The following is a 56,383-nucleotide window of genomic DNA, read 5'->3' as shown; positions in this document are numbered from 1 at the left end:
CGCAGGGCGTGACCTGAAGCGCACATCTGCTGCGCCTTGCCTCTAGCAAAGGGAACCACCCTGTGCGTCGAGACAAGACACAACATCTGCACGCGTCAGGCCACGCTGAGCATGCATGGGGTTTTTCAGCAGCCTGCTAGGCCGGGTCTATAGTCTTGGGAAGTGCTAATGATAACAGCGCTGCGCTGACAAGCAGCCCCGCCGATACCCACAGGCAAGGTATCAGGCCGTAAGCTTGAAATAGCCAGCCGGAAAGCACTGTGCCCAGCAATCGCCCGGCGGCATTAGCGCTGTAGTAAAAACCGACATCGAGTGAGACGCCATCGTCCCGCGCGTAGCTAACAATAAGGTAGCTGTGCAGCGATGAATTAACGGCGAAGGCTACGCCAAATATCATCAGTCCGATAACGAGTGTGGCCGCAGGTGGCAAGCCAATGCTCATGGCAGCCGCAAGAGTTGCGGTCACCAGGGTCAGTACGGTAGCGCAGGTGGTCGCGGCTGTACCGCCCGGGCCGGAATGACTTGACCGGTAGAACAGCTTTGGCGCCACCGTTTGCACTACGCCATAGCCAATAATCCAGGCAGCTAAAAAGCTGCCCACTTGCCAGTGTGGCCAGGCAAGCTTGCTCGCTAAATACACGGGCAGGGCCACGACAAACCACACGTCTCTGGCGGCAAATAAACATAAGCGGGCCGCGGCGAGTACGTTAATGGCTCGGCTTTTGGAAAACACAGCGGTAATTTTGCTTTTTTTTGTGCCACGCCCGAGATCATTTTTTAAGGTCAATATACTCAGTAGCCAGACGGCGCCGAGCATCAGCAGCATTGCACTGACGGCGCCTTGAAATTGCAGGGCACTTAACAGGGCGCCACCAAGAAAAAAGCCTGCGCCTTTCAAAGCATTTTTGGAGCCGGTTAACAATGCAACCCAACGAAACAACGCTGAGTTTTCCCCTTTGGGCACTAACAGCTTTATGGCGCTTTTCGCGCTCATTTTGTTTAAGTCTTTGGCAATGCCGGAAAGTGCCTGAGCGGCCATCACCCAGGCTAAGGTCAGTGCCGCACTGGGCACTAAAAGCATGGCCAGTGCCAGCACCTGCAACAGCAAGCCGAGATTCATGGTGCGGTTTAGGCCAACGCGGGCGCCTAGCCAGCCTCCGAACAGATTGGTAACCACGCCAAAAATTTCATAAAACAAAAACAGTAGGGCAATATCGAGCGCGGCATAGCCCAATTTATAGAAATGTAGCACCACCAGCATGCGCAGAGCGCCGTCGGTAAGCGTGAATACCCAGTAGTTGGCGGTAATCAACAAATATTGTCGAACCGACTCTGGCAGCGCGGCAAGTTTTTGCATAGCTTTATGAACCACTATTGAGCCGAATCTTGTTGGCCTACCCAACGCGCAAGCTCGGCCAGGCGATTGGCATAACCCCACTCGTTGTCGTACCAGGCGTAAATTTTTACCTGGGTACCATCGACAACCATGGTGGATAGCGCGTCGATAATGCTGGAGCGTGGGTCGGTGCGGTAATCAGACGAGACCAACGGCCGCTCTTCATAGCCGAGAATATTTTTAAGCTCTCCCGCGGCGGCTTCTTTTAATAGCGCGTTAACCTCCTCGGCTGTGGTGGGGCGTGCCACCTCGAAAACACAGTCGGTAATAGAGGCGTTGGTAATAGGCACGCGTATGGCGTGGCCGTTTAGCTTGCCCTTTAGCTCTGGGAAAATATGGGTAATGGCGGTGGCAGAGCCGGTGGTGGTTGGTATTAAGTTGCTGCCGCAGGAGCGGGCCCGGCGCAAATCTTTATGGGCCGCATCAATAATGGTTTGCGTGTTGGTAATATCATGGATGGTGGTGATGGCGCCGTGCACAATGCCTAATGACTCGTGAATTACTTTGACAACGGGGGCCAAACAGTTGGTGGTGCAGGAGGCTGCGGTAACAATACGGTGTGTATCCGGCTGGTACTCTCGCTGGTTAACGCCCATTACAATATTAACCGCGCCGGCCTCTTTTACCGGCGCACTGACGACGACGCGTTTGACGCCTTGTTCAATATAAGAGCGCAGCGCAGCGCAATTATTGTTTTTACCGCTGGCTTCAATTACCAGGTCACAGTCGGACCAATCCGTTGCACTAATATCGGTGTTTTGCGTGCAGCGAATACGCTTGCTACCGACCACAATAGAGTCGCCTTCGGCTGTCGCCTCGTGATGCCAGCGCCCGTGAACAGAGTCGAAGTTGAGAAGGTGGGCGAAGGTTTCGGCGCTCCCTGCGGGGTCGTTTACGGCAATGATCTCGAAATCATCCCAATCGAACGCTGCGCGCAATGCCAGTTTTCCCATTCGCCCTAAGCCGTTAATGCCTACTTTCATCGTTTATATTCCTGTTGTGGTATTGAAGTGTCTGGTGTTGCTCACGTGCATACCCTTCCTGCGCCGCTCGCCAGCAGCTGCAGTGACCGCTGAAAATCGGAACTGCCTTTTCGATAATCCTGCAAGGTGGTGTCGAGCACGTTGAGCATCCAGCCCGCCAAGTTGGGGTGGAGGTTGTAATACACCCACTTGCCTTTGCGCCTATCGGCGAGGAGCCCACACTGGCGCAGTACCGCTAAGTGCCGCGACACTTTGGGTTGGCTCAGTTGCAGTGCCTGCGTCAACTCACAAACACACAGCTCTCCGGCCTGCTGCATAAGGAGTAAACACTGCAGGCGCGTGTCATCGGCCAAACACTTAAAAAACTGGCTGTGATCCATAGTGATCTCTTGTGAGTCGTCCTCGTGGTGCTAATTGTAAAAATGAGCATTCTAATATACGGATATCCATATGTGTCAACGTATTTTGGGAACAGTATGCACCTAGTTGGGAAAGTTCCACTGCTTAACGCCACTGCAAGAAGATCGTCACAAATTGAAATGTTGGTACCCGCTTACGGTGTGGCCCAATTACACCGGCGCAAGGTCTGATCAAAAAACGATCTGAAATAAAACCTTCACATACTTGTCACGCAAATTTCATAAATCTAATCAAGTATAGGCGCCACATGAGCACTGAGCTTGTTTTAGGCAAGCGCCGAGAAATCAGTCAGCCATGGACTGGGCACGCAGAAGTGCTACGGATTATTGGCCGCAGGTTAGGCCTGCGGCCTTAAAATTTTTTTGCAAACTATCCATTCCGGGAGAGTTGGAACTTATGAAGATCAAGACCCTCATTAGCGTAAACACTTTGGCTGCCATGCTGGTTGCCTGTGGTGGTGGTGACATTAACCTGAATCCTTCGAGCAATGTTATCGATTCAAACAACACCACAAACAATGTTACCAACGAAGCCGGTGACGGCGGTGGCACTCCCGTTGACGAAAACCCATGCGCGTCTTACACCGAAAACGGTCAGACCCGCGAAGGTAGCTACGCCAATGGCAGCTGTACTTATAGCGCTGCATTCGTAAGCGATATAAACCCTTTAACTGTTGACTTGAACATTCCTGCTCTGGAAAACGGCGGCATCCATATTTTCCAGGACAGCCTGTGGGTAGGCGAAGATGTTGACGCCAGTGAAGCGGCTACCGGTGTTCGTATTCCTCAGGAAGGAGAAGGTCCGGTACTGTCGGTTGAAGCCGGTTCTTTGATCGCTTTCTCCGCCTCTACCGACTATGTTCGTGTTGCTCGCGGCTCTTCTATTTTGGCTGAAGGTACTGCCGATGCTCCGATTATTTTCTCTGCCGTAGCGGATCTGCGTGATGGCGCTGGCACTGAGTCTGATCGCGGCCTTTGGGGTGGTGTTCAAATTAACGGTAACGGTATTACCAATAAGTGTACTGACGAGCAGCGCGCAGCGACTGACAACAACGTACACAACTGTCACATTACTGCAGAGGGTCGCCCAGCAACTTACGGCGGCAACAACAACGCAGAAAGCAGCGGTATTCTTCGTTACGTTCAAATCAAGCACGCTGGTTTCGAAGTGGTTGATGGCAGCGAGTTGAACGGTTTGACCCTGAACGGTGTAGGTTCTGGCACTACTATCGAGTACGTGCAAACTTACACCACTCAGGATGATGGTTTTGAAATGTTCGGTGGTGCGGTTGACCTGAAAAACATTGTTGCGGTTAACGTTGGTGACGACTCTATCGACTTCTCTGAAGGTTGGGTGGGTAACATCCAGTTCGCACTGGTTACTCACACTTCTGGTTCGAATCGTTGTGTTGAGGCAGACAACACCGGTGAAGGTCGTGCCGATGACCTGGAGCCTTTCACTAAAGGTCGTATTTCTAACCTGACTTGTATCACCTCTAACGTGGATGAAGGTGACGGCACCGATCCATCTTCAAAAGGTAGCTCAGAAGGTCCTCTGTTCCGCGAAGGTGCGCACTTCGAGCTTTACAACTCAATCGTTACTTCAAACGCTTCGGGTATGGAGTCTAATGAGTGTCTTGAGCTGGATGACTCAGAAGGCCCACAAACCATTTTTGCCGCTACCGGTGGCTGGTCAGTGGTGAAGAGCACTGTTATCGCATGTACTGAGGCGACTAAAGCGGGTGTTGACCCTGCCAATGGCGCTTTCGATATTGATGCTTGGTTGGCTTCGGGTGAGAACACCGACAACTACATCTTTGATGAGAACACTGTCGGCGCATTGCCAGCGGTTGTTATTGAAGGTTTGGACAGTAACCCACGCGCTTACATGACCGCGGCTAATATGATGGACGGCAACAGCAACGTGATTGACGTGCCTGTTTACGACGTAACCATGCTGTTAAATGAGTTTGACGCTGGAGCAGCTCCTGCTTTGGGTGACTCAGGTTCCAGCACCTTTTTTGAAGCGGTTGACTTCATTGGTGCCGTTGGTTCCGACGACTGGGTAGCCGGTTGGACTGTTGGTTTGGACAACTAAGTTTAACGTCCAAAGCTAAGCGGCGAGGCGCCTTTCTTGGGCGCCTTGTTGCGATAAGGCCGCAAGGTCTGTCTCATCACGCTGACGTTAATCGCATTTCCTTTATTGCATTTCACGTTGGCGAACCGAACTCCAATCGAATAGAAAACCGCCTGAATGGGTTTTTAACATGCGCACAATGACTTCCAAGCGACGCCAGATAAGCCTGGCGATAATGGCAGCGTCCGTCGCGTTGTACAGTGGCCAACAGGCTGTTGCACAATCCTCTGACGCCGGTGAATTGTCTTCGACACCCCGTATTCAAGCACCGGTGATTGAAGAAGTCCTGACAATTGGCCGCCTGCAAAGCGCGTCCGACTCAATTATCGACGAGCGCATCGAGCAGCCATATGCCGCTGATGTACTCGGCTTTGATCAAATTTCTCGCGCGGGTGATTCTGATATAGCATCAGCACTGGCTCGTGTTACTGGTCTGACTGTTGTCGACGATCAGTATGTCTATGTTCGTTCACTGGGTGAGCGATATTCCAGTACTCAATTAAATGGCGCTGCAGTTCCCTCTCCAGAGTTGACGCGCAATGTTTTGCCGCTGGATTTATTGCCCTCAACTATCGTAAAAACATTGAAGGTGCAAAAGGCGTACTCGCCTGATTTGCCCGCTAGTTTCGGTGGCGGTAACGTCAATATCCGCACCAAAGGTATACCCGATGATGTCGTGTTTGACATCTCGCTGGGTACTGGCTGGAATTCTACCAGTAGCGACGATGGTATTTTTTATTCTGGTGGTGATGTCGACAACGCTATACCCGATGCAATCGGTAATGCCCTGGCTCAGTATCAGGGTGATCCTAGCTCGAACGGTATTCTGGAAGTTCTGCACACCTCCGGCGGTGCGGCAAGCGCCGAGCTTCGTCAGCAAGCTCAGCAATTGAACCGTGATCTGATGTTGACGCTGGACCGTGATGTTGAAATTACGCCCAAGTCGCTGGACCCGGATATGAGCGGCAAGTTGTCGCTGGGTAACTCTTGGTATGTGGCCGATGACTGGCGTATAGGTGCATTGGCCAACCTTTCTTACGACAAAGAGTGGCGCAACAAAAACCAAGAGAAAAAAGGTATAGGCAGCCCCGAGAGTGTGAACTCTGAGGTCACTCGCACCAGTGAAGAAATTCGCCAGCTGGCGGCACTGAGCGCGGGCGTTAGCTTTCAGGAAATGCACACCATTGAAGCCAGTGGTTTTTACATTACTAATACTGAAGATATGGCGAGTATTTCCGAAGGTTTTGATTCGAATAATACGCTGTCGGATGGCACTCAGGTGCTGGATTATCAGACACGCTTCGAAGAGCGCCGCCTGGAAATTTTACAGGTAACCGGTGACCACACGTTTGAGTTCGACCTGTTCGATGCCATGGATGAAATCAACGTCGACTGGTACTACTCTGACTCAAAAGCTGAAACCGCTGTGCCTAACGAGGCAAACGTTCAGGCTTCAAATACTCTAAACCCGGAAACCGGTGAGGTAATTACCTCGCGCCTATTGTCAACAACGTCGATGGCGACCTTCTCGTTTCTGCAGCTGGAAGATAATGTAGACAGTTATGGCTGGGACGTGGAGTTGCCTTTAAACTTTGGTGACAACCTGGTGACCTTAAGTGGCGGTTACGACTACCACGACAAGGCGCGTGCCTATTACGGCTATACGGCGAATATTGACGCGGCGGGCGTTTCCGGTGATGTCATGACGGGTACTCCGGGTGAGGTGTTGTCTGATGATAACCTCAGCAGCCTCGATAACAGTTTTGAGTTCACCATGGGGACTGGGCTGGGTAAAGAAAGTTACATTGCCGGGCAAATGACCGATGCGGCTTATGGCTCGATCGATATCAACTTCGACTACACCTGGCGTATCAACGCTGGCGTGCGCTACGAAGACTTCCGCCAGGCGGTACTGCCGGTTGATTTGTTGGACTATACCGGTGAATCAATTCGCGACCTGAACGATCAGTTGGCCAAGGAAGATCAAACTTACGCGATTAAAGATGATGGGTGGTATCCGTCGGTAGCCCTGACGTTTATGAACCAGGGCTTTATGAATGCCGATGACTTCCAGGTTCGTGCCTCGGTCAGTCAGACGGTCGTTCGTCCTGATTTGCGTGAAGTCTCTGACGTGGAATACATCGATCCTGAAATGGGTATTCGTGTACAGGGTAACCCGCTGTTGAAGTTTTCGGAGATTGATCACCTCGACTTGCGTACTGAGTGGTTCTACGGCGATGGCGATAATTTCACCGTATCTCTGTTCTACAAAGACATCACTGACCCAATCGAGCAGACGCGTGCGCCGGGCTCCGATGATGACATCTTGCTGCAATACTACAACGCCATTTCCGGTGAAATTTACGGTTTGGAGTTTGAAGGTAAAAAAGGCTTGGGTGCGGGGTTCTTCGTATCGGGTAACCTGACGTTGAGCGATTCGGAAATTGTATCGCCGGATGGTGAAGGCTTTACCAACACCACGCGTCGTATGACCGGTCAATCCGAGTATGTGATGAATGCGCAATTAGGTTTCGATTCGGAAGACGGTTATCACACGGCCTCGCTGTTGTATAACGTATTTGGTGATCGCGTTTATTATGCCGCGCGCGCCAACGGTCACGATGATGCCTTTGAGCAGCCTTATCACTCGCTTGATTTGGTCTACACCTTCTACCCAACGGAAACCCTGAGTATGAAGCTGAAGCTGAGCAATCTGCTGGGGCAGGACCGTGAGTTTGATCAGGTTAATTCAGGCGGCGAAAATGTCACGATATTAAAGCAGGAGCAAGGCACGGGCGTTGGTTTGGATTTTAAATATTCATTCTAACCGCCGAGCTACAATGGGACACCTATAACGCAAAGGATTGCGACAAAGCCGCTGATGGCATATCAGCGGCTTTTTTTATCTGTAAATCTACCCCAATGGCTTTTTGCATTAGTTTAGGTATCAGAATTGCCGTCGGCGCTTAGAATGTTTTGTTATAAATGTGACCAAAATGCACAAAAAATGCTCACCGCGCTCCGTTATTAAGCATCATTTTGAGCAAAATCGTAAGAAAAACAGTAATTTTCTGAAAAAAAGAGGCAAATAAGTCATTTCTGTCACAATAAATTAACAATCGTATGGTTAGGCGGGTGATATTCTTATAACAACAGCGCTACTTAAGCTCTTTTATTTAGCGCAATTTGTAGTTGGGGTACGCCCCAGTAAAGAGGATATGAGCATGAAAACTCGTCTAACCAAAAAAGTGCTCGGCTCACTGGCAATTTTGGCAGTTATACTGCCTTTTTCCAGCAGTGCGAGCTCCATGTATCAGCCTGCCCAGTTTGGTGATGTTGCCGAACAGGTTACTAGCAAAGTTGTTATACCCCAGTCTATGGCTACTGATAACCGAACCATCGCGGTTTATTGTCAGGCCGACATTGCGGCTTCAGGTGTCGCTAGCAATGTAAATTGTTTCGACAAAGCCGGTTACAATGACCTGCAAGGTCAAACTCAGCGCGCTTTGGACGGTTTGGCGTTTAGTCCCGCTCAGGTTGATGGCGAAGCGGTGCCGGTGCGTATGACTTTCCGTGTGGTTTACTCGCGCAATGAAACTCAGCCTAACGTGGTGATGTTGCCCAACCTAGGTACGTTACAGCGCGAGCACGGTGTTAGCTACTTTGCGCCCCAAGAGCGTCTGGACAATAGCGACTGGTACAGCAGCTATGCGGACCGGGGTGAAGGTAAGCCGTTCTTTAATAATGGCAAGCTGGCTCGTATTGTCGGCAATGTGAATGCTGATGGTGGCATCGATAGCGTGCAAACGGTAGAGGCCAGTGGCCGTGCCCGCCGCGACGCGCGTATCATCGAAAGTGCACTGAAAGGCTCCCGTTTTATCCCGGGTTTTGTTGGAGAAGAAGCGGTCAATATGCATTACATTGCCGTAGTGAATTACCCCTCAGACGACTGATACCCTACGGTTGAAGCTTCTGACCCCTGTCGTGAAGGCCGCCTTAACAGGTGGCCTTTTTTATGGTTGGCAGTACAATAGCGGCTTTAGCGGTCACTTAAGTAGGTTCTGTCAAACCCGTGAGTAAGCGAATTCTATTGCATATAGGCCGGCACAAGTCCGGCACCACTTCGCTCCAGACGTTCTTTAGCCTTAATCGTCGGGCCCTTATTGAGCGAGGCATTTATTACCCTGAGACGGGTGTGCGCAATTTTGGTCATCACCTCATTGCCGAGCCGTTCCCGATGCGTCGAATCGGTAAGCTGCGTGCGCGTTACAGCCCTTTGCAAAATTCTCTTGTGCAGGCGTTGCGCGATGAAATCGACAGTGCGCCAGTCGGTACTATTTTGATCAGCAGTGAAGCCTTTCAGAATATGGCCCCTGAAGTAGCGGCTAGCCTGTTCAGCGGTTATGACGTACACGTTATTGCCTATGTGCGGGACCAGCTTTCCTATTTGGTCTCCTCCTACGCTCAGGAGGTGCATGCAGACAACAACTTTACGTATACGTTAGAAGACTATTACCGAAAGGTGTTTTCTGGTGCGGTAGACTATATGAAATTTCTCAGTAAATGGGAGTTGCATTTTGCCGGTAATGTGAGCGTAAAACTTTTTGAAACTGCCACAATGAAAAATAATAGTGTAGTGGACGATTTTTGTTGGAACTTCCTGAATATTGATGTGAGTGAAGGGTTTCAATCTCCAGAGGCCAGCAATCCATCGATAAAGGGAGATTTGATCGAATACAAGCGCATATTGAATTATTTTTTGCCAACGGAGTTGGCAAGAAAAACCCGCAACAAGCTCTATAGCCGGCTTCCGGAATTCAATCAACGATTTACAGATTCCCAGCTTTTTGTAACGCCAACTTTAATGCGTTTGTTGCAAATTGATATCGGTACTAGCAATCAGAAGCTGGCGAAAAAATATTTGCAGGGTGTCGACTTAAGTGGCCGTATTCAACAAAACTCAAAGAAGCATTCGCACTGTGCGGAACTAAATGCGCCGGCCTTCTATAACCTAATTGATGAATTGCTGCCGCTAGTGCCGGGGCTTGACGATATTTTGCAAGCAAATTTATCGACGGCTGAGGCTGAGCGACGGATTGCTGAGCAAAACTCCTGGCGGAGGCATCGCTCTAGAATATCGCTGTGGCAAAGGTTTCGTTTATTTGCCCGACCCTTGCGCAGATTCGTTGGGATTTAGGGTCATTTTAGAGCTGGCTGGGCGGAATTGAAGCATAGGCCGCTCTATGAAATGCCACGAAGCCAACGCTAATGTCACGACAAGTGGGGTCGAGTAAAGCATGCCCAGCCAGGGCGAGGGCGTTAGAGTCTGCTCGATAAATTGCTGGACAGGCCAGGCATAAATATAAATGCCATAAGAGGCATCACTCAGTTTTTCCGATATCGACCCAGATGGCAATCCGTAAGCCAGATAAACAATTAAATAAGGCAGACTTATAGCGCTTAGATAGGTGTCGAGTCTTGTGCCCTTGGCAAATATAAAGGCGGCTAACATAACGATGGCAACGGCGCCATGCAAAGGGATAAATTTCCGGTTTGTATATATCGCGACGCCTATACAAAAATAGAGGCACGGCAATCTCCAGCGCAAGCTAATGCCGAGTTCGGCGCCCGGGTATGTCAAAAACACTCCGACACATAGAGCGATGAGTATTAAAAATACATTGGCTAGGCCCAAGGGTAGCCGCACTAAGGCGTAACCGAGCAGGGCCAAAAGTAGATAACAAAACCACTCAACCGGTAGTGTCCACAAGGAGCCATTGACCACATCAAGCCGGTTTTCAGTAAATAAACCTGGTAAATGCCACTGAATTGGTAAAAAACCTAAACCGTTACCCAGATATCGAAAGGTGTCAGTTTGGGTGAAATATTCGGACAGCGGCACGTTGGTTAACAAGGGGCCGAGTATCAAGACCGTAATGAGTGTACAAACGAGTAGCCCCGGAATTATGCGCAGAGCGCGAGCCTGTAAAAACTCGCTTAGTCGCCGGTGATTGAGGCTTTTACAGACTAGAAAGCCGCTGATACAAAAGAAGCCTAGTACCGCCAGCTCACCGGTCCATAGGCTGCCCTGCCAAAGGCTGTTTAGGGGGTCGCGATAACTTCCCTGACCGTGAATCGAAAAGCCGTGACCATATAGGACCATCCACGCAAAAAGTAGGCGCAACGCGGTAAAGTTGTTCTGACGACTCTCAGAAAAGTGATCAAGGGTTGCCATTTTGTAGAAGTTACCGTTTCTGGCGCTAAGGGTCTGGGTTGCAATCGAAACGCTAAGCTAGGCCGACCGTTGCCAGAGCATATTGGTGTTTGGGCGGGTATTGTAGCCCAGTTCGTTTTAGCTGGGGCATGCAAAAATGCGGGCGCTACCGAATCCGCATTATGTGGTCAAGTTTTAGCCAAGCATTGCCTATATAGGCCAAAGTTATATGTCTAGTCGAAATAACTATTTTTACCCCGTCTCAAGTTCCGGTATGCTCGCGGCCTTATTATCTATGATTGGGTCTGTAAGAAATGGAATGGCAAGGGATATTATCGCTGGGGCTCGCGGTTGGTGCGCTGTTGGTACTGATTTTTACGCGCGTGGCCGCTCACCTGGTGATGATGGGTGTCCTCGTTATTCTGAGTGTCTCCGGCGTATTAGAGGCCAGTGAGGCTTTTGCCGGATTCAGTAACCACGGTGTTTTGACCGTTGCCGCTATGTTTGTCGTGGCCGCCGGTATTCACGGCTCCGGTGGCGTGGATCTGCTCGTGAACCATGTATTAGGCAATCCGCGTTCAACTCGTCGCGCTCAAATGCGTATTGGTATGCCGGTCGCTCTGCTTAGTGCCTTCCTTAATAACACGCCTGTTGTCGCCACCATGATTCCAGCGGTGCGCTCTTGGGCGAAACGTATTGATATCGCCCCCTCCAAGCTGATGATTCCCCTTAGTTACTCGGCGATACTGGGAGGCACACTCACCATGATTGGTACCAGCACCAATTTGGTAGTCAACGGCCAGTATCAAGAGCTAACCGGAGGCGACAGTTTCTCTCTGTTCTCAATTACCGCGGTGGGTTTACCCGTGGTGATTGTGGGCATGGTGTTTATGTATTTCGTCTTTCCCAAAAGCCTGCCGGACCGACGTGAGAAAGGTATTTTTGGCAATTTACGGGAATTTACCTTAGAGGTGGCGATAGCCTCCGACGGCCCGCTGGTTGGCCGCACTGTAGAAGAGGCCGGACTGCGAAATTTAAAGCGCATTTATTTGGCAGAGATTGAGCGCCAGGGTACGATTATTCCGGCTGTGAGCTCTGAAGAACCCCTGCAGGCGGGTGACCGTCTGGTCTTCGCGGGCGATACCGAGGCTATCTCGGATCTGCTGCGCATTAAGGGTATTGTGCCGTCCACCGATGGCGAGCCGACGCTCGCCAGTGAGCGCCGTGAGCGGCGCCTGGTGGAGGCGGTCATTTCCCCCCACAGCCACTGCATTAACCAGACCGTGCGAGATTCACACTTTCGTGAGCGTTACGGCGCGGCCGTTTTGGCGGTAGCTCGCAACGGCGAGCGGGTGCCGGGTAACTTGGGTACGACCACATTAAAGCCGGGCGATTCTTTGTTGTTAGAGGCGCGTCCGGCATTTGTGAGCCGTCAGAAATACAACAAAGATTTTCTGTTGGTAAGTGATTTGGGTACTGAGCCACCGCGTCATCAACGCGCGTTTCTGTCTTGGGCCATTCTTGTGGGTATTGTGCTGGCCGCGGCATTTGGTGTGCTGTCTATGTTAAATGCGGCCTTGTTGGGCGCCGCCGCGATGATGGTAACCGGATGTTGCTCGGCTCAGCAGGCGCAAAAGAGTTTAGACCCTACCGTCTTACTGACCATTGCGTCGTCTTTTGCCTTGGGTAACGCCATGTACAAGACCGGCGTTGCTCAGTGGCTAGCCGATGGCCTGCTGACAATGGGGTTAGGGCATCCGCTGCTGATACTGTTTTCAACCTATGTGGTGGTGTGGTTATTAACAGAGTCCATTACCAATAATGCGGCTGCCATTTTAATGGTACCCGTGGTGCTGGAAATGACCGAGAAAGCGAGCTTGAACCCCGAGCCTTTTATGCTGGTGGTAATGATGGCGGCTTCAGCTAGCTTTAGTACCCCTTTGGGTTATCAGACTAACTTGATGGTATACGGCCCTGGCGGTTACAAGTTTACCGATTTTCTTAAGGCTGGCGTGCCGATGAGTATATTGGTGGGAACGACAACGGTCGCTGTATTATCACTGGGTTGGCCTCTGACCTTAGCGTAAACTAAAGCGGTGCTTAGGCACCGTTTTTTTTGTCTGCGCATTAGGGTAGCGGGTAGAGTTGCGCCCTACTGGCTGCACACTTAATACTAATAATGGAAAACAGGGAGTCGCTATGAGTGAGTACGAAACGGTCTATCTTTTCAGTGAATATATCAACCGTACCTGGGCGGTTATGCAATTCTGGGCAAGTGTATCGTTTGGCTTAATTGCATTGGCGCATTTTGCCAGTAAACATTTGAATGTATTTTTAACCCTTCTGGTAAGTGTGCTGTACGCTGCCTTCTCTGTCTATGTGATGGTGATTTTACGGGTGAGTGGCGTGGTAGCCGACGGCTTCTTAGCGCAATTACAGGTTATGGTTGATGCCAGTGATTCAGTAAATCTGGGTACTCAAGCAATTTTGGCGTCAGCTCCTACGGCCATGCAGAATGCCATCATTGTGAGCTCGTTTTTTGGCGTCTTTGTTGGCGCATTATTGTATCTGTGGGTGAGTGTGGTACGTACGCACAGAAAACAGCACGCTACCTGAGGTAGAGCGGATTACGGGTCGTACAACGACCCGTGATTTTTTTGCTTTAGACCGCAATAGAGTCGAAGACCACTACTCGCTCCCACAGGTGACTGCACTCGTCGACAAACTTTTTATGCAATGGGTGCACTTGATACGCATTCTGTCCCTCCACATTATCAAACAGCATGAGCTCTGACACCTGAAAGCTGTTGTCTACCACATCGCGTTTCTCTGTTGAGGCCGGTACACCGATCTGAATGGCCTTAACACTGGGGATAGCCTCCAGAGCTTTTAATCCCGCAATCAGGGTATCTCGGTCTTCGGTGGAGTCTGGGTTTTTCAACCAAAAGAACACCTTGTGCTCCAATGCGGGCAGTGCCATATCGCATTCTCCTGCTTGTGCGGTTGTCGGTAGGGCGGCCGTAGCGCCTAGTGCTGCGGCACCTGTAAGGAATTTTCGTCGGTTAGATGTGCTCATGGAGGCTCTCCTTTTCGTTACTCTTTACGATAGTCTACCGGTAAAATGGCTCAAATAGTCTACGTTAACGCTTCTTGATGTTATCTCGCGGCTGATTATCCTGGGTGTGGACTTAAGGAGGTGTAGTGACAGGAAAATTTGCGTAAATTCTTAAGGCACAGTAATTTGTCATTTTTAGTTAATACAATCACAACAAATAAATCAGCGGGAGTTACACGCAGATGCAAGCAATTCGCTTGATTTTTCTAGCGGCTTTATTGGCGTCTTGCCACGTGTTGGCGCAAGACAGTGACTTGGATGCTATTACAGAGTCTGGTAGTTTTACCGACGTTGATGCGACACTCGCTCAAGAGATGTATGCCTCCGTGGACATCTGGGGTATGCATCTGGTAACCATACGCAGCTATTATCGACATTTCTCCCCCAAGCAACGAGCCGATAACATTCTCCAGCGCCTCCAGGCAATTCCTACGGTAAAAAACTACGATGTCACCTTTCGCAAAGTTTCAGAAGAGGAATATAAAGGTGGGTGGATTTTAGTCAATGACCACAGGGTAGTAGGCCTGCTTGAGGCCGATGCTCCGCCTAATATGACGCTGGATGCGTATGCTCAAGTGGTAAACCACCGGTTAATTGAGTGGTTAAAACGTCGCGACGCTCAACAGCGCCCCAGATTGTTGCTGCTCGGGACCTTGTATACCGGCTTGGCAACCTTGGCTTTTGCGGCTGCCACATATTTATTAATGCGTGGCCGTCGCCGCATTCTGTCACGTCTGGAGCAGGCCAATAACCCCCGCTACGGTTTACAGATTCTGCATGTGGGCAATGTCTATCTAATGCCTTACATAATGATGCTGTTATCAGGCGTGGTTCGTTTGGTTATGCTGGCAACAATTGGTGTGATTAGCTATTTATGGCTGGCTTTTGTCATGCGCCAATTTCCCTATACCATTGGCTACGGTCAAAGGTTAACCGACTACATTGTTTCGGTAGTGGCCGATATTGGTTTAGGGGTGCTTCATGCCGTGCCCGATCTAACCATGGCGGTGATCATTTTCTGGCTTGCGAAAATGTGTAATAACGCGGTGCACAGTATCTTCTTGCGGATTGAGCAAGGTCGAATAAAGTCCACGGTGTTCGACCCGGAGACCGCAAAAGCGACTCGCCGGGTTATTGTTGTGTTGGTTTGGTTGTTCGCGATTGTCGTTGCCTATCCGTATATTCCCGGCTCAGACACCGAAGCGTTCAAGGGTGTGAGCGTTTTTATTGGTTTGATTGTTTCGCTTGGTTCTGCGGGGATTGTCAGTCAGCTGTTAGGCGGATTAATTGTTGTTTACAGTCGAGCTTTTCAGCCGGGGGAGTACGTGCGAATTGGCGAGTATGAAGGGGTTGTAACCACGGTAGGCGTTCTGTCTACTAAAGTGCGTACCGTTCGCAAGGAAGAGATCACAATTCCCAATGCCGTACTGTTGAATGCCAGCAGCACCAATTTCACACGCTTGAGTAAGCCCGACGGCGTTATTGTGAACACAACGGTTACCATAGGTTATGACACGCCGTGGCAACAAGTTCATCAGCTGTTGTTAAATGCAGGTGCCAAGACGCCCGGGGTTCGTGAACAGCCAGAGCCTCATGTGCGTCAAATTGCTTTGAGCGATTGGTATGTTGAATATCGCCTGCTTGTGCATATCGATACCCCGGAAGACCGGCTGATCGTTCTGTCGGATTTACATCAGCACATACAGGATGAATTTTCGGCAGCTGGCGTTCAAATCATGTCCCCACATTTCGTTGGTCAACCGGAGCACCCCGTAGTGCCGCCCGCTAAGATTGATCAGGTTAAAGGCGGGTCAGGCGAGTGACCTGAAAACCCTTGGCAGAATTTTAAAGCTGTGAGCCAGGTCAGATTGGCGGCCACTCCACATCCCAGATTTTTCTGCTACGCTTAAGCTACTTGCGTTAGATTTTTTGTAGCTCCAGATCGAGGGTTTTTATAATGAATAATAAAGTGAAAAAACTGTCAATAGTAGGTGCCTTAGTGGCCACAAGCAGTGTGGCCCACGGCGCGTCATTTCAGTTGCTTGAACAGAGCCCTGCCCAGCTGGGTAAGGCCTTTGCTGGCACCGCATCCGACATTACCGATGCCACTACGGTGTTTTTCAACCCCGCAGGCATGAGTAAGCTTAATGCAACCAGTGTTGCTGTGGGTTTCAATGTGGTTTCCACCGATGCCACATTCAATGACAACGGCTCAACCTTCAGCGGCGGCGACGGTACTACCGAAGAGTTCGGATTTATCCCCAATTTGTACGCCGCCATACCCCTAACGGAAACGCTGGCCGTTGGGGTTGGTATAAGCGCCCCGTTTGGTTTGGCCAGTCGTTTTGATGAAGAGTGGGCGGGGCGATATTCCGCGACCGACAGCGAGCTGGAAGTTGTTAACTTTAACGTAACCACCTCTTGGGCACCCAACGATAAGTTTGCCATTGGCTTGGGGTTGAACTATCAAACCGTAGAGGCCACCTTGGAGAATCAAGTGGATTCTACCTTGGGGGTGCTACCAGCGACCGCCACTGACAGCAGCGCTAAAATTAAGGGCGATGACGATGGTTTTGTTCTGGATGCCAGTGTACTTATTACACCTTCTGAAAATACCAGTATCGGCTTACTTTGGCGTGAGGGCGGCGACTATAAACTGCAGGGCGATGCCAGTTTTGATTTGAATGCGGCCTGTGCTCCGGGAGCAGGTTATCCTACCGGAGCCCCACCTGCGCCCACCACCGGCACACTGTGCGCCGGTGCGCTCGGCGCACTTGCCGGGGACATTGAGGCTGAGGTTGAGCTTCCCGATACTCTTACCTTGAGCTTAAGCCAACGGTTTACCCCCGCATTTGCAATGCACCTTGATGTTTCGCAAACCGACTGGAGCAGCATTAAGACAGTGGCCGTCGTTAAGGCCGATAACGGAGCTCCGGTTGATGCACTTAACCTTCAGTACGGAGACACAACGCGCTACGCATTGGGGGCTACTTTAGGAGTGCCTGGGCAGTTTAACTGGCGGTTTGGCGTCGCTCAGGATGAAACCCCTCAGGATAACCCTGAGTTTGTCAGTGCCCGTATCCCCGATGCCGATCGCACCTGGCTGGCTGCAGGCTTTCACTGGCCGTTATCAAACAGCATGTCGGTTGACGTGAGTTACGCTTACCTCATGGTGGACGATGCCGAGCTGCATGAAAGCGAAGTAACACCCGTCGGTAGTTCCGCTGTATTGTCGGGTTCTTTCGACAGTTCAGTGAATATTTTAGCGGCACAGTTTAATTGGAAATTCTAGGATAACGTCGGACGTCGGATGTCTGATGACGGATGCTAAAAAAGAACATTTAATGCTGAGCTTTAGAGCATCAATTGTTCGTTTCCGACATCAGACATCAGGCATCCAGCGCTATAGCTTCTTCTCCCAAAATAAAGCCTGCCCCTTGCCTGGGTCTAATTCGTAGCCGGCAAAGCCGAACGTTTGGTAGGCGGCTTTGGCTGTGGTGTTGCCACTTAATACTTCCAGGGTTAATTTGCAGCAGTCTCGCTCGCGGCCAATGATTTCAAGCTCTTGCATTAGCTGTCGGCTGAGGCCCATTCCCCGATACGGTTTGAGTACGGCCAGGTCATGAATGTTGATCAGCGGCCGGCAGGCGAAGCTGGAGAATCCCCAGAAACCATTGAGAATCCCTGCCGCCTGATCGTCTACAAAGGCCAGTAACGTTATGGCGTTGTGCTCCGCCAGTTTACCTACCAAATGTTCACGTGTGTATTGGGGCAGTGGCTGCCCTCCGCCCATAGGGTCTTCAGCGTAGGCATTCAGCAGCGTTATGATATTTTTGCCGTCATCGCTGCTTTGGTAATCGGCCAGTCGGATGTCGATCACCGTTTAAACTCCGTGCTTTTTTCCAGATCGTAGACGGCATCCGTAATACTGTCCATGCGCTCATGCAGTAGCGCGCCGGCATCGTAGAGTCCGCGATTGTAGAAGTACGGCCCGATTTCTTCGCTAAAAAAATCCAGTAAAAATTGCGCATCAAAATTGCCGATGGACTGCTCGAGCTCATCGCGAAAATAGCCCTGAATTTTTTGTACAATCAATTCCTTCTCTTGGTTTGAAAATTTCATTAAGTTTCTCCGTTGCTTGGTATGATTGCAATGTCAGGCAGATTATCAGCCACGCTGCGCCACGTTTTATGGCGCTCTAAACACTCTGTAATTACGGGTAGCGGCTCGGCCCAAATTTCAGGTAAGTCTACTTCGCCGCTACTGACAATTGGAAATGCCAACCGTTCTGTGGGTGGCGAAAATTCTGCATTTACCCCCTTTTTGTTGCCGCGAGCGTCCACTCGGTACCAACCATAATCTCGGAGATATACCGCATTCAACCCATGTAAGCAAAATGGCGGCTGATCGTTAGTTACCGTAAGCCTCTGATAGCAAACTCCAGCGGGAATATCGGCCGCCCGTAATAACGCAGCTAAAAGGTGGCTTTTGGCGTAGCAGTAACCTGTTGCGGAGGCTAATACATCAGAGGCGCGGCAGGTTGTGGGACTGCGCTGAAAGTCCCAGCTGTGTGCAATTTCATCGCGCACAAAGTGAAAGCAGGCGGCGGCTTTGTCTGTGTCGTTGGTCAGGTGCCCGGTAAGCTGTGCACTTTTATTCTGCACGCTGTTGTCGTCCCAGTTTATATAGTGTGAGACGGCCAGATACAGAGCCAAGTTCGAATCGGTCATGCTAATCCTTGAGCGGTAGATACAGGTCGGTAATCATAGCGTGTTCTGGCACTTCAGGGAAAAAGCGGATGCGCTCCGTAAACAGAGGGAAATCGCCCGGTTCTTCTTGGTTGCCGGGAAGCCAGTTTCGGTAAAGAAATTGCAGCTTCGTGTCTATTTTTGAGTCAGGGCCGATGTGGCGTACATAAGCGCATCGGCACGTGGGAAGTCTCTTCGCTGTGAGCGGGGCAATATCATCAACTGGGCGCTTTTTTTCTACGGCCAACCCCAATTCAAATTCGTCCGCTGCGACAGAGTTAGGGTCGCTGTAAAAAACATTGAATGTTCGACTGGTTTGAGGTGATAAGTGGCGAGCCTTACGCCAGCCAATAAACTGTTGAATTGTCTTTGTGAGTTGGCTTTCGGGGCCTCGATGGATTAGTTCGTATATATCCAGAGGCTGGAATTGCACCACCTTAATCTCTTGTGAGCTCATGCTTTGATCCTGCAAAGTAGGTAAGTTGGCGGCCATAACGGGAGATGCCTGTTGACGATACACACTCGGGGGGCAGCCAAATTTGCGTGTGAATGCCCGGCTAAAGGCTTCCGGACTTTGATAGGCGTTGTCGAGAGCGATGTCTGTTATGGATAACCAGGGGCGAAACAACAATTGATAAGCTGCTCGTTTAAGCTTGCTCATGGCGCAGAACTGACCAACGGCAATACCCGTTTGCGCGCGAAACAAGCGGTGGAAATGAAACGGCGAAATGCCCACAGTTTTACTGAGTTGTTGCAGAGTTAAGCGTACATCGGGGTTAGATTCAATCGCGGTGATGGCATTGAGTATATTTTGACTGTATGGCATGTATCCTCCAAGCGTGGTTATGCTAGAGGAATGAATAATGTTTTGCCTGACCGATCTTGCTTATCGGCGTAAACTGTTTTTCCACCGTCCACCGTCCACCGTCCACCGTACACCGTCCATCATTCACCATTCAATCTACTAAAGTAATTTCTAGCCGCCACCATTATTTTGGGGGCCAGCAGTAGAGCCGACACCATCGTCGGGATGGCCATAACCGCGTACATGCCAATTAAGAAATTAAACAGGGCGCCTACGGTACCAATGCTGCCCACAACAATGAGCAGGCAGTAGATCCAAACGTAGTGGTGCTGATAGCGAGCCCCAATTAAAAAGCCCAGACACTTGCTGCCGTAGTACCAAAAAGTAAGGATAGTACTCAGACTTAGAAAAATAACCATAACGGTCAATAAACTTGGGCCGAGGCTGCCGTAGGTTGAGGAAAAAGCAGCCGCGGTTAGCACTACACCATCGCCATTATCAGATTGCCAAACACCCGTTACCAGGATGGCTAAGGCCGTGCAGGTGCAGACAATCAGAGTGTCAATAATAGGGCCAACCATTGCAACCAGCCCCTCGCGCACCGGCTCGTTGGTCCGTGCGGCGCCGTGCGCCATAGACTCAGTGCCAATACCGGCCTCATTGGAAAAGGCGCCGCGACTCACACCAATGGCAATAACGCTACCCAAGGTGCCCCCGGCAACGGCAGTGGCCGAAAACGCATCCTGAAAAATGAGGGCAAAAGCATCTGGCACGGCACTGAGGTTGGTTAACAAGACGCCGCCGGTCATCACCAAATAGGCGAGCACCATAGTGGGAACAACTTTTGCCGTTACTTGAGCGACACGTTTCAAGTCGCCGCTGATAACAATCAATATGCACACTGCCGCCAGCGTACCCACTGCGGCGTCGAATACTAAGTGAGACTCCTCGCTGGCCAAATTGAGCGGGTAAGCAATGGAGGTCCGTAACATGGCCACCAATTGGTTTATTTGGAAGACTGGCTGTGTCCCGCACAAGCCGGCAAAGGCGAACAGCACGGCCAGCCATAGCCAGCCCCTACCTAGCCCCTCGCGAATAACGTACATGGGGCCGCCCTGAAGGTTACCTTTGGAGTCGTTGCCGCGATACATGACGGCGGCGGTGGCGGTAAAAAACTTGGTGGCAATGCCAACCACAGCTGTTACCCACATCCAAAATATGGCGCCCGGTCCGCCTGCGGTAATCGCCAGCGCAACACCGGCGATATTGCCCAGTCCCAGAGTGCCAGACAGGGCAGTACTGAGCGCTTGAAAATGACTCAGGGTGCCTTGATCGTTGCGGTTGTCATAACGGCCGGTAAGAATCGCCAGGCCATGGCCGAGGTATCGATAGGGTAGGGCGCGACTGAATACAACAAAAAATAACCCACCACCAACCAGCAATACGATCAGTGGCGTGCCCCACATAAAGGTAGCAAATTGCTGTAATAGACTTTCCACGTGTCCCCCTGAGTGTTGTTGTTATCAGAGGGTAACATTTGCGGCGTTGTGCGTCAGATGTCTGAGGTCGGATGTCTGACGCTACACATCAATCATGCCCATAACGCAGGCCTTGGAGTATCTCCTAGGTTGTGGTATTCGATTTAGTGCTCTGCGCCGGAGATTTACAATTTTGGGGCCGATACACCGCATTGCGATGCGGGGCATCGTTCCTAAAAGGGGTTTGACAGGTTCAGGCGTCACCCACTCATGATGACATCAGACATCAGACATCAGACATCAGACATCAGACATCAGACATCAGACATCAGACATCAGACATCAGACATCAGACATCAGACATCAGACATCAGACATCAGATTTAGCTGGCCTCGTCGCCGCCAGCCATATCCAGTTCCTTCAATTTACGGGTCAGGGTATTGCGGCCCCAGCCGAGTAAGTTGGCGGCATCGCGCTTGCGCCCGGCGGTATATTTGAGCGCGGTCTCTATCAGCGCGCGTTCAAAGGTGGGTACCGCTTCACTGAGCAGTTGGTGGTGGCCGCGCGCCAGCGCCTGGTCTGCCCAGTGGCGCAGGGCTTTCTCCCAGTCATCTGCCGGGGCATTGCCTTCTTTACTGTCCATCAGCTCTGGCGGTAAGTCTTCAATATGCACTTCACGCCCCGAAGCCATAACGGTAATCCAGCGGCAGGTGTTTTCGAGCTGACGCACATTGCCCGGCCAGGACAGGCTGCACATAAATTCTTCGGTTTCTTTCAGCAATATTTTGGTGTCGACGTTTAACTCGCCAGCCGCCTTTTGCAGAAAAAACTGAGACAGCTTGGGAATGTCCTCACGGCGATCGGCCAGCTTTGGAATGTGTATGCGTATCACATTCAAACGGTGGAACAAGTCTTCGCGAAAGCGATTGTCGGTAACCAAGTTCTCAAGATCCTGATGGGTGGCAGCAATGATGCGCACATCCACTTTTACCGGGGTATGGCCACCCACGCGGTAGAATTCGCCATCCGCGAGTACACGCAGCAACCGTGTCTGCGTCTCAGCGGGCATGTCACCAATTTCGTCCAAAAACAAGGTGCCACCATTGGCTTGCTCAAACCGGCCCTGACGCTGCGTCGCCGCTCCGGTAAAGGCGCCTTTCTCATGACCAAATAGTTCTGATTCCATTAAGTCTTTGGGGATGGCTGCCATGTTAAGTGCAATAAATGGTTCGCTGCGCCGCGGGCTGTGGCGGTGCAATGCGCGTGCGACCAGCTCCTTACCCGTACCCGACTCACCGTTAATCAGCACCGTAATGTTCGACTGAGACAATCGCCCAATAGCGCGAAAGACTTCTTGCATGGCCGGTGCTTCACCAATAATTTCGGTGTCAACTTCCACGGTGTCGGCATGGGTGCGATCGCTTTTTTGCTCCTCGGCGTGGGCGAGCGCGCGCTGTACGACGGCGACGGCTTCATCGACATCGAACGGTTTGGGCAGATACTCAAAGGCACCACCCTGATAGGCTGCGACAGCGCTGTCGAGGTCCGAGTGCGCGGTCATGATAATGACAGGCACCTCCGGATGGTTGGAGTGCATAGTAGAGAGCAGCCCCAGGCCGTCCATTCCCGGCATGCGAATATCGCTGACAATCGCATCGGGCACTTCACGGTTGAGTTGATTGAGTGCGGAGTCACCGGAATCGAAAGTGCGGGTTTCAATTCCGGCACCTTGCAGGGCCTTTTCCAGCACCCAGCGGATTGAACGATCGTCGTCAATAATCCATACGCAATTAGACTTCTGCATGGCGGTTTCTCGTAGATGAAGAGTGAGTGGAATTAGTTTCCATAGGGAGGAACAGCGAAAAGCGAGTCTCGCCCGGTTCGCTGTGGCATTCGATTAACCCTTTGTGCTGGTGCACCAAATGCTGTGAAATTGTCAGTCCCAGGCCCGTGCCTTCGGCGCGGCCAGAAATCATCGGGTAGAAAATCTGTTTGACCATATCCTCGGGAATCCCCGGGCCATTGTCGATAACGTCGACATGTATGACCAGGGGGTGATGTACGCCGGAAATCGTGAACTGGCGCCGAACACGTGAGCGCATGGTCAAGCTCGGGTTCGGTGTGTGGTTTTCATTCATCGCTTGCATGGCGTTGCGGGCGATATTGAGCAGGGCCTGAATGAGCTGTTCTTTATCGCCGTAAATATCTGGCAGGCTCGGATCGTAGTCGCGAATAATATTAATACTGTCATCGCTCTCCGCGCGAATCATAGTGGCAACGCGCTCCAGCACCTCGTGAATGTTCAAGACGCCTAGCTGCGGTAATTGATTGGGGCCAAGCATGCGGTCGACTAGGTTACGCAGGCGGTCGGCCTCGTCAATAATGATGCCTGTGTACTCTTTTAGTTCGGTTCCTGGCAGTTCGCGGGCCAGCAACTGTGCCGCACCGCGAATGCCACCGAGCGGGTTCTTAATTTCATGCGCCATACCGCGAATTAACACCCGGGTGGTTTCTTGCGATGAACTCAGCATTTCTTCCCGGGAGATCCGCAGCAGGCGATCCATGGGCAGTATTTCTATCACCAGTCCACTGTTGTGGCTAAAAGGCGTGACCGTATAATCCACAGTAATTTGTTCGCCGTTGAGCAGTTGCCACTCGGCATGCCGCTTGGTGTAGTGGTTACTATTTTCAGCCGCGTGTAGCAGCTCACCTGGTGTGTCTGAGGACTCATGAAAAAAATGCGTGATAGGCTCGCCCAGACAGCGTTCATTACTGATCGACAAAAGCGCCTCAGCTGCCGGGTTCATATGGCAAAGTTGTAGGTGCCCATCCAGCAAAATAATGGCGGTGCTGAGGCTGTCGAGCAGCTGTTTGTGTAGGTCTGGGGGTGTCACGATTGTTCCGTACTCCTGGACCGCCAGCCACAGGGCAGGCGGTGATTTATGAAGGTGCACTATGCAAGAAGTAAACCAATGCAAAAAAGTGCGAAAGATGGGCGTTTTCACACTGTACGTGGCTCGCCCTTTTCAATTTTTGCACAATATTCGGGCTTTTGCTCTAAATTGGGGCGGGCGTTTTGTTTGCGGTCAGTTTAGGGAGGGGCGGTGAACGTAAACGGTCACAGGTGTGCTGCTGGAGAGCACGCGATCGTTGCGGTCTATTACTTCAACATGCAGGTTGTGTTCGCCGCGGGTAATCTCGCGAATAGAGTAATTGTTTAGGTCGGTTTTACCGAGCAATGTGCCATCCATGTAGTAGGCAAACTGAGCGTTATGGCGCAGTGGGGCGGTTGTGGTGACAGCGATCACCAGGTCGCGCTGGCCGGGCGTCAGGGTATGCTGGTCGGTGGGGCTAATGACTTTTATTTGATAATCAGGGTGTTCTTCACCGGGCTCATCGTCTTCTTCACGCATCGGCTCTATGGCTTTGCCGCCCGGTACAATGTTGGTGGGGGGGACGTTAACTTTTTCGGTTTTCTCGCCGCGTTTTTGCGCGGAGCTGGGGTCGTCAGTAAAAGTGACGTTGCCGTATTTATCGACCGACTTGTAGACCTCGGCCGAAGCGCTAAGGGCGCAAAAAATTAATGTAGCGACAACTGTTCTCACCATAGTGATATTTCCATTGCTATAAGGGCGCTTCACTAAGATAGCGCTTTGCCGCTAAAAGAAAAAGGCCCGATCATCGCTGATCGGGCCTTTTGTGAGCTTTTACACGTGAACGTGTTTGGCTCGGGTGACTTACACGCTGTAGTAGAGTTCGAATTCTACTGGGTGTGGAGTCATTTGCAGGCGCTGAATGTCGGCTTGCTTCAGTTCGATGTATGAATCGATGAAGTCTTTAGTGAATACGCCGCCAGCTTGCAGGTACTCGTTGTCGTCTTGCAGAGCTTGCAGAGCTTGTTCCAGGCTAGAGCACACGGTTGGGATTTGTGCTTCTTCTTCTGGAGGTAGGTCGTACAAGTCTTTAGAAGCTGCTTCACCTGGGTGAATCTTGTTCTGAACACCGTCTAGACCAGCCATCAGCAGTGCCGCGAAGCACAAGTATGGGTTGGCCGTTGGGTCAGGGAAGCGAGTCTCAACGCGCTTGGCTTTAGGGCTGGTGACAAACGGAATGCGAATAGACGCAGAGCGGTTGCGCGCAGAATAGGCCAGCATTACTGGAGCTTCGAAGCCCGGAACCAAACGCTTGTACGAGTTGGTAGAGGCGTTACAGAACGCGTTCAGTGAGCGCGCGTGCTTAATGATGCCACCAATGTAGTACAGGGCGGTTTCAGACAAACCAGCGTACTCATCGCCAGCGAACTGATTGGTGCCGTCTTTAGAGAAAGACTGGTGCACGTGCATGCCTGAGCCGTTATCGCCAATCAGAGGCTTGGGCATAAAGGTAGCAGTTTTGCCGTAAGCGTGAGCTACGTTGTGAACGCAGTACTTCAGAATTTGCACTTCGTCGGCTTTTTTCACCAGGGTGTTGGCGCCAACACCGATTTCACACTGACCGGCTGTCGCAACTTCGTGGTGATGAACTTCAATCTCAAGACCCATGGCTTCCATGGCATTACACATTGCGCCACGCAGGTCGTTCAGTGAATCGACTGGAGGCACGGGGAAGTAGCCGCCCTTAACGGTTGGGCGGTGACCCGCGTTACCGTCTTCGAAATCGTCGCCTGAAGACCAAGCGCCTTCTTCGGATTTGATTTTGTAGAATGCGCCGCCCATTTCTGAGGCCCAGTGCACACTGTCAAACACGAAGAACTCTGGCTCTGGACCGAACAGAGCGGTGTCGCCCAGGCCGGTAGACTTCAGGTATTCTTCCGCGCGCAGGCCGATTGAGCGCGGGTCGCGATCGTAGCCTTGCATGGTGGTCGGCTCAACGATGTTACAGCGAATAATAACGGTAGAGTCTTCGGCGAAAGGGTCGAGGACTGAGGTGTCATCCGCTGGCATCAAAATCATGTCTGATTCGTTAATGCCTTTCCAGCCGTTGATGGATGAGCCATCAAACATTTTGCCTTCTTCGAAGAAATCTTCGTCTACGATGGCAGCAGGAATGGTTACGTGCTGTTCTTTACCGCGGGTGTCGGTAAAGCGCATGTCTACCCAGCGCGCTTCGTGTTCTTTGATCAATTCCAGTGTTTTGGACATCGAATGCCTCCAATTTGTAAAGCCTGTGGGCTACGTACGTTTAGAAAAATCGTCAGTAACAATATTGCTACTGATCGGGCGCCCCGCCTGTGGGGCTGGGCGACTTTGTGGTCGTCCTCGAAAGAAGGCAAGAACTGTACCATAAAGTATTCATAAAAGGGGGCCGAATTGTCAGGCTTGCAGCCGGCGCCAGTCGCCCCCTTCTTGCTGTTGTGCACCAAAACGGGTCATTGGTATTTGTGTGGGCACTATATTTGTGCGCCGGTGGTGGGGCGTTTCGTTAAACGCTCCCCATGCATTATAATCACGCGTTTTTCCCGCGCGCTAACAGTAGGCTTACATGCATTTCATCGTCAAGGTTTTCCCGGAAATAATTATCAAGAGCCCGCCGGTTCGCAAGCGGTTTATTCGTCAGTTGCGGGATAACTTACGTGCTCTAATTAGTGAGGTGGGGCCGGGTATTCGCATTGATCGCGACTGGGAAAAAGTAGAAATTACCGCCAGCAATGATGGCATGTCGGCTGAAGAGGTGGCTAATCGAGAGGCGCGTGTCACCGAGATTCTTGCCCATACCCCGGGAATTGGCAGCTTTTTGCGGGTGCTTGAGTTTCCGCTCGGTGATATGCAGCAGATTTTCGAACATGTGCTGGGCTGCTGGCAGGGTCGTTTAAAGGACAAAACGTTTTGTGTGCGGGCCAAGCGCGGTGGTCGTCACGATTTCACCTCGACCGATGTCGAGCGCTATGTCGGCGGAGGCCTGGCGCAGCATACTGAAAATGCCGGGGTTGCCCTGAAAAAGCCCGACGTGACGGTGCGTCTGGAAATTAAAGATGACCGTTTGTTTGTGGTATCCAGCCATCATCAGGGCTTGGGTGGCTATCCTTTGGGGTCGCAGGAGTCGGTGTTAACACTGATATCTGGCGGGTTTGATTCCACGGTATCGACTTACCTGACCATGAAACGCGGTATTCGGACGCACTTCTGCTTTTTTAACCTGGGTGGCCGTCAGCATGAAATGGGTGTTAAAGAGGTCTCCTACTACCTCTGGCATAAATTTGGCGCCTCACATCCGGTGAAATTTATCACTGTGCCCTTTGAGGATGTGGTCAGTGAGATTCTGCAAAACGTCAACAATGCCTATATGGGCGTGGTGTTAAAGCGTATGATGATGCGCGCTGCCAGCAGGGTCGCGGCAGAGCTTAAGTTGCCGGCCCTGGTGACCGGAGAAAGCGTTGCTCAGGTGTCGAGCCAGACTCTGCCCAATCTGAATGTCATAGATCGGGTGACGGAGGCCCTGGTGTTGCGTCCGCTTATTACCATGGATAAGGGCGAGATCATCGACATTTCCCGCAATATTGGCACAGAAACCTTTGCCGCCAGCATGCCAGAGTACTGCGGTGTCATTTCGGTGCGGCCCACAACCCGGGCTAAGCTCGATAGAGTTGTGGCGGCCGAGGACAAATTTGATTTTGCTGTGCTCGAAAAAGCTGTGCAAGACAAGGTTGTGGTTGACGTGCGGGATCTGGCCGAGTCGGTCGAGCCGGGTCAACCGGTGGCTGTGGTTGCCAGTTTACCTGTGGACGGCGTGGTAATTGATATTCGCCACCCGGACGAAGAGTGCCTCAAGCCATTGCTGCTTACCGATACTGTGGTGTTGAAAATCCCATTTTATACATTGAACAAGTCTCTGGCGCAGCTGGAGGAAGGGAAGCGCTATTATCTGTATTGTGAAAAAGGCATTATGAGTCAGCTCCACGCATCCCACCTGGTGGATGATGGTCGTACCAATATTGGCGTCTATCGCCCTGAGTAACGATTTATGCGTAAGAAGAAGTCTACGGTAGTGCAGGGTTTGATCGCATTGGTGGTCGTTGTTGGGCTGATCGCCGTTTCTATCGGTTCGACGCTGTACTTTACGGGGGTTCCCATTGGCGAGTTTGGACTCAAGCTGGGAGATGCTTTAGAGGGCAACTACAAGCACTCCACCATGACCGATGCGCGCATGAGCTGTGAAGAGCGTATGCGCAAATCGTTTAAAAATCGTATTCGAGTGATGCATGTCGATCAGTTGAGCAGTCGTCATGACGACAAAACCGGACAGTTCAAAATCTTTATTGAGGCCGATCTGTATGCCGACTCTGACCGGATTCCACCGGCCCGGGAAATGTTTATCTCCTGCTTCACTAATGCAGAGTCGGGCAAGATAGAGCAATTTGAGTTTGCCGGTGACTCTGAGGGCCAAATTGGTCCCGATGGTGAAGAGCCCACCAATTATTTGGGTCTTTAGGCGGCTTTGCGCTGGCTAAATTGGATTATTTTTCCGATAGTGCCTAAAAACTGATCTTTTCCATTCCTGTTGTAACCGTAGATCGTTATAATGCGCGCCTTTTCAGCGCTATCGCCCTTGCTAAGGGTGCGCTGCCATTTACTCCGCACCTGAGACCATTACAGTGACCAGCCAATCTAAAATCGCCAATTTGCGAAATATTGCCATTATCGCCCACGTTGACCACGGTAAAACGACCCTGGTAGACAAGCTGCTGTCGCAGTCCGGCACACTTGATCGACGTGACGAGGGCGCCGAGCGCATCATGGACTCGAATGATCAGGAGCGTGAACGCGGCATTACCATTCTGGCTAAAAACACTGCCATCCGTTGGAATGACTACCGTATTAATATCGTGGATACTCCGGGGCACGCCGACTTCGGCGGTGAAGTGGAGCGTGTTTTGTCGATGGTTGACTCTGTGCTGCTGTTGGTTGACGCGGTTGATGGCCCGATGCCGCAAACCCGTTTTGTGACCAGTAAGGCGTTTGAAAAAGGTTTGAACCCGATCGTGGTGATCAACAAGGTTGACCGTCCAGGTGCTCGTCCCGACTGGGTTGTGGATCAAGTGTTTGATTTGTTTGACCGTCTGGGCGCTACCGACGAGCAGCTCGATTTCCCGATTATTTATGCCTCTGCGCTTAACGGCGTGGCCGGTCCTGAGGCCGATGAGCTGGCCGAAGACATGACGCCGCTGTTTGAAATGATTACCAAGCACGTAAAAGCGCCAGATGTAGACATCGAAGGCGATTTCCAGATGCAGGTGTCGGCTCTGGATTACAACAGCTATACCGGTGTTATTGGTATTGGCCGAATTTCTCGCGGTAGTTTGTCACCCAATCAGCAAGTGGTCGTGGCGAAGCGTGAAGGCGGCACTAAAAAAGCTAAAGTATTGCAGGTGATGGGTTATCACGGTCTGGAGCGCGTCGAGACTGATAACGCCACCGCCGGTGACATTGTGTGTATCTCTGGTATTGATGGCTTGGATATCTCCGATACATTGTGTAGCCCGGAGGCTGTCGAGGCACTGCCGCCGCTGACGGTTGATGAGCCTACCGTGAGCATGACCTTTCAGGTGAACGATTCGCCGTTTGCCGGTAAAGAGGGTAAGTTTGTGACCAGCCGTAATATCAAAGATCGGCTGGACCAAGAGCTTATACACAATGTGGCACTGCGTGTTGTCCAGGGTGAAACCCCGGATAAGTTTGTTGTTTCAGGGCGCGGTGAGTTGCACTTGTCCGTGCTGATTGAAAATATGCGTCGTGAAGGCTTTGAGCTCGGTGTGTCCCGCCCAGAGGTTATTCAACGCGAAATAGACGGCGAAATCCAGGAGCCGTTTGAGCAAGTGGTGATCGACGTTGAAGATCAACATCAGGGCTCGGTCATGGAAGAGTTGGGTTTGCGTAAAGCTGAAATGACTAACATGGAGCCAGACGGCAAAGGTCGCGTTAAGCTGGAGTTTATCATTCCATCGCGCGGTTTGATTGGCTTCCGTGGCCAGTTCCTGACGTTGACTTCGGGCTCGGGCATTATGACCAGCGTGTTTGATCACTATGGCCCGGTCAAAGATGGTGAAGTAGCCAAGCGCCAAAATGGTGTATTGGTGTCGATGGTTAAGGGTAAAACTCTGGCCTATGGTCTGCACCCGCTGCAAGATCGTGGTCGCTTATTTCTGGGCCACGGTGTTGAAGTTTATGAAGGTCAGGTAATTGGTATTCACTCGCGCGCCAATGATTTGGTGGTTAACCCTACCAAGGCCAAGCAGCTGACCAACGTACGCGCTTCGGGTACCGATGATGCCCTAACCCTGTCGCCGCCAATTCGTCACACCCTTGAGCAAGCGCTGGAATTTATCGAAGACGATGAGCTGGTGGAAGTAACACCTGAGTCCATTCGCGTGCGTAAAAAGTTACTGACTGAAAACGAACGTAAACGCGCGAAGAATAAGTAGTGTGTATGCGTCGGATGTCTGAAGCCGGACGTCCGACGCGTATGCCTTAGGGGCTGCAAGTCGCAGTGCCTTATAACTTCGGCGGGCATGTGCCTGTAGTTGTGGAAAGCACGTAAGTTTCCTCTAACTTGCGTTGATCTTACTGATACCCTCACAATTGACTTCCGACTTCCGACTTCCGACTTCCGACTTTTCAGTTCCCACTTTCGCTATTATCCTCAGGTGGGGCGCTTGCCGATTTAGAATCTGCTCTGATACGACAAAATAATTAGAGGTAGATGTATGTATAAGTCAGCTAAGTTGGCCGCTGCGGCGGCACTCGCATTTTGTGTTAGCTCTGTTGTCGTTGCCGAAAGTGCAGGCCCTAAGCAGGTGGAGATCGTCAAAAACAGCGGGGTCTATCAGCTTCTGGTGAACGGTGAGCCGTTTGCGGTCAAAGGGGTGGGAGGCTCTAATATTGATACCATGGAGTTGTTGGTGTCGGTTGGCGGTAACAGTGTTCGCACCTGGAATGCTCACAGTGCTGATGCCCTTTTGGCGCAAGCGCAAAAGCATGGCGTTATGGTGGCGCTGGGGTTTGATACCGAGAAAGAGCTTCACGGTTTTGACTACAACGATACAGTGGCAGTCGCGGAGCAGTTTGAGCGCTTTAAGGCCACCGTGGATAAGTACAAAAACCACCCCAATCTTTTAGCCTGGGTGGTTGCCAATGAGCCCAACCTGTTGTTCAACGAAGACGGGTCACTGAAAGACGTTAACCCCCGTGTGTATCAGTCAATCAATGCAATGATCGAATACATACATCAGAATGACCCGTATCACCCCGTGACCTATACTTTTGCCGGAGCCTCGGAAAAGCATATTAAAACTGCATTAAAGTACACGCCTGACGTGGATTTTATTTCAGTGCAATTATACGGTGATGTTGGCGAGTTGCCTCGTATTATTGAAGGGCACAATATCGACAAACCCTACATGGTGACCGAGTACGGTGCCATAGGTCATTGGGAGCGTCCCACTACCGAGTGGGGGCGAGAAATTGAAGAACCTAGTGGTGTCAAAGCACGCACTTTAGCGCAGCGGATGAACGATGCTTTTGCCGGTAATCCTACGGGCAAAGTCATTGGTTCTTATGCCTTTTTGTGGGGGCAAAAACAGGAACGTACACCGACTTGGTATGGCATGTTTAACGCCGATGGTAAACCCAATGCCCGGGTCGATGAGTTGTCTAGGTTCTGGACCGGTGAATACCCACTAAACCGAGCTCCTCTGGCGTTTGCCATTCGCATGAACGAAAAGACGGCCACAGACAGCGTCTATGTGGCTCCGGGGGCAAAAGTCCGCGTTGAGGTGGACGTAAAGGACCCCGATAGCGACACTCTGGAGTATCAGTGGGTGTTGCTCAAAGAGGTTCAGATCCGCAGTCAGGGCGGCGCCTTTGAGCAAAAGCCTGATGCGATGGATATAGCTGTGGTTGAAGAGGCACCGGGCGTGTTGGTTTTTCAGGCACCAGAGGCGGAGGGTGACTACCGCATTTTCTCCTACACCTACGACGGGAAGGGCAAAGTGGGTAATGCGAACTTCCCTTTTTACGTAAAATCCAACTAAATACAATGTCGCCGCCCATAGAGATTTCTCATCGGGCGGCATTCTTACCATTCAGGTAATTCTTCTCAGTCAGAGAAATTGATTGTCGCTTTGCTTTAGGTTGCTCAAAAAGAGCGTTCCGACGAGCACTCCCCACAGTGCGCCATTCTCAATGAGTGCCTCTGACAAGCCCACTTTTTATTCCGCACTGCTTGATAGATAATTACGGCAGTGAATGCGCTGCCGGGTCTTCGTATTTACGTCAATTCAGACCTGAGGTTCAGATAAGGTGGCGGCCGGCCTGTAATGAGTAATTCCTATTCCCATTTGTTGCATATTCGCGATCACACTGAGTTGCGGCTCTATGAGTTGATACCCGATGTTGTATGGATATTCGACGTTGACGAGCATAGCTGGTGGTGGGGCAATCAGCCGGCGCTCGACTTCTGGGGGCTTGATAGTCTAGATGCGCTTATTAATAAAGATCTGTCTGGCGATACACAGGGCGCTCGCGAACGAACCTGGCAGACTTTTGAGCTGGCGCAGCAACAAGGCTTGACGATCGACCCGTGGACAACCTATCCCAATGGTAAGCCCCAAACTCTCTATATGCGCCACAGGGCGGTTCTTATCGGCCCGGATAAACACCGTGCTATTATTGCTTATATCAACGAGCAAGTGGATTTGGGCGAGACCCCGGAAAATCTGTTGTTGGTGGAAGCGATGCGCTACACCCGTGTATTGGTCACGAGTTTCGACGCACATGGGCACAGAGTTACTGAAAACCCTGCCGCAACGGCGGCTTACGCCAGAGTTGAGCGTCAGCACAATACCGATTGTGAATTTATCGCCCGTTTTGTGAGCCCTAAAAGTGGTGAGGCGTGTTTAAGGTTGGCGCTGGAGCAGCAGGGCGGGCGCTGGACCCACCAGATGCTTACGATGCAGGGCGTTAGACGGCATACCTTGGATATTCGCCGCACGCGTCACCCTTTAACAGGTGACTTTTTACTGTTAGTCGTTGAATACGATGTCACTGATTTGCAGCAAGCATTAGAGACTGCCGGTGAGGCCAAAGCTCAGTTGCAAAAGTTAGCTCATTACGATGTGCTCACAGGGCTGCCCAACCTGCGCTTGTTCGAAGAAAAGGCCGAGGCCTTGTTGGCGTCGGCCCGGCGGCTTAAAACGCAAGTTGCCATATTGTTTATTGACCTGGATGGGTTTAAGGCCGTCAATGATCAATACGGTCACCAGTGCGGTGATCAACTGCTAAAGCAAGTTGCTAAGCGCTTGATTGATCGCTCCCGGGACTCCGACTTGGTGGCGCGCATTGGCGGCGATGAGTTTGTCTTGTTACAGTCGAATGCGGTTAGCCGTCAAGGTATCGAACATTTATCGCAAAAACTCATACAGTTAGTGAGCGAACCCTATACGGTTGATGGTAATCAGGTGCAGGTGGGGGTGAGTATTGGTGTCGCGTGTTATCCTGAGCACGGTATTGAAATGACCCAATTGCTCGACAGGGCTGATAAAGCCATGTATCAGGTAAAGCAATCCGGTAAAAGTAACGTTAAGTTTTTCGATGAATCAAATATAAAGGGTAAGGAATGAGTGCCGTCAAACGATTGATTATTATAGTGGGCTGCTTCTTTGCAGCCGTCGCTTGCTATATGTATGGCGTTCCCGCCGGTGGTGCCATTTTTCTTGTGGCGGGTTTGATTTTTGAAGGCCTGTTCTGGATAGGAATCTTTGGTCCTCCTAAGAAAAAGCGCCGCAATCACGCCAGCAAACCTAAATCCGAAACGCCTTAGTGCTTGTTATGTCGCGAACACTGAAGCATTTATACAATAGTGTATTCATTAGTGTTCTGATGGTCATCGGCAGCGCCACGTTAGCCTCGGAGCCTTTATTGAAAGCTACCACCAGCTGGGACGGTGCCGCGATCTCTTATCCAGCAGGTGCGGCTGAAATCACCTCAATTTTGTTGTCGTTGCCAGCCGGCAAAGCGGCGCCATGGCACTGCCACCCGGTGCCCACTTTTGGCTTTGTCAAAAAGGGCAGAATCGAAGTGGAAACTCGGTCGGGGGATAAAACTGTATTACTGGAGGGAGAGTCTGCCGTAGAGGTTATGAAGAGTTTGCATCGAGGTACGGCCATTGATGGGCCGGCAGAAATTATTGTGTTCTATGCGGGCGCTGTCGGTATACCAACAACGGTTATGGCGGATGACCCGCTGGCAGAAAAGTATTGCCGGTAACTTCTTCGCTATGGTTACAGTAACTATATTTAGGAATCGTATGATGAAAATAAAATCACCTCTGGTAATCATTGGGCTGTTGTTTGTTTTAACGGCGTGTTCAACTGTTCACTACGACCACGGTTACGCTAAAGACGGTGTCCGTGAAGGTTTTGAGCCAGACTTGGAAGTTTGTAAAGCTGAGAATCCAGACTCGGCATCTGCCCGTGATGGTTGTATGAGCGATAAGGGATGGACGCGCTCCGATGCCATCAAAGTTGATCGTGGCGAATAGAATAGTTGCGAATAGGGGGCGGGACTGCCCCCGCCTATTACATTTTTTGGTAATAGTTGCTGATCGGCTCCTCCTGCAAATGTTCCTTGAGCGTATCCCGCGCGCCTGATTTCACGGCGTTGTCTAGAAATTGATGATGGTGTTCTGTGCTTTCCCACGTTTCAACCAATGTTGCCTCGAGAGGGTTGGAGGTTTTGTGGTAAATGTTCACTGATTGGCATCCATTAACTGTCGGTAAATCTTTTTTAGCTGAGGCCATTAATTTACGAAAACTGTCCTGTTTGTCTTCTTTCGCGCTTAGCTGAACAATCACTTGAATGCTCATAAATTCTCCTTTTTCTGGTGAGGTATTAGTCTTGATTCCTTGTCCCATATTTGCCTGGGAATTATTAAGAAAATTCCAATTGGCTTGAAGCTGTTTGCATAATACCGTCAACCTACGAGTTTTTTAGCACGATTCTGTAGTGAGCCTTACCCTCGCGCAGGCGTGCGATGGCGTCATTGATTTCGCTCATGGCAAACGTTTCAGTTTCCGGTTCAATGCCGTGCAGTGCGGCAAAGTCCAGCATGGTTTTGATGGTTGCAGGGCTACCTACGGGCGACCCGGATACTGAACGCTGTGCGCCTATTAAACCAAAGACACCCAAATCAAGCGGCTCCAGTGTGGCGCCAACCATGTGTAAACGCCCTTTCGGTGCCAAGGTGTTTAAGTAGGCGTTCCAGTCGAGCTTGACGTTGACGGTGGATAAAATTAAATCGAAATAACCGGCAGAAGCCTCTAATTCAGAGTCGCTGCGTGAGTTGAGCGTTTTGTGCGCCCCCATTTCTATGGCTTCGGCTCGCTTTGCTTCACTGCTGGTGAAAGCGGTAACTTCGCAGCCCCAGGCATTCAGGAATTTAACTGCCATATGGCCTAAGCCGCCAATACCGACTACGCCGACCTTTGCTGTAGGTGGAATATCAAATTGCACCAGCGGATTAAACACGGTGATGCCGCCACAAAAAAGTGGTCCGGCCGTATCGGGGTTGACCCCGTCGGGGATGGGAACAACCGCCTTGGCCTGTGCGCGTACCTTATCGGCAAACCCGCCTCGGTGGCCGGCAATCGTCGGTTGCGCGCTGGCGCATAGGTTGTGATCTCCGTTGTTACAGGTTTGGCATTCGTTGCAATATCCGCTATGCCAGCCTAGTCCCACCAGCTGTCCAACGTGTAAGTTCGTGACCTTGTCACCTGCAGCGGAAATTTTACCGATCACTTCGTGGCCGGGTACAAACGGGTACTGGGTAAAACCCCACTCGTTGTCCAGCATGCTGATGTCGCTATGGCATAGGCCACAGCTCTCCACATCTATTTCTACTTCATCACCAGCCAGGGGGCCGGGATCAAATTCAAAGGGTTCTAGTGGTGCGCCTGAGGATTGCGCGGCATAGGCCTTGATCATGGGATATCTCCTTTGGTGAGTGCAATGGTGCATCAATGCTTGGTTTGGCATGTAGCTGGGCGGATCAAAAAGCTTGAGTAGGGGCTTGATGCGCTCAGGTCGAGAATGAGGATCAGTATGCTGCTAGAATAATATTGAAACAATCCTGTATTTTGAAACGTAACGATATGAAAAACGAAACGATTGATTTAAAAGCTTTGCGGGTGTTTATGGCCGTGGCGGAGCACCTCAACTTTACCCACGCCGGCCATACACTCGGAATACCCAAGTCGCAAATCAGCAAAATCGTTGCGCAGCTGGAAGCCCGGCTGCAGACACCGCTATTCGCCCGCACATCCCGTGTGGTCCGCTTGACCGAGGCTGGGCGCATACTGGCACTGCGGGCGCGCGCTCTGCTAGAAGAGGCCGATTTGATGGTCGAGGATGTGAAGGGGCTGCAACACAGTGTAAACGGAGAGCTCAGGTTGGCCGCACCACCAGCGCTGGGGCGCTTTATTGCCCGCGACCTGGTGCCGCTGTTCTTGCAGCAATGGCCCGACGCCCGGGTCGCACTAAAGCTTTCTTACGACTATGAGGATCTGTTTAAAGAGGGACTCGATCTCGCATTTCGAATGGGCACAAATCGCGACGACAGTCTGATTGAAAAGCCGCTGGGGTATGCCAATAGGGTGGTTGTTGCTGCCCCCAAATATCTGCAGCAGCAACCACCCATCAATAGCCCTCAGGATTTGACGGGCCATCGTTGCTTGCAGGTTTTCGCGGCCGAAATGTCGACCTGGACAATGCGCAACGGAAATATCTCAAGCACGATTACCTTGCCCGCACTTTTCCAGTGCGATGATATGCAAGCTCTGTTAAACGTTCTGCTAGAGGGCGTGGGTGTCGCACAGATGCCTTGGCTAGTGGTCCGGGATCACGTGTACGAGGGCCGGCTGCAGGAGGTCTTACCAGGTTGGGTCAGTGAGGGCTTGTCGATATCGGCCGTGTATCGGCAAGGCCTCAACAAGCCAGCCAAACTGGCCGAGTTTATAGCCTTGGTTGATGAGCACATCCATTTGTTTGATTTGGCGCGACATTAAATCGAAAGGTTTGACTTTCTAGGTCGATTGTCCTAATCTGACTATAGGGCAAGCGACCTAAAGAGAGTTATGCACGTTACACAAGCCGCCATAATTGAGTGTGCCGATGAGCTGTTTTATCAGCAGGGTTTCACGCATACCTCGTTTGCACAAATTGCCGCGAAGGTGGGTATATCCCGCGGCAATTTCTACCACCATTTCAAAACCAAAGACGCGATTCTGGATGCCGTTATAGAGCGACGTCTGGAAAAAACCAGACACATGCTCAAAGCTTGGGAGGGTAAATCAAACACACCGGCCCAACGTGTTCGGTGCTTTATCAAAATACTCACTACCAATTGGTCCAGTATTCGACTTTACGGTTGCCCAGTCGGCACACTCAGTACGGAACTCGGCAAGCTTGACCACCCGCAACGCAAACATGCCGGCGAAGTATTTACGGTATTCAAGGATTGGTTGGTGCATCAGTTTGTCGCCATGGGCCAACAGACATTGGCTGAAGAACACGCCTTGCACGTGTTGGCGTTTAGCCAGGGCACCGCCACGCTTGCCAGTACTTATCGCGACAAAAGCTTTGTGGATCGGGAAATTGAACGTATGTGCCAGTGGTTGCAAAGTTTGGAGAAGTCGCCGGCCGGAAGTCATTCAACCAAAGGAGATCGGTAATGTTTATAGTGTTTTTGAATTTTACGGACAAACGCGAGCGAGCCCCCGCGTTGATGGCAGAGCACAATGAATGGCTGCAACAAGGTTTTGCCGATCAGGTTTTCGTTTTAGCTGGCAGTGTGGCGCCTGCGCGCGGTGGCGCTATAATTGCTCACAATGTAACGCGTGAGGATATTGAGAGCCGAGTGAGTGAAGATCCGCTTGTGACAGAAGGTATTGTCGCTGCGGAAATTATTGAGTTAACACCTACTAAGGTGGCACAGTCACTTGCCTTGCTGGATGCTGAGGTGGCTGCATGAGTGGCACCGTGGCAGGGCCAGATGGTAAACCCCGTTGTGGTTGGTGTGGCTCAGTGGATGAGTTTTTTCCCTACCACGATAAAGAGTGGGGGTTTCCGGTGGCGGATGATCGGGTTTTATTTGAGAAGCTCTGCCTGGAAGGTTTTCAGTCGGGCTTAAGTTGGCGGACTATTTTGGCCAAGCGGGAGAACTTTCGCGAGGCATTCAAACAGTTCGATATTAATACGGTTGCAAAGTTTACGGCAAAGGATGTCGATCGACTGCTGCAAAATGCAGGAATTGTTCGACATCGGGGAAAAATTGAGGCAGTGATTAATAATGCTAGGCGAGCGCAAGAGCTGATCGCGCGCGAAGGGTCGATTGCTGCCTATGTCTGGCAATATGAGCCGGCGGCAGAGGTTGCGCCACAATCGCAAACAACCTCTGCCGAATCCATCGCACTCTCTAAGGCACTGAAAAAACAGGGGTGGAAGTTCGTTGGCCCCACCACTGTATTTGCTTTTATGCAGGCAATGGGGCTGGTGAATGACCATCTGCAGGAGTGCGTCACACGGCCTCAAGTCGCGCGTGCCCGACGGGAATTTAAACGTCCAGGTTGAGTCTAAGGCAAACATTGGATGGTAGTATGTCGTATGCAATGCATAGGGGGCCTGACGCGGTTCGATGTCACTCTCAGTCAGAGTTACCGCACGCTTATTGATTAACACGATGATCCTGCCTTTAAGTCGTATATCAAGGCTTCGCAATAAGGTTGGGTTAAGGGGGTAATGTCTGCTGGAAAGAGACCAGTCAGTGCGCCGCTGTGTGGAGCAAATCTATCGCCAGCGTGCTCATAATCTGGATACGTTTGCACAACAGTTGAACGCGGTAAAGACGGTGGTGGTTGACTGTGCCCTCTTTGGAGTTGAACCTTGGGTGTTTCGGTTTTATCAAATGAGTCCCCAGGTGTTGACGGTAAATTCAATGGTGGCTTCGTATTCGTTATGTCTCGATTCATCCGCAAAACCTAGAACTTCTTAAGGCGCGAATACGACAGCGGTTGAGCAGGGTTTGAAGTATATTGTCGCTGTGCCTGAGCTAGGAGGTGAGCCAACACAGACACCGGAAAACTCTATAAGCCCCGAAGGGCGCGGCCAAAACATTCCCTACGTCGCGTTGTTTTTCTTGCCAAGGGTTACGGATATTACTTGCGAAAAACGCCTTAAGTACTGAGCTTTTGGGCTCGCGCAGAGGCGACCAGAGACTTAATCAGGTTCCTTTATTTTGGGGGCGTGGTTTTACATTTACTCGTTAAACAAAATGACTAAGCTGCCGCCGCTTAAGTTGCTGCCAATATTGAGCGCCAGACCAACTCCTATATTATTCAAAAATTTTATGTCGTTACTGGTGTCAATCAACCAACCTGCTCCAAGCTCGTAATAGTGATGCGAGCCCAGGGGGCTGACTGCATCGCCGCCAACGTCGATTCGGCTTGCCAGTACCCGAATTTGACTGCGTCGTTTCAGTACATCAGGGGTGTCATAGTGATACACCAGCGTGTTGCTAAGGCGTCCTGTTTCGATTGTAGTGTCCTGGGCATGGCTGTCCGTTGCCACCGTGTGCCCTATGGCATAGTTTTGTACTCCCATGTTTGTCCCCACGCTTCACCCCGAAAACTAGCCCCTATAGAGGGGTCAAGTAGCCATGCGCCAAAATCGGTGTTGAGTAATGTGTCGTCTAAAGTCGCGCGGATGTCCCTTAGGGGTGAGTCCGCATAATGAAAACTGTTGGTGTAATAGGCCAGCTGCCCGCCAAGGCCGGCATGAAATTTCCACTGGTGATTGAGTTGGTAGCGCCAGGAACTTTCGCCAAATAGCATGTACGTTTCTTCTTCGAGTGTGCTGGTGCGTCCAGAGTCGCTAAGAGATAAATCCTGATCAGCTGCGACGAAGGACGCCCGCAATAGTGAATGCCAGCTAATCTTGTCCGAAATCTTTTTGCTGGGAAGTGCCCATGGAAAGGAATATGTCGCTAATTGACTGCGTTGTTTTAACGTTTCTTCGTTGCCTACATCAATATTGCCGAAGTCGACGAATTCATTCGGATCAAAATCCATTACGCCCAATGTGACCAGATTAGAGTCGGCCAGAACCACGGCGCGTGCGATATTCTGGGCGGTAAAACTCTGAACAAGTGCGACATAGTCGGGCGGTAATTCTACCTCTTGCGCGTTTAGGTTGGTTGGGTTCAAGGTGCATATAATCGCACCTACTATGAGGCATAGATCTTTCTTCAATGAGTGGGTCAATGGCATTGGAGTCCCTTTACCGCCAGTAGATCGAAGCTTGTATAGTTGTTTTATAACAGAAAGTGTGAGCTGTGCAAATGACAGGCAAAAAAAAGCCCCGCAGTTTGCGGGGCCTTTTTTTTAGGCGTTGCAGCTATTACTTCTTCTCGGCTGCTTCGCGCTCTTTTACCTTAGCGATAACTTCTTCGGTAACGTTGGCCGGACATGGAGCGTACTTAGAAAACTCCATAGAGAACTGGCCGCGACCGGAGGTCATGGTACGCAGGTGGCCAATGTAGCCAAACATCTCTGACAGGGGAACTTCTGCCTTGATGCGAACGCCGGTAGCGTTTGGCTCTTGGCCATTGATCATACCGCGACGACGGTTCAGGTCACCTATAACATCACCCACGTGATCCTCTGGGGTGAATACGTCAACCTTCATAATAGGCTCCAGCAACTGTGGACCTGCCTTTGGCATAGACTGACGGAAAGCGCCCTTAGCGGCGATCTCAAAGGCTACCGCAGAGGAGTCAACGGCGTGGAACGCACCATCGTACAGTTCGATTTCAACGTCCAGTACAGGGAAGCCGGCCAGAGGGCCGCGGTCCATCATGCCTTTAAAGCCTTTCTCAATGGCAGGGAAGAATTCTTTCGGTACGTTACCGCCCACAACGCTAGAGCTAAAGGTGAAGCCAGTGTTTGCTTCGCCCGGCTTGATGCGATAGTCGATTTTACCGAATTGACCAGAACCACCAGACTGCTTCTTGTGGGTGTAAGAATCTTCGATGGCTTGAGTGATGGTTTCGCGGTAAGCAACCTGAGGTTGACCCACTTCCATCTCTACACCGTAGGTGCGCTTCAAGATATCGACTTTAATGTCCAGGTGCAGTTCACCCATACCTTTCAGAATGGTTTCGCCTGAGTCTTCATCGGTTTCAACACGGAACGATGGATCTTCAGCCACCATCTTACCAATGGCGATACCCATTTTTTCGGTAGAGCCTTTGTCTTTTGGCGCAACCGCGATGGAGATTACCGGATCCGGGAACACCATGGCTTCCAGCGTGCATGGGTTTTTCGGGTCACATAAAGTGTGACCGGTCTGTACGTTCTTCATGCCCACGATGGCAATAATGTCACCGGCCTGAGCGTGGCTCAGCTCGTTGCGTTCGTCCGCTTGCATTTCCACCATGCGGCCAACGCGCTCGGTCTTGCCGGTAAAGCTGTTAAGGATAGTGTCACCCTTGTTCAGCTTGCCCGAGTAGATGCGTACGAAGGTCAGGGCGCCAAAGCGGTCGTCCATAATTTTAAACGCCAATGCACGCAAAGGCTCATCGGCAGAAACAATGGCTTTCTCGCCGGTTGGGTTACCTTCTTCGTCGGTCAGATCTTGTGGATCTACTTCGGCAGGGGCTGGCAGGTAGTCGACAACCGCATCCAGAACCAGCTGCATACCTTTGTTCTTAAAGGCCGAACCACAGAAGGTAGGGAAGAATTCCAGATCGCGGGTGCCCTTGCGGATGCAGCGCTTGAGGTCTTCTACAGAAGGCTCTTCGCCTTCCATGTAAGCCATCATCAGGTCGTCGTCCATTTCAACGGCCGTTTCAATCAGTTGCTCGCGGTACATGTCGACGTCGTCAGCCATGTCAGCAGGGATGTCCACGATGTCGTAGTTTTCTGGCTGGCCAGAATCGTCCCAAACATAGGCTTGTTTGGTCAGCAGATCAACCACACCACTAAAGGTGTCTTCGCGGCCGATAGGCAGGGTCATAACCAGTGGCTTGGCACCCAGCACGTTTTGTATCTGATCAACAACGTTCAGGAAGTCGGCGCCGATGCGATCCAGCTTGTTGACGAAGATGATACGAGCAACTTCAGATTCGTTAGCGTAGCGCCAGTTGGTTTCTGACTGAGGCTCAACACCACCAGAACCACAGAAAACGCCGATACCGCCGTCCAGTACTTTCAGTGAGCGGTAAACTTCAACGGTAAAGTCAACGTGCCCGGGGGTGTCGATGACGTTCAGGCGGTGACCTTTCCACTCACAGGTAACGGCAGCGGACTGAATGGTAATACCGCGCTCAGCTTCCTGTTCCATGAAGTCGGTGGTGGATTCACCCTCGTGTACCTCACCCAGCTTATGGATTTTACCGGTGAGCTTGAGGATACGTTCGGTGGTAGTGGTCTTACCCGCGTCAACGTGGGCAAAGATACCGATATTTCTGTATAAACTTAGGTCTGTCATTTCGATACTCGTATAATCAAGGCCAAAAATTGGACGGCATTGTACAGTGTTGCGGCACTCAATTGCCAATATCAATTAGCCCTAAACACCATCTGCTGGGTGTTTTTTTGGTAAATATTCTACTGATGCCCGAAAACCGGGAATTTATCGCTAAAATGACCGGCTTAGGGCTATTGGGCTGGGGTGGCTGATAGTTTTTGTCGGTTGTTGGTGCGACAGCCTTTATCGCAACATTTCGGGTTGTAGTTCGGGTTGCCGTCGCGCGGGTCTTGCGGTGACCATGTTCCTGCTCGCTCACGCGCAGAGGACAGGTTGCAACTGTGCGGATGAATATTTGCCTTAGGGGCGGGGGAGCTTGGCAATGCGTCGATTTGGGGCATCGCCGCAATCAGTTATGAGGCTGTTGCGTGATTGGGAGTCAATGACTCAATTGTCATCATCGTGCTCCAAATGGGTTCAAGCATGGCGGGTGGTGCACGATTCGTAACGGTGGCGGATATCAGGCGCGCAAGGAAATGGTGCTCAGGGAGTTAACGGGGGTGTATTTCGTTTACTTCCTCAGTGTTCGCGGTACTAACTATCAGATTGTACGGGTTCGCAAAGGTGGTATATATCCTGCTTACCCCTAGGGCCAGTGCACGGTTGCCTGGTCGTTCCTTTGTGGCTGGGAGTTGCACCTGGATAAAAGAGCGGTTCTGAACGAGAGATGTATTGTGAACATTCTAAGCTCTATGAAATATTCCCAGCCCGCGGGTACTACGCCAACGTCCATTGACCAGTACTTTCCTCACTTTCAGCCTCTCGTTGAGCTGAGCTCAGGTAAGGTTGCAGGCCATGAGGCGCTGGCTCGTCAAAGGGATAGCTCGGGGCGTGTCGTATCCGCAGCGGCATTATTTTTTGATGAGAGCTACTCGCAAGACTGGGTTTTGTCCGCTGACCGGGCTATTCGACGACAGGCGCTGGCAACCTATGCCACTTTGCCGACTAACCAATTCATTGCGCTCAATATTTCACCGCTATGGGTTGATCGTCTGGTCGATCTGAATGTGGTCCCCACCTTAAACATGATTGATCAGGTTGGAATTGACCCAAGGCGTGTGGTCATAGAGGTGACAGAGCGAAGTGGTAACCTGGAAAATCTAAGAAAATTAACCCGGGAGTATCAGCGTCACGGAATTCGGGTGGCGATCGACGACTTTGGCTCGGGTGCGTCACAGGTTGACAGAATTATTGCGCTTGAGCCCAATCTGATAAAACTCGACATGGATTTGTTTAAAGCGGCGTCGCGTGGAGGCAGCGCTGCCGATATTGCTTTGGCCATTACCTCAATGGCCATGCGGGCAGGTTGCCAGATCGTATGTGAGGGCGTTGAAACTCAGGATGAATTTGACTTTGCCGTAGAGTGTGGCGCTGATTTAGTGCAGGGCTGGATTTATGACCCGGCCAAAGTATCACCGTTCACGGGACTTGAGTATCAGCAGAAAACTCAAACGTTGAAAAAGCAATATCTATCGCGCAAGGCCGATACATTTGAACGTGCATATCGCCACCGTCTTGAAGTTGAAAGTCAGGCTCGCATTTTGAAAGAGTGGCTGCGGGCCAGTGACGATTTATCACATATTCATGCCACCATGTCGGCCGCCGCGTTTCAGAAACTAGGCATACTGCGCTTTTATATGTGCGATGTGGCGGGTACCCAAGTGTCGCCAAACTTTGAGTTAAGTGGCCGCGATGTTCAGTCTGACGCAGCAATGATCGGGAGTAACTGGAGTCACAGGCCTTATTTCCCGAGGCTAATCGGGATTCGGCAGCTACCCCTGGAGCAAATGGTTATTTCAGAAGCTTATCGCGACATTCGCAGTGGTGATATGTGCAAGACCTATGCTTTGGTACTCAATGAGCAATATGTGCTCATGCTGGATGTATTGGTAACTGATCAAGTGTTGTTTGCGCGCTGAATGCGCTGCTATGTCCCATAAATCCGCGTTTATTTGACCTCTCTGGCATTTCCTTCAGCGCTCCGCCATACTTAACCTGTCGACAAATTCAAGGAGACGCCCAATGCGTGTTGTAGTGTGTGCAGGCTATGGTGGGCCGGACAGACTGCAGCTAATGGAGCGTCCGGAGCCTGTCGTAAAAGACGATGAAATCAAAATAAGGATTTATGCTGCAACCGTCACTGCGGGCGACTGTGAAGCGCGCCGATTCGATTTCCCCGCATTTCTCTGGTTACCCATGCGATTGTTTTTGGGCGTTTTCAAGCCTCGCAAAGGAGTCTTAGGTCAAGAGGTGGCGGGTGAGATTGTGGCGATTGGCGATAAGGTTACGCGCTTTCAGCCCGGCGACAAGGTATACGCTGCCACCTTGTTTCGCTTTGGCGCTTACGCCGAGTATATCTGTTTGCCGCAAACATACCCGGTGTCTTTGATTCCGGACGGTCTTTCATTTGCACAGGCCGCCACCATCCCGACAGGGGGCGTGAATGCCCTACATTTTTTACGTCTGGCACAAGTGAAAAGCGGCGATAGAATATTAATTAACGGCGCCGGCGGCAGTATTGGTACCTATGCGGTACAGTTAGCAAAAATTCTAGGTGCCACCGTTGATTGTTCAGATAGCGCCAACAAGCTTGAGGGGCTGAAGCGATTGGGCGCAGAACGAGTTTTTGACTATCAGAGTGAGGATGTATTTACTCAGCGAGCAAGTTATGACGCCGTTATTGATGTAGTAGGAAAAAAAGCAACCGACGACGCGTTATCTGCCCTTAAGGTCGGTGGTTGCTATGTATTGGGTGCGCCCAGCTTAGGGGGGATGATCAGTGCGAGTCGTCGCAATAAAAAGGGCCCAGGAAAAATATTGTTTGAATTTGCCGATTACAAACCTGAGCTGTTAACCGCACTGAATCGCTGGTTAAGTGAGGGGAAACTAACCCCGTTGATTGATCGGGAGTATCCGCTGGCAGAGGTGCGTGCTGCCCACGCCTATGTGGACAGCGGTCAAAAATTCGGCAATCTTGTTATCAACGTTATTCCTGCTGATCAATAAACTGTGCAATGTCTACCATTGGGGCTATCCATAGATCGGATTGCTTGTTGCTAAGATAATTCAACAGTTTTAGGTGGGTCGGCTCATCGAGGTTAAGGCCATGTTCTCCGCCCACACCATGAAATAAAAACACCAGTAAACCTTGATTGGCAATGGCGTTATCCACCATTGTCTGCAACTGTCCGATACTTTGGCCATTAATCATGTGGGCCGCAATATTGTATTGAGCAACCTGATCGGGCGTTGGGTAGCTTGCATGTACACCGCGCGCGCCGACAAACAACGGTTTAATGGCGTCGACGTATGATTCTCCCCCCGCACTTGTATCGCCGCAGGGGAATGCCAGTGTACGTTCGGTTTTGCCATCTATTGCCTGCAAAGTTGTATTGGCAACCTTAATATTGTCAACCATTCGTTGCGCTGTCCACTGAGAAAGGTCGCGCTCAGCGGCTACCCACTCGCGCCCGGCCCCTTGGCCGTTGCAGGGGTGGAATAAGGTATGATTTCCCAACTCGTGCCCTTGCTCGGCAACTTGTCGCCATTCGTTCAGTCGCTCAGCGAGCGGAGGGACGTTAATTGTGAGATAAAACGTGCCCTTCATGTCATGCCGGTTGAGAGCGGGCACTACCTTGTCAAGGTGTACATTCAGGGAGTCGTCATAGGTGAGTGAAATTGCTGCCCGTTTTCCTTGCCAGAGATTTTCAGCATTACATACACCGCTAAGCACCACTAGACTGAGCGTCAGGCAGGCGTGTTTAAGCGTTCGGTGAGAGGCGCCCATGGTTCACTCCTTATTTTTGGTTGTTTGAAGGGGATAGGTTAACACCGTTCGAGCTAGCAGGCTGCTAGTCATGTCTATTTGTAAATGGCGTGTAGGTTTCCGGGCACTCGCGACGAATAGTCGCGGGATTCCATCTTTGCAAAAAATTAATGTGCGAGAAATTGGTATTAATGACGTCAATAGCGATATATAACACTGACACAATTCCCGAATCACTGGCGCGGCAGCATGGTCAGTATCCGGATATGTTTATGCGCGCATTTGCAGGGTTTGATTGTAGACTTACCTTTTCACGTTTTGATGTGAATGAGCTTGACTACCCGCGATCTATGAAAAATATTGATGGCGTACTCATAACCGGAAGTAAGTCAGCGGCTTATGATTCAGACCCTTGGATTCACATCTTACAGGAGCATATACGTGAACTGGTCGCGAGTCGCGTACCGGTGGTCGGGATTTGTTTTGGTCACCAAGTTATTCATCAGGCGCTGGGCGGTAGGGTGCAACTGGCGCAAGGCGGCTGGTGTGTCGGTACGCACGAAAATCAACTGGTAGGTGCCGATGCACTGTTTGGCGCTGAGGGTGAAATCTTCCGGTTGTTGTCCAGTCATCAAGATCAGGTTGTGAAAATGGCACCAGAGTTTGAGCTGCTTGCGCGAACGGCATACTGCCCTGTGGCGATGACTCGTTTAGGGCGCCAGGTGCTGACCTTTCAGGGGCATCCCGAATTTACCCGTGACTATGCGAAAGCACTGATGGGGCGGCGGGTAGAGGCAATTGGTGACATTAACGTTGCCCGGGCGTTAGAGTCGCTCCAGCAGCCGCTGGACGACCTGCTGGTGTTGAAGTGGATCGCGGCATTTCTTAGAGGCAGCCGTTAAATAGACAAGTTGGCTAAATATATTAGCACTCTCAGGTTTTGTAAATTGTGTTGTTGAGGCATTGTTATATTTACAAAAGGGTGTAAGTGCTAGCCTGAAAGTCGTATAAAAACATAGGCTTACAACCTCGGCATGGTTCCTGCCTTAGAACTGCTACCGATCACTTTAGTAACCTAAGGAGTAATTATGAAACCTGCTATGCAATCTCTTTGTGGAGCTTTGGTCGCAGCCACCCTCGCCTCGGGTGCCGTACACGCTGAAAAGGCCACAACGCAGTCACCTGATACCTCGGCCCTGCCGTCGGCTTCCGCCTCTGCAATGAAAGTCAGTGAGGGCCAGGTTGCAGAATTTGCCGATGCTTATGTGGCCGTGCAGTCACTCAGTCGTCAATATGGCTCGCAACTGCAGCAGATCACAGATCCCGAAAAAAAGCAGTCAATCCAACAGCAGGCGCAAAGCCAAATGCAAACCGCAATTAAAGATTCGGGCCTGAGTTTGAGTGAGTACAAAAATATTGCTAATGCTGCCAATCAAAGTGAGGCGCTGCGCCAGCGTATTACGGTGGCAGTGAACAATATTATTCAGCCTGAAAAAACCGAGGAATCAGGCAGTTAACAAAGCCGGCCGCGGTGCTCCCGCGGCCGTTGTTGTTGCCTCGAGATTAGCGCTGTCGTTTGCGCAAGCTCACAATGCTGAGCAGTAAAATACATACCACGCTCAGGGCAACTGTCCAGTTGCCATACACAGGCAGAGCAAATGCCCCGTTTCCGGCCGCCAGTATGGCTACGACCGCTGCTGCGTTGGCGGCAACGACGTCGCCATCGTTTGATACACCCTGTATTTGCGCTAAATTGAAGTGAGCTGAGTACGGATCTCCCGACACATATTCAGTAAAGCTGCAGCTGTACGTAATGCCTGCGGCAATAGTCGGCGGTAAACTGCAACTGCCGCGGCCATTAAGGTTGCCATATACCGAGTCTGTTAAGCTGGTTAAGTCGATGCTATTGGTGACCGATGTGTTGGTGACTTCAATGGTAAAGGTTACATCTTGCCCGGGCGCAATAATTATACGAGGCGAAGCTGTTTTGGTGAGGGCAAGCGTGGCTGGACGGTTGAGAATGGCGACCTGCGCAACATCGCTACCGAGCAATGTTCTCGATGTTTCATCTTCACCAAAGGCGACAATAACATTTGACTCTTGCTCACCGCCGCGCCCAACAACGGTAGCACTAAAACTACAGCGATAAACTGACCGCGTTGGAAGCACTACGGGTAAGGCGCAATCCCCTTGGCCGTCTAGATTGCCATGAACGCTATCTACCAGAGTGTTAATTGTGGCATCGGCGTTGTCGGAGGAATTAAATACGGTCACATTAAAAGTAATGATGCCGCCCGGTTCGTAAACACTGGTACTGGACGGAGTTTTAATGACACGAATGCTGCCTACCGGCGGCGTTGCCGCTTCAATTGATACGGTTGCTGCACCAATAGCTGATACGGTGTTGCCGTCATCATCAACGCCCGAAGCGGTAATAATATCAGTTTCCCTGTCGCCTGCAGAGCCGTTAATAGCTTGTGTAAATTCACATTGATAGGTGCCGCCATTAGCGGCGAGAACTTGCGGCACGCTACAGGTGCCAAGGCTATCGAGGTTACCGTAAATATTATCATTGAGAGTGTTCAACGTAACTTCATCCGCTGTCGATACGTTTTGTATCTGCACTTGATAAGTTACATTTCCTCCGGGCTCAGCGAGTAACGCAGGGAAGGGAGTTTTGGTGACCTCTAATTTGGAGTTCAAGTCGGTAATTGTCACACTGGCGCTGTCTGAGGCTGAAACCGGATTGTTATTGTCATCGCTACCGATAGCGGTAATAGTATCAGTGATAATAGCGCCAGGAACATCGTTTACAGGGGCAGAGAAGTGGCAAATATAAAAAGGTGTAGTGGTGGCATCAAGTCTTATCGGTACATTGCAAGAGCCCTGTCCGTTAAGGTCTCCGTAAAGGTCATCATCAAGTGTTGTGACCTCCACCCCCGTTGATGAGGCGTTGTAGAGTAAAACGCTGTAGCGAACTAAACCTCCGGGTTCAGGTAGGGTTGAGGGCATGGCTACTTTTCGCAATTGTAAATCGCCTACTGGGGAGGTGGAGTTTACAATGTCGACAGTGGCCGAGTCGGAGTCGGAAACCGAATCGCCTTCGTCATCGGTACCGCTGGCCGTAACGGTATCGGTAAACGAATCGCCAGGGCTGCCGCTAATAGGAATGGTAAATTCACATGCTTCGGTATGTTGTGGGGCGATAACTATTGGCGTGGTGCATGTGCCTTGACCGTTTAGATCCCCGTAGGGTGCATCGGTCAGTGACGTAATGGTGACCGGGTCGGTGGCGGATGAATCGTTGTGAATGGCGATAGAAAAGGTGACGTCTCCGCCGGGCGCTTCGAGTTCGGCTGGCAGCGCCACCTTAGTGACGCTAATCGAGGGCGCGGGCTCAACCTGCACCGGTAGGTCGAAGTCGGCGCTAGACAGGCACTTGGGTGGATTTGGTTCAAATAGAGTGGAATCGTTAGGGTCGGAACAATCGGCAGATGATCCGTTGTTATCCCAGGAGATGATAAAATCTACATCAACCTGGCCGTCGCCATCGTCGTCTTTGCAAAGTGTATTGGGAAGCACAATGTCGCGATAAGTTGGGTTGGAAGAGTCGAGGTCACCGCAACTGTCGCCGTCCAAATCCTGATAGGGACCAACACCGGACGTGAGGTCGATCGCACCGCCCTGTGGCGTTAACGATGCAAATGTGCAGCTTGCTCCGCCAATTGTAGAGTCGCCATTATCGCCGACAAAAAAGCCTAAGTCATAGCGATTGTTAGCACCGCCACCATTTTCAAACTCAACGCGTACTGTCAGGGAAACGGTATCTCCCTGTGTGCACGCTGATGGTCCGGCGATAATGCTAGTGCCGGTAGGCTGCAAATCTTTGGCGGTACAACGGTCACCATCTATTTGTGTGGGGCAGACGGCGCCTAGCACGGGTGCGCAAACTAATGATCCGAGAAGGAGGGCGAAACTGGCGGGTAGGGCGCGGAGGTTTTGAAAACACACAACAATATTGTCTCTAGGTAATTTAATACTCAAAACTATACCTATTGTCACAAGCCCACGCTAGTATCACCCCGTGCGGTTTCAACAGTTTTCTTGCTTACCGTAACTGCGGCTGGCGCATTAATTTGTACCATGCGTTCGGCTCAGTATTGTTACGACAAGGTTCACGTGTTCTGGTCTAAATCTATTGTTTTAGATAAGGCATGTGCCGTACAGTTTATGTCGCTCGCTTGATTTGATTTTTCATTATGCTGCTGGCCTACGGTTCCTCGCTTGATTAGGGCAAGGGGCAAGTTTGATGGAGCGGACTCAATGAGTTTACTCCATCACGGATGAAGCCATTAGCACGCCGATATAACCGTGAGAATATTGTTTTGCGCCCGCTTGGGGTACATCAATGGGTTTAATTGAGACATAGTCTAGGTAGTTAATCTTAGCACTCATGCCTGGAGCTATAGAGGTGATCTGTGGGCCGTCGTCATGGTAAGTCTTAATATAAGGCTGGATAGCATTCCACCCGCGCCGTGTTACCTCTGAGTATTTCGCGGGCAGTAATTCTAAGTCGACACCTTTTTGCAAGGCGTAGATGATCATGCCGCTACCACTAATTTCAGGGTAATTCCCTTCACTGCTGAATTTGTCCAGTACCTGGTACCAAAGCCCATCACTTGGATTTTGAGCATTCGCTAGCCCCTGCGCCAATCGTTGATACATATAGCGAATAGCGACGTAATCCGCGTGGTTTTGAGGCAGGAACTCTAGAATATCGATTAAAGCCATGGCGAACCAACCAGATGCTCGCGACCAGTGCTGGGTAGATTGGCCCGTAATTGAATCGGCCCAGGCTCTATCGCGTGAGTAACTCCAGGCGTGAAAGGCGAGATTACTGCGTATATTAAATGAGCGAGCCGCAATTAATTTTACCTGCTCGGTGGCAGCAGCAATGGTTTCTGGCTCGCCAAAAGTAACCCCGTACCGCACCAAAAAAGGGTCTTTCATATACAACCCATCGACAGAAGAGACATTCTTGTATTTCTCGTTATTTTTGTGCCAGTACAGGCCGTCGGGTGTCTTGGCAAAAACGGAGGGTTTGGCGTCGGTGCCCAGCAGGTGATCACGCATGGTCTTTGCTGCCAGCCGGTATTTTTCCTCGCCGGTTTGCTCATATAAAAACAAACAAATAACGCCGGGGTGCATGCCATCCAGCGTTGTCAGCAGCCCACTAATATTACCTTCGTCGTCAATGTATTCGTCTGCATACCGCTTGATATAGCGGAAATACGTCGGCTTGCGGTACTGGGCGTAAATCTTTTCTATGCCGTGTAGGACAATACTGTTTGAATGATCCCAGCCGTGGTGCGTGAGTGCATCGATAGTGGGCTGGTGACGCTCCACTATAGCGTCGGCAAGCCAAACTCCTACGCTTGGTTTAGGCGTCTCGGCGAGGCTAAGGTTTGCGTTCAATACGTGCAGCGCAACGAAAAAAGAGTAGGCGGTGATTGTTTTTAGCATTGTGTCCATATCCTTAGTTGAGGGTTATTCCTATGGCCTGTAACTGTTGCAACAACTCAGGGTGTAAAGGCACTCCTAGTTTTAGGTTTGCCTGATGGCATTTCCAGCCTCGCGCCCCGGGGTACTGGAATGCAGGCGCCGTGGTGTTGAGATGGTCGAACAGCTCGCAGATACGCCTCTGGTATTCATCAATAGGTAAAAAAGCGGCTACGTTAATGGCGATAAAAAATTTGGATGAACCTCCGTCAATTCCGCTTTGATCTTTCTGCTGTAGTTGGTGGGTAAAGTCGCCACCGGTTAAGCCTGCGCTGAGCATCTCCAGCATAAGGGACAGCCCTTCTCCCTTGTGGCCGCCAAATGCTGCGAGTGCGCCTGCGAGTAATTGCTGCGCGTCTGAGCTTGGATTTCCGGCAGCATCAAATCCCAGTCCGTCCGGTACCTTTGTGCCTTGTTGAAGCAGCGTCGCTACCTTGCCGACCGACGCTTGGCTCATGGCCATGTCTATCACGCAGGGCTCAGCCAAAGTCGGGGCCGGCACACCAATTGCCAGTGGGTTATTGCCAAATACTTTTGTGCGAGCCTGCCAGGCGGCCATAGAGGGAATGGCGTTAGTGCTGCATATCCCAATACAACCTTCGCGGGCTGCATAGGTAGCATACGCGTGCGCGCGCCCCCAATGACTGGTGTTTTTCGCCAGGCATAAGCCAATGCCACAAGTTTGCGCCTGAGCTACGGCGCGCTGCATAGCCCTTAACGCCGCCGCGCGCCCAGAACCGTAATCACAGTCAAGAATACTTACGGCCGCAAACTGAGAAGTGATGGTCTCGCTGGGTTTGGCATTGATGCGTCCATCATCCAGTGCGGCGATCAATTTAGGGAGCATCTTGATGCCGTGTGAAGGCACCTCGGCTAGATCTGCGGCGACCATCAGTTGTGCTTCGATATCGGCCCGCTCAGCGGATAGGTCGGCTTGCTGCAAGCGCAGGCTAACTTTGCGTTGCAACATCTGGTGATTAATTCGGAATGAGGTGTGCATGGTGTTCACTTGCGCCTATAGGGTTAGCCGGTCAAGCGCAAGCATAGGGAAGTTGATCAGATTATAAAACTAATATAAACAGAACGCAGTGTTTACGTCCCGTTGACGAAAGGCGAGCCAATCTCCTGTAGCATAAAGTCAATAAAACACTGAACCTTGCAAGGTATGTGCTGGCGGTGTGGATAAATCATAAAAATATCCATATTTACACAGGCCTGTTCGGGAAATAACTCAACTAATCTGCCGTTGGCAAGTTCGGTAACCACCGAGTGTTTTGCCATTAGGCCAATACCTCCTCCGGCTTTGACAAGGTTGACCAAGGCCTGAGGGTTGTTGGTTTTAATGTTGGAGTGTACGGGTACCGTGTAGTGGTCGCCGGTGACACTGTTAAATGTCCAGTTGCGCCCATCCCTTAGGTGGCTATCGAGAATACAGCGATGCTCGCTCAGCGCCTGAGGGGTTGCCGGTGTGCCATTGGCTTGTAGGTAGGAAGGGGCGGCACAAACAATAAGTGGCCAATCGCACAACCTCCTTGCAATCATGTCGGAGTCGTCAACGTGCCCGCTTTTAATACGGACATCGATGTTGTCTTTCAACATGTTAACGGGGGTGTTGCTGATTTGCAGCTCAACATCTATGTCTGGGAACAAATTGCTAAATTTAGGCAGAAGGCGGGCCAGAATGTGTTCACCAAAGGCAATGGGAGAGCTGACTCGCAATAAGCCGCGGGGCGAGGTCTGCTTAGTTATCACCTCGTCGACCATGGAGCTGTAAGCTTCCAGTAGCTGGCGCGCGTGACGGTAATACTGATGCCCGGCGTCGGTGAGTACCAGGCTTCGGCTGTTGCGATTGAACAAGCGTACGCCGAGATTGGACTCTACCTCTGTGACGTATTTACTCACCAGGCTTTTGGAGATACCAAGGTTGTTGGCCGCCGCGGTAAAAGAGCCGGCTTCAACGACGGCAACGACTGCTTTTAATCCGTCAAAAGTGTCCATAAGCTCTCTTGTGTCCTTATTAGTGTTTTACTGGTGTCGTTATTATTTCATATTGGTGGGATTTTCGCTTTGGCAGTACGAGCCTGAGTACTGGGTGCATGGGCTATTGCGGATATCTGGTTTCTCCGCTTACGGGAAGCCTTGATTGTAAACGCAGGGGTGGTAACCCCGTGCATTCAGGGGTAGCATTTGCCTCAATCGATTAAAAGCTAGGTACATTTCATGAAAACCCAATTCTTCTTTTGGCTTTTGGCCTGTGCTTTGACCCCTGTGGTTTTCGGCGCTTCGTCTACCCAGGGTGAAAGTGGCAAAGCAAAGGTGGCTACCGTGATGCCAGAATCTCAGGTAGAGAATTTTTCCAATTGGGATGATTCGAGCTTTAGTACGTTTTTCTATGACACCACGGTAAATTTTTCCCAGTACGATCAAGCCATTTTTTTCCCTATGACATTTGATCGCATGGAATTGGCGCAAACAACCAATGATGAATATTTAGAATCGTGGAGCAAATCATCTTTTAATGAAATGGATAAAATATGTCAGTTTTTTGATGATTTCTTAATGAAGAAATTTAAATCATCCCGCTACATAACGCCGACGCTGAAAGGCGGCCCGAACGTACTCGCCATTGAGTTCCGAATGAAGGATTTTATGCCAATGTCTATGCGGCGCGAGGATGCCTTGGGTACGGTTGGTAGCTCGACCAATGCTATGGGGGTGGGGATACTAACGTTTCAGGCGGTATTGGTGGAATCCCAAACGGGTCGTTTGGTGGCAGTGATTGAAGATGGTATGAATATAAGCTCTGGAACCAATTCAGTAGACGACCGCATTGGGCGTAATATGGCCTGGCGAAGATCTTTTCGCGACATAGTGGCAAAACTCCATCAAGACTTTAAAATGCTAGAAGAAAAAGGATAATTAACGTTTTGGTGTGGGGTTTTGCGAAGAGCTTTCTTGCTGAGCTTGCTGTTTTTCCACGATTTCCATGCGGTGTTTCATCCCGGGGTTAAAAAACGAGTCAGCCTCCATAAAGCCTCCGGATATGGATGTGGTGCCGCGGTCTTTTTTAGGCTTTTTGAACCAGCCCAATTTTCCAATCTTGTTAGCGAGTAGAAAGCCAATAAAGGGGGCCAGCCAAACTAACAACAGTAGGCCAATTTTCTTTTTAAACGAGGGAGTCCAGCAGTAAACATCCCAGCTTATCAGAGCATTGAAGACCGTTAGAACGATCAGTGCGATTATCAGTAACCCGTAAGCATGTACTTGTTCCACTCGCTTTAACTCCCACTGCCTGCTAGGAAGAAACGCCAGTCCGTTTCTCAATAATGCCACGCGCTATTTTGGATATGGGGGAATGTAGGGCGCGCTTTACGGCGTCGGGGTGCCACGCTTTTTGATGCCACTGGACGAAGACTTCCTTAACGCTTGCGTAATCCTGTTCGGTGGGACGCCATTCAATGGGTGCGCCTGCGCTTATGGTCCCTGCCCTGATTACCCGTGCGTATGCGCCAGGACGTTGGGCGGCTACAAATTGTTTGACAAATTTGGGGTCGCCCATCTTGGCGGCGAATTTAACGCAAGGCACCCTTGGCGCTGTGATTTCAAGTAGTACAGCATCACCTATTTTCAATTGGTCGCCAATGCGCAGCTCGCCTGCATGAAAGTCGGAAATCGTCAAATTCTCACCAAAAGTTCCCGGGGACAGTTGCCCGCCTAGCTGTTTACTCCACCAGGTGTAATCGGCAGCGCTATACAGGTAAAGCGCCTGATCTTCACCGCCGTGAACGTTGGTGTCGACAATGGTGTCACCTTCTACCCCAAACTCGCTAATCTGTACATCTCCGCTTAACGGTTCTTTAAAAATACCGGAAGTAACGGTTTTGTTGCCGATTTCCAACTCTGTGGCAACAGCAGAATTGATCGAAAGTAAATGCATGAGGTTTACCAGCGTCGGTGTGTGGTATGCGTAACACTAAGCCAAATCAGTGGGGCCGTCTAGCAGGGCGTTGAAAACCCCCTTACGTACTCAGACTCTCAGCCTGCTAGGTGCCACTTTGACGGTGTGTGCCCACCCATCGAAAAGTGGCAACGACGAGTACGGGCCAGCCTGGAAGTGGTAAGCGAGGCTATGGTAGCCATTTCGGAAGGTTAATCAAGCCCACGGCGACTGCCGCAGGCTGATTAAAAGC

General features: G+C 51.0%; 49 protein-coding genes and 1 pseudogene. 25 read left to right on the top strand and 25 right to left on the bottom strand.

What is annotated here, in order from left to right; all coding sequences use genetic code 11:
- Positions 1-136 precede the first annotated feature (136 nt).
- From arsJ to QWI17_RS06550, 3 genes are read right to left on the bottom strand one after another with little or no spacing between them, the layout of a single operon-like run.
- On the bottom strand, positions 137-1,357 hold the full coding sequence (arsJ, locus tag QWI17_RS06560) for an organoarsenical effux MFS transporter ArsJ (RefSeq protein WP_302721736.1): 1,221 nt from the start codon (positions 1,355-1,357) through the stop codon (positions 137-139).
- 14 nt (positions 1,358-1,371) lie between these two features.
- Positions 1,372-2,379 (bottom strand): ArsJ-associated glyceraldehyde-3-phosphate dehydrogenase, encoded by a 1,008-nt coding sequence (locus QWI17_RS06555; protein ID WP_302721735.1) that lies wholly within the window; start codon positions 2,377-2,379, stop codon positions 1,372-1,374.
- Between the two features lie 41 nt (positions 2,380-2,420).
- Positions 2,421-2,759, bottom strand: a complete 339-nt coding sequence (locus QWI17_RS06550; RefSeq protein ID WP_302721734.1) for a metalloregulator ArsR/SmtB family transcription factor — start codon at positions 2,757-2,759, stop codon at positions 2,421-2,423.
- A 436-nt stretch (positions 2,760-3,195) separates the two neighbouring features.
- Between QWI17_RS06550 and QWI17_RS06545 the strand changes: the two genes are divergently transcribed.
- From QWI17_RS06545 to QWI17_RS06530, 4 genes are all read left to right on the top strand, one after another.
- Positions 3,196-4,896: a beta-helix domain-containing protein gene (locus QWI17_RS06545; protein WP_302721733.1), complete on the top strand. Its 1,701-nt coding sequence runs from the start codon at positions 3,196-3,198 to the stop codon at positions 4,894-4,896.
- Between the two features lie 169 nt (positions 4,897-5,065).
- Positions 5,066-7,762: a TonB-dependent receptor domain-containing protein gene (locus QWI17_RS06540; protein ID WP_302721732.1), complete on the top strand. Its 2,697-nt coding sequence runs from the start codon at positions 5,066-5,068 to the stop codon at positions 7,760-7,762.
- A gap of 397 nt (positions 7,763-8,159) precedes the next feature.
- The gene (locus QWI17_RS06535) at positions 8,160-8,888 is read left to right on the top strand and encodes a hypothetical protein (RefSeq protein WP_302721731.1); all 729 of its coding nucleotides are present in this window, start codon (positions 8,160-8,162) and stop codon (positions 8,886-8,888) included.
- A gap of 119 nt (positions 8,889-9,007) precedes the next feature.
- The gene (locus QWI17_RS06530; RefSeq protein WP_302721730.1) at positions 9,008-10,132 is read left to right on the top strand and encodes a hypothetical protein; all 1,125 of its coding nucleotides are present in this window, start codon (positions 9,008-9,010) and stop codon (positions 10,130-10,132) included.
- Here QWI17_RS06530 and QWI17_RS06525 read toward each other — a convergent pair.
- Positions 10,094-11,170 carry an acyltransferase family protein gene (locus QWI17_RS06525; RefSeq protein WP_302721729.1) on the bottom strand — a complete coding sequence of 359 codons (1,077 nt, stop codon included), beginning with the start codon at positions 11,168-11,170 and terminating at the stop codon, positions 10,094-10,096. The genes QWI17_RS06530 and QWI17_RS06525 overlap by 39 nt on opposite strands.
- Positions 11,171-11,463: 293 nt before the next feature.
- Between QWI17_RS06525 and QWI17_RS06520 the strand changes: the two genes are divergently transcribed.
- Complete coding sequence (locus QWI17_RS06520; protein WP_302721728.1) at positions 11,464-13,236, top strand: SLC13 family permease; 1,773 nt, start codon at positions 11,464-11,466, stop codon at positions 13,234-13,236.
- A gap of 112 nt (positions 13,237-13,348) precedes the next feature.
- Positions 13,349-13,765: a hypothetical protein gene (locus QWI17_RS06515; RefSeq protein ID WP_302721727.1), complete on the top strand. Its 417-nt coding sequence runs from the start codon at positions 13,349-13,351 to the stop codon at positions 13,763-13,765.
- Between the two features lie 46 nt (positions 13,766-13,811).
- Here the strand turns inward: QWI17_RS06515 and QWI17_RS06510 are convergent, their stop codons facing one another.
- Positions 13,812-14,225, bottom strand: coding sequence for a Dabb family protein (locus QWI17_RS06510; RefSeq protein ID WP_302721726.1), 414 nt, complete (start codon positions 14,223-14,225; stop codon positions 13,812-13,814).
- Between the two features lie 221 nt (positions 14,226-14,446).
- Here QWI17_RS06510 and QWI17_RS06505 point away from each other — a divergent pair, with 221 nt between their 5' ends.
- Both QWI17_RS06505 and QWI17_RS06500 read left to right on the top strand, forming a co-directional pair.
- A complete protein-coding gene (locus QWI17_RS06505) occupies positions 14,447-16,087 on the top strand; it encodes a mechanosensitive ion channel family protein (RefSeq protein WP_302721725.1) in 1,641 nt (546 codons plus the stop codon).
- Positions 16,088-16,221: 134 nt separating this feature from the next.
- On the top strand, positions 16,222-17,556 hold the full coding sequence (locus QWI17_RS06500; RefSeq protein WP_302721724.1) for an OmpP1/FadL family transporter: 1,335 nt from the start codon (positions 16,222-16,224) through the stop codon (positions 17,554-17,556).
- A gap of 111 nt (positions 17,557-17,667) precedes the next feature.
- Here the strand turns inward: QWI17_RS06500 and QWI17_RS06495 are convergent, their stop codons facing one another.
- The 9 genes from QWI17_RS06495 to glnA form a co-directional block, all read right to left on the bottom strand.
- Positions 17,668-18,144 carry a GNAT family N-acetyltransferase gene (locus QWI17_RS06495; protein ID WP_302721723.1) on the bottom strand — a complete coding sequence of 159 codons (477 nt, stop codon included), beginning with the start codon at positions 18,142-18,144 and terminating at the stop codon, positions 17,668-17,670.
- On the bottom strand, positions 18,141-18,386 hold the full coding sequence (locus tag QWI17_RS06490) for a DUF2164 domain-containing protein (protein ID WP_302721722.1): 246 nt from the start codon (positions 18,384-18,386) through the stop codon (positions 18,141-18,143). Before QWI17_RS06490 ends, QWI17_RS06495 begins: the two co-directional genes overlap by 4 nt.
- Positions 18,386-18,994 (bottom strand): transglutaminase-like domain-containing protein, encoded by a 609-nt coding sequence (locus QWI17_RS06485; RefSeq protein WP_302721721.1) that lies wholly within the window; start codon positions 18,992-18,994, stop codon positions 18,386-18,388. The genes QWI17_RS06490 and QWI17_RS06485 overlap by 1 nt, the downstream gene beginning before the upstream one ends.
- A 1-nt stretch (position 18,995) precedes the next feature.
- The gene (locus QWI17_RS06480) at positions 18,996-19,838 is read right to left on the bottom strand and encodes an AraC family transcriptional regulator (RefSeq protein WP_302721720.1); all 843 of its coding nucleotides are present in this window, start codon (positions 19,836-19,838) and stop codon (positions 18,996-18,998) included.
- 119 nt (positions 19,839-19,957) lie between these two features.
- Entirely contained in the window at positions 19,958-21,316 is a 1,359-nt protein-coding gene (locus tag QWI17_RS06475) for an alanine/glycine:cation symporter family protein (RefSeq protein WP_502553142.1), read from the bottom strand.
- Between the two features lie 362 nt (positions 21,317-21,678).
- Entirely contained in the window at positions 21,679-23,100 is a 1,422-nt protein-coding gene (glnG, locus tag QWI17_RS06470; RefSeq protein WP_302721719.1) for a nitrogen regulation protein NR(I), read from the bottom strand.
- Positions 23,087-24,190: a nitrogen regulation protein NR(II) gene (gene glnL, locus QWI17_RS06465; protein ID WP_302721718.1), complete on the bottom strand. Its 1,104-nt coding sequence runs from the start codon at positions 24,188-24,190 to the stop codon at positions 23,087-23,089. The genes glnG and glnL overlap by 14 nt, the downstream gene beginning before the upstream one ends.
- Before the next feature lie 192 nt (positions 24,191-24,382).
- Positions 24,383-24,904, bottom strand: coding sequence for a DUF4124 domain-containing protein (locus QWI17_RS06460; RefSeq protein WP_302721717.1), 522 nt, complete (start codon positions 24,902-24,904; stop codon positions 24,383-24,385).
- Positions 24,905-25,033: 129 nt separating this feature from the next.
- The gene (glnA, locus tag QWI17_RS06455) at positions 25,034-26,437 is read right to left on the bottom strand and encodes a glutamate--ammonia ligase (protein ID WP_302721716.1); all 1,404 of its coding nucleotides are present in this window, start codon (positions 26,435-26,437) and stop codon (positions 25,034-25,036) included.
- Between the two features lie 340 nt (positions 26,438-26,777).
- Between glnA and thiI the strand changes: the two genes are divergently transcribed.
- From thiI to QWI17_RS06415, 8 genes are all read left to right on the top strand, one after another.
- Complete coding sequence (thiI, locus tag QWI17_RS06450) at positions 26,778-28,250, top strand: tRNA uracil 4-sulfurtransferase ThiI (RefSeq protein ID WP_302721715.1); 1,473 nt, start codon at positions 26,778-26,780, stop codon at positions 28,248-28,250.
- Between the two features lie 6 nt (positions 28,251-28,256).
- On the top strand, positions 28,257-28,724 hold the full coding sequence (locus QWI17_RS06445; RefSeq protein ID WP_302721714.1) for a hypothetical protein: 468 nt from the start codon (positions 28,257-28,259) through the stop codon (positions 28,722-28,724).
- 163 nt (positions 28,725-28,887) lie between these two features.
- The gene (typA, locus tag QWI17_RS06440) at positions 28,888-30,714 is read left to right on the top strand and encodes a translational GTPase TypA (protein ID WP_302721713.1); all 1,827 of its coding nucleotides are present in this window, start codon (positions 28,888-28,890) and stop codon (positions 30,712-30,714) included.
- Between the two features lie 282 nt (positions 30,715-30,996).
- Positions 30,997-32,322 (top strand): glycoside hydrolase family 2 TIM barrel-domain containing protein, encoded by a 1,326-nt coding sequence (locus tag QWI17_RS06435; RefSeq protein WP_302721712.1) that lies wholly within the window; start codon positions 30,997-30,999, stop codon positions 32,320-32,322.
- A gap of 285 nt (positions 32,323-32,607) precedes the next feature.
- The gene (locus QWI17_RS06430) at positions 32,608-33,909 is read left to right on the top strand and encodes a GGDEF domain-containing protein (protein WP_302721711.1); all 1,302 of its coding nucleotides are present in this window, start codon (positions 32,608-32,610) and stop codon (positions 33,907-33,909) included.
- On the top strand, positions 33,906-34,109 hold the full coding sequence (locus QWI17_RS06425; RefSeq protein ID WP_302721710.1) for a hypothetical protein: 204 nt from the start codon (positions 33,906-33,908) through the stop codon (positions 34,107-34,109). Before QWI17_RS06430 ends, QWI17_RS06425 begins: the two co-directional genes overlap by 4 nt.
- A gap of 8 nt (positions 34,110-34,117) precedes the next feature.
- The gene (locus tag QWI17_RS06420) at positions 34,118-34,555 is read left to right on the top strand and encodes a cupin domain-containing protein (RefSeq protein WP_302721709.1); all 438 of its coding nucleotides are present in this window, start codon (positions 34,118-34,120) and stop codon (positions 34,553-34,555) included.
- 43 nt (positions 34,556-34,598) lie between these two features.
- Positions 34,599-34,829, top strand: a complete 231-nt coding sequence (locus tag QWI17_RS06415; protein WP_302721708.1) for a hypothetical protein — start codon at positions 34,599-34,601, stop codon at positions 34,827-34,829.
- 37 nt (positions 34,830-34,866) lie between these two features.
- Here QWI17_RS06415 and QWI17_RS06410 read toward each other — a convergent pair whose 3' ends face one another.
- Together QWI17_RS06410 and ahr are read right to left on the bottom strand one after the other, a co-directional pair.
- Positions 34,867-35,154 (bottom strand): putative quinol monooxygenase, encoded by a 288-nt coding sequence (locus QWI17_RS06410; RefSeq protein ID WP_302721707.1) that lies wholly within the window; start codon positions 35,152-35,154, stop codon positions 34,867-34,869.
- A 112-nt stretch (positions 35,155-35,266) separates the two neighbouring features.
- A complete protein-coding gene (gene ahr, locus QWI17_RS06405) occupies positions 35,267-36,271 on the bottom strand; it encodes an NADPH-dependent aldehyde reductase Ahr (RefSeq protein WP_302721705.1) in 1,005 nt (334 codons plus the stop codon).
- Between the two features lie 167 nt (positions 36,272-36,438).
- Here ahr and QWI17_RS06400 point away from each other — a divergent pair, with 167 nt between their 5' ends.
- From QWI17_RS06400 to QWI17_RS06385, 4 genes are all read left to right on the top strand, one after another.
- Positions 36,439-37,350 (top strand): LysR family transcriptional regulator, encoded by a 912-nt coding sequence (locus tag QWI17_RS06400; protein ID WP_302721704.1) that lies wholly within the window; start codon positions 36,439-36,441, stop codon positions 37,348-37,350.
- Positions 37,351-37,419: 69 nt separating this feature from the next.
- Positions 37,420-38,016: a TetR/AcrR family transcriptional regulator gene (locus tag QWI17_RS06395; protein WP_302721703.1), complete on the top strand. Its 597-nt coding sequence runs from the start codon at positions 37,420-37,422 to the stop codon at positions 38,014-38,016.
- A complete protein-coding gene (locus QWI17_RS06390; protein ID WP_302721702.1) occupies positions 38,016-38,315 on the top strand; it encodes a YciI family protein in 300 nt (99 codons plus the stop codon). Before QWI17_RS06395 ends, QWI17_RS06390 begins: the two co-directional genes overlap by 1 nt.
- A complete protein-coding gene (locus QWI17_RS06385; protein WP_302721700.1) occupies positions 38,312-38,914 on the top strand; it encodes a DNA-3-methyladenine glycosylase I in 603 nt (200 codons plus the stop codon). Before QWI17_RS06390 ends, QWI17_RS06385 begins: the two co-directional genes overlap by 4 nt.
- 684 nt (positions 38,915-39,598) lie before the next feature.
- Here QWI17_RS06385 and QWI17_RS06375 read toward each other — a convergent pair.
- A pseudogene (locus tag QWI17_RS06375) lies at positions 39,599-40,410 on the bottom strand (Solitary outer membrane autotransporter beta-barrel domain).
- 328 nt (positions 40,411-40,738) lie between these two features.
- Positions 40,739-42,829, bottom strand: a complete 2,091-nt coding sequence (gene fusA, locus QWI17_RS06370) for an elongation factor G (protein ID WP_302721695.1) — start codon at positions 42,827-42,829, stop codon at positions 40,739-40,741.
- Between the two features lie 713 nt (positions 42,830-43,542).
- Between fusA and QWI17_RS06365 the strand changes: the two genes are divergently transcribed.
- Both QWI17_RS06365 and QWI17_RS06360 read left to right on the top strand, forming a co-directional pair.
- Complete coding sequence (locus tag QWI17_RS06365; protein WP_302721694.1) at positions 43,543-44,787, top strand: EAL domain-containing protein; 1,245 nt, start codon at positions 43,543-43,545, stop codon at positions 44,785-44,787.
- 103 nt (positions 44,788-44,890) lie between these two features.
- Positions 44,891-45,874 (top strand): NAD(P)-dependent alcohol dehydrogenase, encoded by a 984-nt coding sequence (locus tag QWI17_RS06360; RefSeq protein WP_302721692.1) that lies wholly within the window; start codon positions 44,891-44,893, stop codon positions 45,872-45,874.
- On the opposite strand, the gene QWI17_RS06355 is transcribed toward QWI17_RS06360, so the two are convergent.
- Complete coding sequence (locus tag QWI17_RS06355; RefSeq protein WP_302721691.1) at positions 45,855-46,655, bottom strand: polysaccharide deacetylase family protein; 801 nt, start codon at positions 46,653-46,655, stop codon at positions 45,855-45,857. The genes QWI17_RS06360 and QWI17_RS06355 overlap by 20 nt on opposite strands.
- Positions 46,656-46,804: 149 nt before the next feature.
- On the opposite strand from QWI17_RS06355, the gene QWI17_RS06350 reads away from it, so the two are divergent.
- Both QWI17_RS06350 and QWI17_RS06345 read left to right on the top strand, forming a co-directional pair.
- Positions 46,805-47,536: a glutamine amidotransferase-related protein gene (locus QWI17_RS06350; RefSeq protein ID WP_302721690.1), complete on the top strand. Its 732-nt coding sequence runs from the start codon at positions 46,805-46,807 to the stop codon at positions 47,534-47,536.
- 186 nt (positions 47,537-47,722) lie between these two features.
- Positions 47,723-48,151, top strand: coding sequence for a DUF4168 domain-containing protein (locus QWI17_RS06345; RefSeq protein WP_302721688.1), 429 nt, complete (start codon positions 47,723-47,725; stop codon positions 48,149-48,151).
- Positions 48,152-48,197: 46 nt separating this feature from the next.
- Here the strand turns inward: QWI17_RS06345 and QWI17_RS06340 are convergent, their stop codons facing one another.
- The 4 genes from QWI17_RS06340 to QWI17_RS06325 form a co-directional block, all read right to left on the bottom strand.
- Positions 48,198-50,678, bottom strand: a complete 2,481-nt coding sequence (locus QWI17_RS06340) for a hypothetical protein (protein ID WP_302721687.1) — start codon at positions 50,676-50,678, stop codon at positions 48,198-48,200.
- Between the two features lie 285 nt (positions 50,679-50,963).
- On the bottom strand, positions 50,964-52,157 hold the full coding sequence (locus QWI17_RS06335) for a glycoside hydrolase family 88/105 protein (protein ID WP_302721686.1): 1,194 nt from the start codon (positions 52,155-52,157) through the stop codon (positions 50,964-50,966).
- A 13-nt stretch (positions 52,158-52,170) separates the two neighbouring features.
- Positions 52,171-53,193 carry an Ldh family oxidoreductase gene (locus QWI17_RS06330; protein ID WP_302721684.1) on the bottom strand — a complete coding sequence of 341 codons (1,023 nt, stop codon included), beginning with the start codon at positions 53,191-53,193 and terminating at the stop codon, positions 52,171-52,173.
- Positions 53,194-53,285: 92 nt separating this feature from the next.
- A complete protein-coding gene (locus QWI17_RS06325; protein WP_302721683.1) occupies positions 53,286-54,191 on the bottom strand; it encodes a LysR family transcriptional regulator in 906 nt (301 codons plus the stop codon).
- A gap of 222 nt (positions 54,192-54,413) precedes the next feature.
- On the opposite strand from QWI17_RS06325, the gene QWI17_RS06320 reads away from it, so the two are divergent.
- Complete coding sequence (locus tag QWI17_RS06320; RefSeq protein WP_302721682.1) at positions 54,414-55,112, top strand: hypothetical protein; 699 nt, start codon at positions 54,414-54,416, stop codon at positions 55,110-55,112.
- On the opposite strand, the gene QWI17_RS06315 is transcribed toward QWI17_RS06320, so the two are convergent.
- Together QWI17_RS06315 and QWI17_RS06310 are read right to left on the bottom strand one after the other, a co-directional pair.
- On the bottom strand, positions 55,113-55,466 hold the full coding sequence (locus tag QWI17_RS06315) for a hypothetical protein (protein WP_302721681.1): 354 nt from the start codon (positions 55,464-55,466) through the stop codon (positions 55,113-55,115).
- 22 nt (positions 55,467-55,488) lie between these two features.
- Positions 55,489-56,130, bottom strand: a complete 642-nt coding sequence (locus QWI17_RS06310; RefSeq protein ID WP_302721680.1) for an MOSC domain-containing protein — start codon at positions 56,128-56,130, stop codon at positions 55,489-55,491.
- Between the last annotated feature and the right edge of the window lie 253 nt (positions 56,131-56,383).

Origin of the sequence: Gilvimarinus gilvus, assembly GCF_030518155.1 — a bacterium.
Lineage (GTDB): Bacteria > Pseudomonadota > Gammaproteobacteria > Pseudomonadales > Cellvibrionaceae > Gilvimarinus > Gilvimarinus gilvus.
This window is presented reverse-complemented; position numbering and strand designations above follow the sequence as displayed.

Bases quoted from the DNA above. Each gene is read 5' to 3' on its own strand.
- QWI17_RS06390 (WP_302721702.1), top strand. From the start codon at position 38,016: ATGTTTATAGTGTTTTTGAATTTTACGGACAAACGCGAGCGAGCCCCC.
- QWI17_RS06410 (WP_302721707.1), bottom strand. From the start codon at position 35,154: ATGAGCATTCAAGTGATTGTTCAGCTAAGCGCGAAAGAAGACAAACAG.
- fusA (WP_302721695.1), bottom strand. From the start codon at position 42,829: ATGACAGACCTAAGTTTATACAGAAATATCGGTATCTTTGCCCACGTT.
- arsJ (WP_302721736.1), bottom strand. From the start codon at position 1,357: ATGCAAAAACTTGCCGCGCTGCCAGAGTCGGTTCGACAATATTTGTTG.
- QWI17_RS06510 (WP_302721726.1), bottom strand. From the start codon at position 14,225: ATGAGCACATCTAACCGACGAAAATTCCTTACAGGTGCCGCAGCACTA.
- QWI17_RS06535 (WP_302721731.1), top strand. From the start codon at position 8,160: ATGAAAACTCGTCTAACCAAAAAAGTGCTCGGCTCACTGGCAATTTTG.
- QWI17_RS06345 (WP_302721688.1), top strand. From the start codon at position 47,723: ATGAAACCTGCTATGCAATCTCTTTGTGGAGCTTTGGTCGCAGCCACC.
- QWI17_RS06525 (WP_302721729.1), bottom strand. From the start codon at position 11,170: ATGGCAACCCTTGATCACTTTTCTGAGAGTCGTCAGAACAACTTTACC.
- QWI17_RS06485 (WP_302721721.1), bottom strand. From the start codon at position 18,994: ATGACCGATTCGAACTTGGCTCTGTATCTGGCCGTCTCACACTATATA.
- QWI17_RS06430 (WP_302721711.1), top strand. From the start codon at position 32,608: ATGAGTAATTCCTATTCCCATTTGTTGCATATTCGCGATCACACTGAG.
- QWI17_RS06355 (WP_302721691.1), bottom strand. From the start codon at position 46,655: ATGGGCGCCTCTCACCGAACGCTTAAACACGCCTGCCTGACGCTCAGT.
- QWI17_RS06520 (WP_302721728.1), top strand. From the start codon at position 11,464: ATGGAATGGCAAGGGATATTATCGCTGGGGCTCGCGGTTGGTGCGCTG.
- thiI (WP_302721715.1), top strand. From the start codon at position 26,778: ATGCATTTCATCGTCAAGGTTTTCCCGGAAATAATTATCAAGAGCCCG.
- QWI17_RS06550 (WP_302721734.1), bottom strand. From the start codon at position 2,759: ATGGATCACAGCCAGTTTTTTAAGTGTTTGGCCGATGACACGCGCCTG.
- QWI17_RS06460 (WP_302721717.1), bottom strand. From the start codon at position 24,904: ATGGTGAGAACAGTTGTCGCTACATTAATTTTTTGCGCCCTTAGCGCT.
- QWI17_RS06395 (WP_302721703.1), top strand. From the start codon at position 37,420: ATGCACGTTACACAAGCCGCCATAATTGAGTGTGCCGATGAGCTGTTT.
- QWI17_RS06445 (WP_302721714.1), top strand. From the start codon at position 28,257: ATGCGTAAGAAGAAGTCTACGGTAGTGCAGGGTTTGATCGCATTGGTG.
- QWI17_RS06505 (WP_302721725.1), top strand. From the start codon at position 14,447: ATGCAAGCAATTCGCTTGATTTTTCTAGCGGCTTTATTGGCGTCTTGC.
- QWI17_RS06400 (WP_302721704.1), top strand. From the start codon at position 36,439: ATGAAAAACGAAACGATTGATTTAAAAGCTTTGCGGGTGTTTATGGCC.
- QWI17_RS06435 (WP_302721712.1), top strand. From the start codon at position 30,997: ATGTATAAGTCAGCTAAGTTGGCCGCTGCGGCGGCACTCGCATTTTGT.
- QWI17_RS06360 (WP_302721692.1), top strand. From the start codon at position 44,891: ATGCGTGTTGTAGTGTGTGCAGGCTATGGTGGGCCGGACAGACTGCAG.
- QWI17_RS06310 (WP_302721680.1), bottom strand. From the start codon at position 56,130: ATGCATTTACTTTCGATCAATTCTGCTGTTGCCACAGAGTTGGAAATC.
- QWI17_RS06350 (WP_302721690.1), top strand. From the start codon at position 46,805: ATGTGCGAGAAATTGGTATTAATGACGTCAATAGCGATATATAACACT.
- QWI17_RS06420 (WP_302721709.1), top strand. From the start codon at position 34,118: ATGTCGCGAACACTGAAGCATTTATACAATAGTGTATTCATTAGTGTT.
- QWI17_RS06425 (WP_302721710.1), top strand. From the start codon at position 33,906: ATGAGTGCCGTCAAACGATTGATTATTATAGTGGGCTGCTTCTTTGCA.
- QWI17_RS06555 (WP_302721735.1), bottom strand. From the start codon at position 2,379: ATGAAAGTAGGCATTAACGGCTTAGGGCGAATGGGAAAACTGGCATTG.
- QWI17_RS06480 (WP_302721720.1), bottom strand. From the start codon at position 19,838: ATGCCATACAGTCAAAATATACTCAATGCCATCACCGCGATTGAATCT.
- QWI17_RS06415 (WP_302721708.1), top strand. From the start codon at position 34,599: ATGAAAATAAAATCACCTCTGGTAATCATTGGGCTGTTGTTTGTTTTA.
- glnA (WP_302721716.1), bottom strand. From the start codon at position 26,437: ATGTCCAAAACACTGGAATTGATCAAAGAACACGAAGCGCGCTGGGTA.
- QWI17_RS06325 (WP_302721683.1), bottom strand. From the start codon at position 54,191: ATGGACACTTTTGACGGATTAAAAGCAGTCGTTGCCGTCGTTGAAGCC.
- QWI17_RS06320 (WP_302721682.1), top strand. From the start codon at position 54,414: ATGAAAACCCAATTCTTCTTTTGGCTTTTGGCCTGTGCTTTGACCCCT.
- QWI17_RS06515 (WP_302721727.1), top strand. From the start codon at position 13,349: ATGAGTGAGTACGAAACGGTCTATCTTTTCAGTGAATATATCAACCGT.
- QWI17_RS06385 (WP_302721700.1), top strand. From the start codon at position 38,312: ATGAGTGGCACCGTGGCAGGGCCAGATGGTAAACCCCGTTGTGGTTGG.
- glnG (WP_302721719.1), bottom strand. From the start codon at position 23,100: ATGCAGAAGTCTAATTGCGTATGGATTATTGACGACGATCGTTCAATC.
- QWI17_RS06335 (WP_302721686.1), bottom strand. From the start codon at position 52,157: ATGCTAAAAACAATCACCGCCTACTCTTTTTTCGTTGCGCTGCACGTA.
- ahr (WP_302721705.1), bottom strand. From the start codon at position 36,271: ATGATCAAGGCCTATGCCGCGCAATCCTCAGGCGCACCACTAGAACCC.
- QWI17_RS06545 (WP_302721733.1), top strand. From the start codon at position 3,196: ATGAAGATCAAGACCCTCATTAGCGTAAACACTTTGGCTGCCATGCTG.
- QWI17_RS06490 (WP_302721722.1), bottom strand. From the start codon at position 18,386: ATGAAATTTTCAAACCAAGAGAAGGAATTGATTGTACAAAAAATTCAG.
- QWI17_RS06500 (WP_302721724.1), top strand. From the start codon at position 16,222: ATGAATAATAAAGTGAAAAAACTGTCAATAGTAGGTGCCTTAGTGGCC.
- QWI17_RS06540 (WP_302721732.1), top strand. From the start codon at position 5,066: ATGCGCACAATGACTTCCAAGCGACGCCAGATAAGCCTGGCGATAATG.
- QWI17_RS06330 (WP_302721684.1), bottom strand. From the start codon at position 53,193: ATGCACACCTCATTCCGAATTAATCACCAGATGTTGCAACGCAAAGTT.